Origin of the sequence: Avibacterium sp. 20-126, assembly GCF_044358625.1 — a bacterium.
GTDB lineage: Bacteria > Pseudomonadota > Gammaproteobacteria > Enterobacterales > Pasteurellaceae > Avibacterium.
The window spans coordinates 496,372-554,042 of record NZ_CP091457.1; the positions used below are offsets into that span (position 1 = coordinate 496,372).

At 40.3% G+C, this 57,671-nt stretch carries 54 protein-coding genes (2 of these 54 only partly in view); 38 read left to right on the forward strand and 16 right to left on the reverse strand.

Annotated elements, in window-relative coordinates; genetic code table 11:
• The 10 genes from lipA to rhlB form a co-directional block, all read right to left on the reverse strand.
• On the reverse strand, nt 1-73 hold the 5' portion of the coding sequence (gene lipA / locus L4F91_RS02400; protein WP_250350809.1) for a lipoyl synthase. 890 nt of this gene lie to the left of the window's left edge; 73 of the gene's 963 nt are visible here — the first part of the coding sequence; its start codon is at nt 71-73; its stop codon lies beyond the left edge, outside the window.
• Between the two features lie 17 nt (nt 74-90).
• Entirely contained in the window at nt 91-744 is a 654-nt protein-coding gene (gene lipB, locus L4F91_RS02405) for a lipoyl(octanoyl) transferase LipB (RefSeq protein WP_250350808.1), read from the reverse strand.
• A 26-nt stretch (nt 745-770) separates the two neighbouring features.
• The gene (gene ybeD, locus L4F91_RS02410) at nt 771-1,073 is read right to left on the reverse strand and encodes a DUF493 family protein YbeD (protein ID WP_250364189.1); all 303 of its coding nucleotides are present in this window, start codon (nt 1,071-1,073) and stop codon (nt 771-773) included.
• Nucleotides 1,074-1,167: 94 nt separating this feature from the next.
• Nucleotides 1,168-2,355: a serine hydrolase gene (locus L4F91_RS02415; RefSeq protein WP_250351597.1), complete on the reverse strand. Its 1,188-nt coding sequence runs from the start codon at nt 2,353-2,355 to the stop codon at nt 1,168-1,170.
• A 29-nt stretch (nt 2,356-2,384) separates the two neighbouring features.
• Nucleotides 2,385-3,221, reverse strand: a complete 837-nt coding sequence (locus L4F91_RS02420) for a septal ring lytic transglycosylase RlpA family protein (protein ID WP_250364190.1) — start codon at nt 3,219-3,221, stop codon at nt 2,385-2,387.
• A 58-nt stretch (nt 3,222-3,279) separates the two neighbouring features.
• Nucleotides 3,280-4,395: a rod shape-determining protein RodA gene (rodA, locus tag L4F91_RS02425; protein ID WP_265762216.1), complete on the reverse strand. Its 1,116-nt coding sequence runs from the start codon at nt 4,393-4,395 to the stop codon at nt 3,280-3,282.
• On the reverse strand, nt 4,395-6,332 hold the full coding sequence (gene mrdA / locus L4F91_RS02430; protein WP_250364192.1) for a penicillin-binding protein 2: 1,938 nt from the start codon (nt 6,330-6,332) through the stop codon (nt 4,395-4,397). Before mrdA ends, rodA begins: the two co-directional genes overlap by 1 nt.
• A 3-nt stretch (nt 6,333-6,335) precedes the next feature.
• The gene (gene rlmH, locus L4F91_RS02435; protein WP_017805627.1) at nt 6,336-6,803 is read right to left on the reverse strand and encodes a 23S rRNA (pseudouridine(1915)-N(3))-methyltransferase RlmH; all 468 of its coding nucleotides are present in this window, start codon (nt 6,801-6,803) and stop codon (nt 6,336-6,338) included.
• On the reverse strand, nt 6,804-7,115 hold the full coding sequence (rsfS, locus tag L4F91_RS02440) for a ribosome silencing factor (RefSeq protein ID WP_250350803.1): 312 nt from the start codon (nt 7,113-7,115) through the stop codon (nt 6,804-6,806).
• Between the two features lie 149 nt (nt 7,116-7,264).
• Nucleotides 7,265-8,512: an ATP-dependent RNA helicase RhlB gene (gene rhlB / locus L4F91_RS02445; protein ID WP_395897064.1), complete on the reverse strand. Its 1,248-nt coding sequence runs from the start codon at nt 8,510-8,512 to the stop codon at nt 7,265-7,267.
• 497 nt (nt 8,513-9,009) lie between these two features.
• Here rhlB and nrfA point away from each other — a divergent pair, with 497 nt between their 5' ends.
• The 10 genes from nrfA (at nt 9,010) to dnaE (ending at nt 21,663) form a co-directional block, all read left to right on the forward strand.
• Entirely contained in the window at nt 9,010-10,467 is a 1,458-nt protein-coding gene (gene nrfA, locus L4F91_RS02450) for an ammonia-forming nitrite reductase cytochrome c552 subunit (protein ID WP_250351596.1), read from the forward strand.
• Nucleotides 10,468-10,540: 73 nt separating this feature from the next.
• The gene (nrfB, locus tag L4F91_RS02455; protein WP_250350801.1) at nt 10,541-11,164 is read left to right on the forward strand and encodes a cytochrome c nitrite reductase pentaheme subunit; all 624 of its coding nucleotides are present in this window, start codon (nt 10,541-10,543) and stop codon (nt 11,162-11,164) included.
• Nucleotides 11,161-11,838 (forward strand): cytochrome c nitrite reductase Fe-S protein, encoded by a 678-nt coding sequence (nrfC, locus tag L4F91_RS02460; RefSeq protein WP_250350800.1) that lies wholly within the window; start codon nt 11,161-11,163, stop codon nt 11,836-11,838. Before nrfB ends, nrfC begins: the two co-directional genes overlap by 4 nt.
• Nucleotides 11,835-12,797 (forward strand): cytochrome c nitrite reductase subunit NrfD, encoded by a 963-nt coding sequence (nrfD, locus tag L4F91_RS02465; protein ID WP_395897067.1) that lies wholly within the window; start codon nt 11,835-11,837, stop codon nt 12,795-12,797. The genes nrfC and nrfD overlap by 4 nt, the downstream gene beginning before the upstream one ends.
• Nucleotides 12,798-13,049: 252 nt before the next feature.
• Nucleotides 13,050-14,969: a heme lyase NrfEFG subunit NrfE gene (gene nrfE, locus L4F91_RS02470; protein WP_395897797.1), complete on the forward strand. Its 1,920-nt coding sequence runs from the start codon at nt 13,050-13,052 to the stop codon at nt 14,967-14,969.
• Nucleotides 14,962-15,543 carry a DsbE family thiol:disulfide interchange protein gene (locus L4F91_RS02475; protein ID WP_395897069.1) on the forward strand — a complete coding sequence of 194 codons (582 nt, stop codon included), beginning with the start codon at nt 14,962-14,964 and terminating at the stop codon, nt 15,541-15,543. The genes nrfE and L4F91_RS02475 overlap by 8 nt, the downstream gene beginning before the upstream one ends.
• Entirely contained in the window at nt 15,540-16,010 is a 471-nt protein-coding gene (gene nrfF / locus L4F91_RS02480; protein WP_250350797.1) for a heme lyase NrfEFG subunit NrfF, read from the forward strand. The genes L4F91_RS02475 and nrfF overlap by 4 nt, the downstream gene beginning before the upstream one ends.
• On the forward strand, nt 16,007-16,864 hold the full coding sequence (locus L4F91_RS02485) for a c-type cytochrome biogenesis protein (protein ID WP_250350796.1): 858 nt from the start codon (nt 16,007-16,009) through the stop codon (nt 16,862-16,864). The genes nrfF and L4F91_RS02485 overlap by 4 nt, the downstream gene beginning before the upstream one ends.
• A gap of 3 nt (nt 16,865-16,867) precedes the next feature.
• On the forward strand, nt 16,868-18,067 hold the full coding sequence (locus L4F91_RS02490) for an NAD(P)/FAD-dependent oxidoreductase (protein WP_395897071.1): 1,200 nt from the start codon (nt 16,868-16,870) through the stop codon (nt 18,065-18,067).
• Between the two features lie 119 nt (nt 18,068-18,186).
• Nucleotides 18,187-21,663 (forward strand): DNA polymerase III subunit alpha, encoded by a 3,477-nt coding sequence (gene dnaE, locus L4F91_RS02495; RefSeq protein ID WP_395897073.1) that lies wholly within the window; start codon nt 18,187-18,189, stop codon nt 21,661-21,663.
• A gap of 58 nt (nt 21,664-21,721) precedes the next feature.
• On the opposite strand, the gene L4F91_RS02500 is transcribed toward dnaE, so the two are convergent.
• The 5 genes from L4F91_RS02500 to L4F91_RS02520 form a co-directional block, all read right to left on the reverse strand.
• Nucleotides 21,722-23,086 carry an L-serine ammonia-lyase gene (locus L4F91_RS02500; protein WP_395897075.1) on the reverse strand — a complete coding sequence of 455 codons (1,365 nt, stop codon included), beginning with the start codon at nt 23,084-23,086 and terminating at the stop codon, nt 21,722-21,724.
• Nucleotides 23,087-23,166: 80 nt separating this feature from the next.
• Entirely contained in the window at nt 23,167-24,408 is a 1,242-nt protein-coding gene (locus L4F91_RS02505; RefSeq protein ID WP_395897077.1) for a serine/threonine transporter, read from the reverse strand.
• Between the two features lie 384 nt (nt 24,409-24,792).
• Nucleotides 24,793-25,620, reverse strand: a complete 828-nt coding sequence (locus L4F91_RS02510; protein ID WP_250350791.1) for a class II glutamine amidotransferase — start codon at nt 25,618-25,620, stop codon at nt 24,793-24,795.
• Nucleotides 25,621-25,740: 120 nt separating this feature from the next.
• Nucleotides 25,741-27,150 (reverse strand): multicopper oxidase domain-containing protein, encoded by a 1,410-nt coding sequence (locus L4F91_RS02515; protein WP_395897799.1) that lies wholly within the window; start codon nt 27,148-27,150, stop codon nt 25,741-25,743.
• Between the two features lies 1 nt (nt 27,151).
• Nucleotides 27,152-27,886 carry a 1-acylglycerol-3-phosphate O-acyltransferase gene (locus L4F91_RS02520; protein ID WP_395897079.1) on the reverse strand — a complete coding sequence of 245 codons (735 nt, stop codon included), beginning with the start codon at nt 27,884-27,886 and terminating at the stop codon, nt 27,152-27,154.
• 119 nt (nt 27,887-28,005) lie between these two features.
• On the opposite strand from L4F91_RS02520, the gene lpxH reads away from it, so the two are divergent.
• Entirely contained in the window at nt 28,006-28,749 is a 744-nt protein-coding gene (gene lpxH / locus L4F91_RS02525) for a UDP-2,3-diacylglucosamine diphosphatase (protein WP_395897081.1), read from the forward strand.
• Here lpxH and L4F91_RS02530 read toward each other — a convergent pair.
• A complete protein-coding gene (locus tag L4F91_RS02530) occupies nt 28,730-30,298 on the reverse strand; it encodes a phosphoethanolamine transferase (RefSeq protein ID WP_395897083.1) in 1,569 nt (522 codons plus the stop codon). The genes lpxH and L4F91_RS02530 overlap by 20 nt on opposite strands.
• 145 nt (nt 30,299-30,443) lie before the next feature.
• Between L4F91_RS02530 and pyrH the strand changes: the two genes are divergently transcribed.
• The 27 genes from pyrH to L4F91_RS02665 all read left to right on the forward strand — a co-directional run.
• Nucleotides 30,444-31,160, forward strand: coding sequence for a UMP kinase (pyrH, locus tag L4F91_RS02535; protein ID WP_250350787.1), 717 nt, complete (start codon nt 30,444-30,446; stop codon nt 31,158-31,160).
• Between the two features lie 29 nt (nt 31,161-31,189).
• Nucleotides 31,190-31,747 carry a ribosome recycling factor gene (gene frr / locus L4F91_RS02540; protein ID WP_250350786.1) on the forward strand — a complete coding sequence of 186 codons (558 nt, stop codon included), beginning with the start codon at nt 31,190-31,192 and terminating at the stop codon, nt 31,745-31,747.
• A gap of 134 nt (nt 31,748-31,881) precedes the next feature.
• Nucleotides 31,882-33,081 (forward strand): 1-deoxy-D-xylulose-5-phosphate reductoisomerase, encoded by a 1,200-nt coding sequence (ispC, locus tag L4F91_RS02545; protein WP_395897086.1) that lies wholly within the window; start codon nt 31,882-31,884, stop codon nt 33,079-33,081.
• A gap of 144 nt (nt 33,082-33,225) precedes the next feature.
• Nucleotides 33,226-33,954, forward strand: coding sequence for a polyprenyl diphosphate synthase (uppS, locus tag L4F91_RS02550; protein ID WP_250350784.1), 729 nt, complete (start codon nt 33,226-33,228; stop codon nt 33,952-33,954).
• A 3-nt stretch (nt 33,955-33,957) separates the two neighbouring features.
• Nucleotides 33,958-34,821 carry a phosphatidate cytidylyltransferase gene (locus tag L4F91_RS02555; protein WP_395897088.1) on the forward strand — a complete coding sequence of 288 codons (864 nt, stop codon included), beginning with the start codon at nt 33,958-33,960 and terminating at the stop codon, nt 34,819-34,821.
• Nucleotides 34,822-34,830: 9 nt separating this feature from the next.
• Nucleotides 34,831-36,162 (forward strand): sigma E protease regulator RseP, encoded by a 1,332-nt coding sequence (gene rseP / locus L4F91_RS02560; RefSeq protein WP_395897090.1) that lies wholly within the window; start codon nt 34,831-34,833, stop codon nt 36,160-36,162.
• A 29-nt stretch (nt 36,163-36,191) separates the two neighbouring features.
• On the forward strand, nt 36,192-38,570 hold the full coding sequence (gene bamA, locus L4F91_RS02565) for an outer membrane protein assembly factor BamA (protein ID WP_395897091.1): 2,379 nt from the start codon (nt 36,192-36,194) through the stop codon (nt 38,568-38,570).
• Nucleotides 38,571-38,681: 111 nt separating this feature from the next.
• Entirely contained in the window at nt 38,682-39,266 is a 585-nt protein-coding gene (locus tag L4F91_RS02570) for an OmpH family outer membrane protein (protein ID WP_250364210.1), read from the forward strand.
• Nucleotides 39,266-40,297, forward strand: coding sequence for a UDP-3-O-(3-hydroxymyristoyl)glucosamine N-acyltransferase (lpxD, locus tag L4F91_RS02575; protein WP_265777731.1), 1,032 nt, complete (start codon nt 39,266-39,268; stop codon nt 40,295-40,297). The genes L4F91_RS02570 and lpxD overlap by 1 nt, the downstream gene beginning before the upstream one ends.
• A gap of 110 nt (nt 40,298-40,407) precedes the next feature.
• Nucleotides 40,408-40,860, forward strand: a complete 453-nt coding sequence (gene fabZ, locus L4F91_RS02580) for a 3-hydroxyacyl-ACP dehydratase FabZ (RefSeq protein ID WP_035660215.1) — start codon at nt 40,408-40,410, stop codon at nt 40,858-40,860.
• Nucleotides 40,861-40,886: 26 nt separating this feature from the next.
• On the forward strand, nt 40,887-41,675 hold the full coding sequence (gene lpxA / locus L4F91_RS02585) for an acyl-ACP--UDP-N-acetylglucosamine O-acyltransferase (protein WP_265762199.1): 789 nt from the start codon (nt 40,887-40,889) through the stop codon (nt 41,673-41,675).
• Nucleotides 41,676-41,769: 94 nt separating this feature from the next.
• A complete protein-coding gene (gene lpxB, locus L4F91_RS02590) occupies nt 41,770-42,957 on the forward strand; it encodes a lipid-A-disaccharide synthase (protein WP_395897095.1) in 1,188 nt (395 codons plus the stop codon).
• Nucleotides 42,957-43,547 (forward strand): ribonuclease HII, encoded by a 591-nt coding sequence (gene rnhB, locus L4F91_RS02595; protein ID WP_395897097.1) that lies wholly within the window; start codon nt 42,957-42,959, stop codon nt 43,545-43,547. The genes lpxB and rnhB overlap by 1 nt, the downstream gene beginning before the upstream one ends.
• Nucleotides 43,548-43,921: 374 nt before the next feature.
• Nucleotides 43,922-45,766, forward strand: coding sequence for an SLC13 family permease (locus L4F91_RS02600; protein WP_395897099.1), 1,845 nt, complete (start codon nt 43,922-43,924; stop codon nt 45,764-45,766).
• A gap of 12 nt (nt 45,767-45,778) precedes the next feature.
• Nucleotides 45,779-46,471 carry a CDP-alcohol phosphatidyltransferase family protein gene (locus L4F91_RS02605; RefSeq protein WP_395897801.1) on the forward strand — a complete coding sequence of 231 codons (693 nt, stop codon included), beginning with the start codon at nt 45,779-45,781 and terminating at the stop codon, nt 46,469-46,471.
• Nucleotides 46,461-47,090, forward strand: a complete 630-nt coding sequence (locus L4F91_RS02610) for a lysophospholipid acyltransferase family protein (RefSeq protein WP_395897101.1) — start codon at nt 46,461-46,463, stop codon at nt 47,088-47,090. Before L4F91_RS02605 ends, L4F91_RS02610 begins: the two co-directional genes overlap by 11 nt.
• A 1-nt stretch (nt 47,091) precedes the next feature.
• Nucleotides 47,092-48,021 (forward strand): phosphatidate cytidylyltransferase, encoded by a 930-nt coding sequence (locus L4F91_RS02615; protein ID WP_265762196.1) that lies wholly within the window; start codon nt 47,092-47,094, stop codon nt 48,019-48,021.
• A 21-nt stretch (nt 48,022-48,042) separates the two neighbouring features.
• The gene (gene mog / locus L4F91_RS02620; protein WP_250350773.1) at nt 48,043-48,627 is read left to right on the forward strand and encodes a molybdopterin adenylyltransferase; all 585 of its coding nucleotides are present in this window, start codon (nt 48,043-48,045) and stop codon (nt 48,625-48,627) included.
• Nucleotides 48,628-48,643: 16 nt separating this feature from the next.
• Nucleotides 48,644-48,982, forward strand: coding sequence for a nitrogen regulatory protein P-II (gene glnB, locus L4F91_RS02625; RefSeq protein WP_250350772.1), 339 nt, complete (start codon nt 48,644-48,646; stop codon nt 48,980-48,982).
• Nucleotides 48,982-50,016, forward strand: coding sequence for an AI-2E family transporter (locus L4F91_RS02630; RefSeq protein ID WP_395897104.1), 1,035 nt, complete (start codon nt 48,982-48,984; stop codon nt 50,014-50,016). The genes glnB and L4F91_RS02630 overlap by 1 nt, the downstream gene beginning before the upstream one ends.
• A gap of 29 nt (nt 50,017-50,045) precedes the next feature.
• Complete coding sequence (locus tag L4F91_RS02635; protein ID WP_395897106.1) at nt 50,046-51,842, forward strand: tetratricopeptide repeat protein; 1,797 nt, start codon at nt 50,046-50,048, stop codon at nt 51,840-51,842.
• Between the two features lie 297 nt (nt 51,843-52,139).
• A complete protein-coding gene (locus L4F91_RS02640; RefSeq protein ID WP_395897108.1) occupies nt 52,140-53,309 on the forward strand; it encodes a bifunctional tRNA (adenosine(37)-C2)-methyltransferase TrmG/ribosomal RNA large subunit methyltransferase RlmN in 1,170 nt (389 codons plus the stop codon).
• Nucleotides 53,310-53,350: 41 nt separating this feature from the next.
• On the forward strand, nt 53,351-53,899 hold the full coding sequence (gene pilW / locus L4F91_RS02645; protein WP_395897110.1) for a type IV pilus biogenesis/stability protein PilW: 549 nt from the start codon (nt 53,351-53,353) through the stop codon (nt 53,897-53,899).
• Between the two features lie 228 nt (nt 53,900-54,127).
• Nucleotides 54,128-55,186 carry a RodZ domain-containing protein gene (locus tag L4F91_RS02650; protein WP_395897112.1) on the forward strand — a complete coding sequence of 353 codons (1,059 nt, stop codon included), beginning with the start codon at nt 54,128-54,130 and terminating at the stop codon, nt 55,184-55,186.
• Between the two features lie 14 nt (nt 55,187-55,200).
• On the forward strand, nt 55,201-56,307 hold the full coding sequence (gene ispG / locus L4F91_RS02655) for a flavodoxin-dependent (E)-4-hydroxy-3-methylbut-2-enyl-diphosphate synthase (RefSeq protein WP_250350766.1): 1,107 nt from the start codon (nt 55,201-55,203) through the stop codon (nt 56,305-56,307).
• A gap of 10 nt (nt 56,308-56,317) precedes the next feature.
• Nucleotides 56,318-57,586, forward strand: a complete 1,269-nt coding sequence (gene hisS, locus L4F91_RS02660) for a histidine--tRNA ligase (RefSeq protein ID WP_395897114.1) — start codon at nt 56,318-56,320, stop codon at nt 57,584-57,586.
• A gap of 12 nt (nt 57,587-57,598) precedes the next feature.
• Nucleotides 57,599-57,671 carry the start of a YfgM family protein gene (locus tag L4F91_RS02665; protein ID WP_250364222.1) on the forward strand. The gene runs 539 nt beyond the window's last position, so only the first 73 of its 612 coding nucleotides appear in the window; the start codon lies at nt 57,599-57,601; the stop codon falls past the right edge of the window.

Sequence of the window (57,671 nt, forward strand, 5' to 3'; positions counted from 1 at the left end):
TTACTGGGATAATGGACGTTTTTGCAGCATCACGATATTTTACGCCACGTTCCATTTTAAAAGGAGTTGCCATTAATGATCCTATTTTTGTTAAGAATTTGTTACGGAATTATACCCTAATAATTGGGTGAAGTGTGTAACTAATTTGGGCGAAACCTTGTCTGGCTTAGCCTCGCTGTGAGGGATAAAATCTGCCATTTGACACATTTCAAGCCCCGCATAACCACAAGGATTGATGTATAAGAAAGGCGTGAGATCCATATTAATATTTAGCGCGAGACCATGGAAAGAGCAGCCTTTGCGAATACGTAATCCCAAAGAGCAGATTTTTTTCTCTGCAACATACACCCCGGGCGCATCGGCTTTAGGGTAGCCTTCAATGCCATAATCTGCTAGCGTTTGCACGACGGATTGCTCAAGTGCGGTAACTAATTGGCGTACATTGAGATCTTTACCTTGTGCTTTCAGGCGTTTAATATCGATCAAGACATACATAATTTGCTGACCCAATCCGTGGTAAGTAATTTGCCCACCACGATCTGATTGCACCACAGGGATCGTACTTTGCTGTAATAAATGTTCTGGTTTTCCTGCGGAGCCTTGGGTAAACACTGCTGGGTGCTGGACTAGCCAGATCTCATCTTGGGTATTTTCATCACGCTCATCAGTGAATTTCTGCATTTTATGCCAAATTTCTTGATAATCTTGTACGCCAAGTTGACGGATAATAATGGATTGGGTCATCGCCTTTGCCTTATTGTTTATGGAGATTAAAGCACCATTCTTACGCCGTCAATTTTTGCAAGCTCGCTATAAAGCGTTTCCACTTGCTCAATATTTTCAGCCACAATATCCACAGAAATGGATTTATATGTGCCTTTTCCACTGAGGTTTTCACGTGGATTATAATCCCCTTTCGCGTATTTTTGTACCACCGAAATCACATCATCTGCTAAATCGGAGCGATTTGCACCCACGACTTTAAAGGTGAAATGACAAGGGAACTCAAGAAGATCTTTAAGTTGCTTTTGTGGAATATCTTCAAGTTTTACGATTTTTTCTTGTTCTGCCATTTTTTATCCTCAAATTTGTTAAAAATTTAGACCGCACTTTGTTTAGTGCGGTCATTTGAGCTTTTAGATTGGGAAGATTTTGTGAATTTCAAGTTTAGCTAAATAAACTTTTCACGGTTAGCACTAACCAATCCCAGATTTTGCCAAAGAAACCGCCTTCTTCTACGTTATTCATTACTTGTAAATCCACTTTGGCAATATCTTTACCATCAAGCTGATAGGTGATTTTTCCCACAACTTGCCCTTTTGCTAATGGGGCTTCAAGGTATTTTTTATCTAAATCATAACGGGCTTTCACTTCCGCTTGGCGACCTTTTGGCAAGGTGATAAATTGATCTTGCAAGACGCCAAGTTGCACTTTGCTATTATCGCCATAATAAACGCTTTGCTCGGAAACAGCTTGGTTGGCCTCTAATGTTTTAAAGGTTTCAAAGTTAGCAAATCCCCACTGTAATAATTTTTTGCTTTCAATTTCACGGCCTTTGTAAGTTGGTACGCCCATTACAACAGAAATTAAACGCATATTGCCGTTGCCTAATGCCGAAGCCACAAGGTTATAGCCTGCTTTGTCGGTATGCCCTGTTTTCATACCATCCACGTGTAATGTTTTATCCCACAATAAGCCATTGCGATTTGGCTGGCGGATTTTATTGAAGGTAAATTCTTTTTCCGCATAGATTTTGTATTCTTCAGGTAAATCACGAATGATATGCGCGCCAATTAATGCCATATCACGCGCTGAAGAATATTGATTTTCATCATCTAAACCGTGTACGGTGGTGAAATGGGTGTTTTTCAAGCCAAACTGTTCCACATAGTTATTCATCGCATTAATAAAATTCTGTGTAGATCCTGAAACGTGTTCCGCCATTGCCACACAAGCATCATTACCTGAGACCACAATAATGCCTTTATTTAAGTCAGCCACAGAAACCTGTTGATTTAAATTTAAGAACATTTTTGATGAGCCGGGGAAATTTTTCCCCCACGCACTTTCACCGATAGTCACAATATCGTTATTATGAATTTTTCCTTGTTTTAAGGCATCGCCAACCACATAGCTTGTCATCATTTTTGTGAGGGAAGCAGGATATTGACGTTGATCTGGATTCAATGCCGCTAACACCGCACCAGAATTATAATCCATCAAAATATAGGTTTGCGCATTGAGCTGTGGCGCTGCAATGCCATATTGAATCTCTTCGGCGAAGAGATTTTGGCTCGCGCATAATGTGGCGGTGATAAGTGCTACTTTTGTTTTTTTTAGCATAGATTTAAACATCATTCATTACGTCCTAAATAGAGTTAAATTTATTTTTGGTGATAAATAATCAGTGGTTTTGTTCCATTCAATTTATGTAGTTTAGCTTTTAATTGTTGCGCTTCGCTTTTAGTTTTGAATGGTCCAAATAAAATACTGTGCGATTGTTTATTTGAACTAATTTTGGTTTTGACTTTTAAGCGTTTTGCTTGTTTCACCATTTGTATCGCTTGTTTATAGGTTAAGTTTAGCATTTTTACGTGATAACCTGAAAAATTTGTCTCAGAAAGCACCGCACTTTGTTTCGGCGATAGGTCTAAACGTTTTTTAGCCTCGGGTGTTTTCGCCATTTTAGCAAGGGTATGGGTTCCCGCACCAAGAATTTTTCCTTTCGCGCTAACGTGTAACGCTTCAACACGAACCTGTCCGACACCGCGATGAATAATCCCGAGTTCTTTTGCCGCAACACGGGAAAGATCGATAATTCTTCCTTTTACAAAAGGGCCTCGATCGTTAATTTTTACGATCACTTTTCTGCCATTACGTAAATTGGTTACTAACGCGTAAGAGTTTAGCGGTAAGGTCTTATGTGCTGCGGTATAACGATTAGGATCATAATATTCCCCATTAGAGGTTTTACGCCCTGAAAATTTTTGGTGGTAGTAACTTGCGCCCCCTGTTTTGGAATAATGTTTTGCTGTACTAGGATGTTTGGTGGTATAACTGACGCCATTTACCACATAGGTATAGGTTTTATCCGCCATTTTTTGGTGGATCAGGTTAGGGCCTTTTACCCCATACAATTTTTGCGTTTCAGCATAGCCATTTACATTCGCTAATAGGAGTAAAAACGCCATACTGAGTCTAATTACTGGTATTAATTTCATTTTGGTTATTCACTTTAATCGAAATTTTGATGGAATACAGGTTAAGAACAACAAATTCTTATTTAGTTCCCCTAAAAAAATGTTCTTTATGGCTATGAATGGACATAATTAAACCGAACCCTGCCATTAAGGTGACAAAAGACGTTCCACCATAGCTTATTAATGGTAGCGGCACACCGACGACAGGTAAAATGCCACTGACCATACCGATATTGACAAAAACATAAACAAAAAAGATCAGCGTTAATGCCCCAACAAGAGTACGCCCGAAAGCATTTTGCGCTTCTACGCCAATCACTAAGCCTCTTGCTACAATAAATAAATATAGGCACATCAAAATAGCAAAACCAATCATTCCGTGTTCTTCACTCAATACTGCAAAGATAAAATCCGTATGAGGTTCAGGAAGAAATTCTAACTGCGACTGTGTCCCTTGCATCCAACCTTTTCCCCAAATTCCACCTGATCCAATGGCTATTTTCGACTGCAAAATATGATAACCCGCACCAAGGGGATCTTTTTCAGGATCAAGCAAGGTTAGTACCCTTGTCCGTTGATAATCGTGCATAAGATAAAACCACATTATGGGAATAAAACCAGCCAGCCCAATGGCCGCAATTAAAATCAGCCACCAACTCATTCCAGCAAGAAATACAACAAAAATACCAGAGGCACTGACCAAAATAGAGGTGCCTAAATCGGGCTGAATAGCCACTAATAGAGTAGGCACAATAATAATAAATAAGGCGATAAATGTGTGTTTTAATGTTGGTGGAAGTGGGCGTTGTCCCAAATAGACCGCCACCATTAATGGCACAGCAAGTTTAACAATTTCGGAGGGTTGAAAACGGAACAAGCCGAGATCTAACCAACGTTGTGCGCCCTTACTGGTTGTTCCTACCAAATCTACCAAAATCAGTAACACAATACCAATACCAAATAAATAAGGGGCAATCCCTTGATAAAAGCGTGGAGAAAATTGTGCCATCACAAACATTACCACAAAGCCCAAGACAACTTGAATGATGCGGTTACGGAACATTATTTCATTGCCGCCAGAAGCACTGTATAGCACTAATAGCCCATAGGCTGAAATAATAACCAGACCGATAAATAGCCAGAAATCAATGTGCAAACGTTGCCACAAGTTGAGCCAGATTTTCTTTTCACTCATTATTTTGTTTCCTCTTGCTGGGGTTGGGGGGCGTTCTGTTTATTTTCCATTTGACTGACTTGCGGAAGACGTTGATTAAGATAATAATCCATAATCTTTCTTACCACAGGACCAGCGTTGCTACCGCCCCCCCCAGCATTTTCTAAAATAACAGCCACAACCATTTGAGGTTTTTCATAAGGCGCATAACCGATGAACCACGCGTGATCGTGTAATTCTTTACTAAGGGATTTCGCATTATAGGTTTGATTTTCTTTTAAGCTAAAAACCTGTGCGGTGCCTGATTTCCCAGCAACGTGATAGTTCGTCCCTACAAATGCCTTACGCCCCGTCCCATTGCTTGCATTAATCACGTTATACATACCGCGTTTTGCTTGCGCCCAATAACTCTCATTTGCGTCAATATCAGGATATAACAAGGGATCTTTATAAGGCTCAAAAAAAGAGCCTTCTACCCCTTTCATTAAGTGCGGTGTATTTACCTTACCATTATTAATTAAGATGGCGAGTGCTTTTGCCACTTGCAATGGTGTTGCTGTCCAATAACCTTGCCCAATGCCGACGGAAATGGTATCGCCTTGCAGCCAAGGCTTTTTATAACGTTTTTGTTTCCATTCACGAGAGGGCATAATCGCCGAGGTTTCTTCACGAATATCAATCCCTGTTGGCATCCCAAAGCCAAAGGCTTTCATCCAACCGGAAAGTTTATCAATGCCCATATTGTAAGCGAGCTGATAAAAATAGGTATCAGAAGATTCAGTAATTGCCTTGTTGAGATCGGTGTAGCCGTGACCGGATTTTTTCCAATCGCGGAAGCGTTTGGTGCTATTAGGCAACATCCAATAGCCCGGATCAAATACCGTGGTACTTGGTGTAATGACATTTTCTTGCAAACCCGCGACAGCAATAAAAGGTTTTACGGTGGAAGCCGGCGGATAAGCCCCTTGTGTAACACGACTATAAAGTGGGCGTGTTGGATCTTCAAGCAGGCGTTTATAATCCTTGCCCGAAATGCCATCGACAAATAAATTATTATCATAGCTTGGCGTAGAAACCATCGCTAAAATGCTGCTATCTTTTGGATCTAACACAACAACAGCGCCCTTATATCCAGACAGCAGATCCGTGATATAACGTTGTAATTCCAAATCAATGGTGAGATGAATGCTTTTCCCCGCCACTGCAGGTTGCTCACGCAATTTACGAATCACTTTACCACGGTTATTGATTTCCACTTCTTCAAAGCCTACTTCGCCGTGTAATTGTTCTTCATAATAGCGTTCGATACCAAGTTTGCCGATATTGTGAGAGCCAGCATAATTGGCGTATTTCTCTTCTTTTTTTAGGCGTTCTACATCTTTATCATTAATTTTTGCCACATAACCCAAAATATGCGTGAGGGGTTCGCCATATAAATAATGACGCTTAAAGTAAGGTTTTACAGATAAACTTGGGAATTGATGCTGGTTTACTGCAAAACGTGCGATCTGTTCTTCAGTGAGATCAGGTTTGAGCAGAATGGATGTATAGCGAGAAGAACGACGACGCTCTTTTTTAAAATCAGCAATATCATCTTCATTCAAGCCAACTATTGGCTTGAGCTGTTCAAAAGTGCGGTCTAAATTTTCTACTTTTTCTGGCACGATATATAAGCCAAAAAAAGTCAGGTTTTCGGCTAACAATTTGCCATAACGATCGTAAATTAATCCCCGTGTTGGCGGCAACGGTAATAATTTGATACGGTTGCCATTAGAACGGGTCTGATAGGTATCATAATTGATAACTTGCAGATGATATAAATTGGTGAGCAAAATTGCAGACAGCCCAAGCACGCCTAAAAAAGAGACCAAAGCACGACGGATAAAGAGATTACGTTCCGCTTTTTTATCGCGGATCGGCTCCATTGTGGGCTGAGAAAGCAATTTCTTTAAATCCATTGATTACTCTCGATGATAAGGGTGATTGGTCGTAATTGACCAAGCGCGATACAAACTTTCAGCGACCACCACACGCACTAAGGGGTGAGGTAAAGTTAAAGGGGAAAGCGACCAGCTTTGCTCTGCGGCAGCTTTACATTCTGGCGATAACCCTTCTGGCCCGCCGATCAATAGGCATAAATCTCGTCCATCGTTTTTCCAGCCTTCTAGTTGTTGCGCCAGTTGTTCGGTTGTCCAAGGCTTGCCGGGAATGTCTAAAGTGACAATTTTATTGCGTCCACAAGCGGCGAGCATCGCTTTACCTTCTTGCTCTAAAATGCGTTTAATATCCGCATTTTTACCCCGTTTTCCTGCTGGGATCTCAATTAGCTCAAAAGGCATATCTTTCGGAAAACGGCGTTGATATTCCTCAAACCCTGTGGTTACCCAAGCCGGCATTTTTGTGCCTACCGCAATTAATTGGATTTTCATTTATCCCCAAAGTTTCTCTAATTGATACAGCTCACGGCTGTCTGCTTGCATAATATGAACCATCGCTTGTCCAAAATCGACCACCACCCAATCGGCAGTAGCCTTGCCCTCTTCACCAAAAGATTCAAACCCCGCTTGTTTACTCTCATCAATGAGTTTTTGCGCCAAAGCACTAATATGGCGACTTGAGGTTCCCGTGCAAATAATCATATTATCCGTTACACTTGATTTGCCTTGTACATCTAAATGCAAAATATCCACGGCTTTTAAATCATCTAATTTGTTAATTAAAAAATCTACTAATGTTGTCATACGCAATTTATATTGACTAAATTTGTTTGTTAAAAATCGGCAAATTCTATCACGAGATAAGGCAGAAATAATAGAAAAAATCACCGCACTTTATTTTGTTTATATACTGTTTATCAAAGTGCGGTGGTATTTTGACGATTTTTCTGAGATTAATAACGCTTTTTAAAACTGCGTTTATTATTTTGATAATGGTTTTGCCCAGTCCGTTTACGATAAGGTTTGGGTAAATCGCTGAGTAGTGCTTGTGGATCATATTGGCTCACAGGAATAGAATGGCCAATATATTCTTCGATGGCAGGTAAATTCATCGCATATTCCTCACAAGCAAAACTGATGGAAACCCCGCTTTCACCAGCCCGTCCCGTACGTCCAATACGATGCACGTAATCTTCGCGATCATCGGGTAAATCATAGTTGAACACGTGCGTCACATCAGGAATATGTAATCCACGAGCAGCAACATCAGTCGCCACTAAAATGTCTAATTTCCCTTCGGTAAATTGTTGCAATAAGGCAAGACGTTTTTTCTGGGCAACATCGCCCGTAAGCAAACCAACACGATGTCCATCTGCGGCTAAATAGCCCCAAATTTCTTCACAACGATGTTTTGTATTGGCAAAAATAATGCAACGCTCAGGCCACTCTTCCTCCAACAAGGTCATCAATAGAGCCATTTTGTCTTGATTAGAAGGGTAAAAGAGTTCTTCTTTAATACGGTGTCCCGTTTTTTGTAAAGGTTCAACTTCAACATATTCAGGATCATTCATATCTTCAAATGCCAACTCACGCACTTTATAAGAAAGCGTGGCAGAAAAGAGCATCGTTAAACGTTCAGCTGGCGGTGGGCATTTACGCAGTAAATAGCGAATATCCTTGATAAAACCAAGGTCAAACATTCGATCCGCTTCATCAAGTACCACCACTTCAATGTCATTTAAACGAATGATTCCTTGTTTGACATAATCAATCACACGCCCTGTTGTTCCGATTAAAATATCAATCCCTTGCTCAATGGCTTTTAGCTGTTTGTCATAGCCATCGCCACCATAAGCCAGCCCCATTTTTAACCCTGTGGCTTGTGAAAGTGCCGCACCATCATTGCTAATTTGCACAGCAAGCTCACGGGTAGGGGCTAAAATTAATGCGCGCGGTTGTGTGGCGTTATGCGGGGAATTCACGCTTAATAAATGATGAAAAGTGGCGGTTAGAAACGCCATTGTTTTACCCGTTCCTGTTTGTGCTTGCCCGGCAACATCACGTCCTGCAAGGGTGATAGGTAAAGAAAGCGCTTGGATTGGTGTACAGTATTCAAACCCATTTTTTTCTAAACAATGACGTACCGTTGGGTTTAAAGGAAGATCAGCAAAACGTTGCTGAGTTAAATGATTATTTTGCATAAGTTATCTTAAGTGATAAAAAATTGTTGTAAGCATAGCACGAAGGGGAAAAATTCCCAAGATGCTTGTTTGGCACGGCGGTTTAAATAAAAGAAAAACAAATCTTATCGTGATTAAAAATGTAGCATTTACTGGCTGTTTTTTAGCATTTTTTATCTGATTTTGTAGCAAGATTAAATTACCTCTTTATGCTTATAGAAAGCAAATTATATAGAGTTTGATAACTATTTGGAGTTATTTTTATGTAGCAAAAATAACTCCAAATAGTTATTCTTGGGAAAAACATTGATCAAACGCAAAGAATGGCAAAATAGCGCTGAAAAATGAGAATGAATTTGTTATTTTTAAGCGTGAAAAGCTTTCTCTTAATTCATTATCATATTGTTTTAATGAGAAAAATTATCATTTTGTTATGTCAATTTTCATAACACCGCATTGATCAATGTAATGGAGTAATTATCGTGAACATTTTCAGAAAAACGTTAGCTTCTCTGGCAATGGCTGGATTGACTTTAGTGGTTGCGCAGTCTGCAATCGCAACAGATAACAGTGCTGCAGAAAAGCGTGCCGCAACACGTGAGGAATTAGCAAAACCCAACCCTGATTTGAAGATTGAGACAATCAGTGAAAAATTTGCAGAAAAATATCCGAAACAATACCAAGGTTGGGCTAATACGGCTGAATCTACGGAAATTGTTCCTGCCATTGAGGTTGACCCTAGAATGATTGTTATGTGGGGCGGTTATGCATTCTCTAAAGAATATAACAAACCTCGTGGGCATTTTTATACCGTTACAGATGTGCGTAATATTTTACGTACAGGCGCACCTTTTGATGCAAATAGTGGGCCACAACCAATGGCGTGCTGGACTTGTAAAGGGCCAGATGTGCCACGTTTAATTGCTGAATGGGGAGAAGAAGGTTATTTCAATGGAAAATGGGCTAAAGCAGGAAATGAGATTGTTAACCCAATTGGGTGTGCGGATTGCCACGATACGACTTCAAAAGAGTTTGCGGAAGGGAAACCAGCATTGCGTATTGCTCGCCCACACGTTTTACGTGCTTTAGATACCATAGGTAAAGATTTCGCTCATTTAGATAAAACAGATAAGCGCGGAGCAATTTGTGCAAATTGCCACGTTGAATATTATTTTGATAAAAAAGTGGTGAATAATGTGGTGTTCCCTTGGATGAAAGGGGTGGATGTAGATAGTATGGAAAAATACTACGACAGCATTGAATTCTATGATTGGATCCATTCTATTTCTAAAGCGCCTATGCTAAAAGCACAGCACCCAGATTATGAAACTTGGTTACAAGGTACACACGGTAAAAATGGCGTAACCTGTGTGGATTGCCATATGCCAAAAGTCCAAGGCGCTGATGGTAAAGTTTACACTGACCACAAAATTGGCAATCCGCTTGATTCTTTTGAAAACACCTGTGCAAACTGCCACGATCAAAGTAAAGAAACCTTAACAAAAGTGGTGGCAGGTCATAAAAAAGATATCAAAGATGTAATGATTAAACTTGAAGACCAAATTGTGAAAGCGCACTTTGAAGCAAAAGCCGCTTGGGAAGCAGGTGCGACAGAAGAAGAAATGAAACCTGCATTGCAAGATATTCGTCATGCACAATGGCGTTGGGATTACTCAGCAGCAGGACATGGTGGGCATATTCACGCACCAGATGTTATTTTAAAAACCATCGCAACAGGGTTAGATCAAATTGCTGATGCAAGAACTAAACTTGCCGTCATTTTAACCAAGCACGGAGTGAAACAGCCGATCAATTATCCTGATATTTCAAATGCAGAGAATGCGTGGAAAGCAATGGGTATTGATATTGAAAAAGAGCGTGCGGCAAAAGATAAATTCCTCAAAGAAGTGATTCCTCAATGGAATAAAGAGGCACTGGACAAAGGCTTAATGGAAAAAGCACCTCCAGCAAAATAAGCGAAAAAGCAACCGCACTTTACGCTAAATCAAAGTGCGGTCTATTTTGAACCAAAATTTGAGGTAATAGGAAATGAATGCTGTATTAAAGAAAGTGGTTAAGCTCAGTGCCTTGCTTGCGATAACGATCTTTGCTTTACCCACTCAAGCTAATACTAAAAACGCTGAATTAAGTTATCAACCTACGTTAGAAAATCAGCGTAATCCCAATGAGTATTGTGCAAAATGTCATAAACTAGATGCTAATGATGAACAATCTGGTGGTGATTTACATTTTGGTAAATTTCACGGCACACACTTATCTAAAACCAATCCAAGCACAGGGAAACCGATTACTTGTGTGAGCTGCCACGGTAATATTTCTGAAAATCACCGTCGTGGTGTGAAAGACGTGATGCGTTTTGAAAGCGATATTTTCTCTGACAAACAACCGATGTACTCAGTGCAAGAACAAAATCAAGTGTGTTTCTCTTGCCATCGCCCTGAAAAATTACGCGAAAAACTTTGGGCGCACGATGTTCACGCAATGAAATTGCCTTGTGCCGCCTGCCATACCTTGCACCCAGAAAAAGATGCAATGAAAGGTATTGAGAAAAAACAACGTGTTAAACTTTGCGTGGATTGTCACGGAGAACAACAAAAACGTAAAGCCCTAAAAGATCTTGACCCGACTAGCAAACAAAAGGATAACAAATGACAACTTGCTCACGCCGTAATTTTGTTTCTGGTATGGGAGCTTTGATCCTAATGACAGGAACAACAATTAAGTCAGTCGCACAAGATAAGGCAGAAGAAAAGCCAATTCGTTATGCAATGTTGCACGATGAAACGGCTTGCATTGGTTGTACCGCTTGTATGGATGCGTGTCGTGAAACCAACCAAGTGCCAGAAGGCGTTTCACGTTTAGAAATTATTCGTAGCGAACCTTATGGTGAATTCCCTGACGTGAAATATGAATTTTTCCGTCATTCTTGCCAGCATTGTAGCAATGCACCTTGTGTTGCAGTATGCCCAACAGGGGCGTCTTATATTGATGCGTCCACAGGTATTGTTGATGTTAATAAAGATCTCTGCGTTGGCTGTCAATACTGTATCGCGGTATGTCCGTATCGTGTTCGTTTTATTCACCCTGTGTATAAATCAGCAGATAAATGTAATTTCTGCCGTGATACGAATTTAGCCAAAGGTAAACAGCCCGCTTGTGTGGAGGCCTGTCCAACCAAAGCCTTAACCTTTGGTAATACAAACGATCCGCAAAGCGACATTTCTTTAAAACTGAAAGAAAAACAAACCTATCGTACAAAGGTTGAATTAGGTACAGATCCAAATCTTTACCACGTTCCAGCTAGAGCAGGGGAGATCAGACGATGAACAGTCCATTTCATTTCCCATCTTTAGTATGGGACGGGCCGATTGCGATTTATCTCTTTTTATTAGGGATTTCCGCAGGGGCGACAATGCTTGCCGTATTGCTAAAACGTGCAGGATTGGCTGGGGAACATCCTGAAGAAAGTCATATCTTGAAGGTAAATGCCTTACTTGCACCAATAAGCATTACCATTGGCTTATTATTATTGATTTTCCACTTAACCAAACCTTGGACATTTTGGTACTTAATGTTCAATTATCACCACACATCAATTATGTCTGCTGGGGTGATGTTGTTCCAAGTCTATATGTTGTTCTTGGTATTATGGTTAGCGATTATCTTTAAGTCCTTAGTGCTTAGCTTAGTGAAACGCTTTGTGCCGAAACTCACTAATCTTGCAGAGAAAATCATCGATCTTGCAACAAAATTTACCAATGGGATCGAGATTATTACCTTGTTGCTTAGCGTAGCATTAGGGGCATATACAGGGTTCTTACTTTCTGCATTAGTGAGTTATCCAATGCTAAATAATCCTGTATTACCAGTGCTATTCCTTGCATCAGGGACTTCATCAGGGATTGCTGCATTGATTTTCTTTACCATTTTATGCACCAAAGAAAACCCTCATTCTAAAGGCTTGGCATTCTTACACAAATTTGAGCAGCCCGTGGTACTCATTGAAGCCTTTTTACTTTTCGCTTTCTTCTTTGGATTATATTTAGGTGGTGGGCAAAAAACGGTGGCATTTCACACCGCACTTTCAGGGGGCTTCTGGGCGAACGTCTTCTGGATCGGCGTGGTCGGCATCGGGATTGTATTACCACTCCTATTAAACGCCGTTGCAGGTGAAAAACTTAAGCACCAAAAGGGCTTTATGTTGATTGTCGCGGGGCTTGGCTTAATCGGGGTGCTTTGCTTGCGTTACTTTATTTTATACGCAGGACAAATGACTTTAGCATAAAAAGCCAATTAATGATTATCAGGCGAACCAAGGTGTTCGCCTTTGTTTTAATGTGATGTGGATTTTACGGTAATCCCTTATCCGAAAAATGAAAAGGAAAAATGAGGGAAAAATTAAAGTGCGGTGCATTTTTTACACTTTTTTACCACAGGTAGGATATAGAAAGTATTTAGATGATTTCACCACATCACGCAATGACATTACGGCATATTTTCTCTAAAATACAGGATAAATTAATCAGCTAATATGACGATGATCCCTGAACTTGCTTTTCTTGCTTTACTTTTTGCTCTTGTTTCCGCATTACTGTTGGCGATCGTGCCGCATATTGGGATTAAACAGGGGAATCCGCGCCTTATCACCTCTGCGTGGAATCTGAGTTATCTCTTTGGGATTTTTACTATCCTTTCTTTGCTCGGGCTTGCTTATTGTTTTACGGTTGATGATTTCTCACTACAATATGTTGCAGCGCATTCTAATTCGGCATTGCCGTTATTTTTCAAAATTGCCGCCACTTGGGGCGGACACGAAGGCTCAATGCTGTTTTGGCTTTTTTCTTTAGGCTTATGGACAATGGCGTTTGCCTTTTTTAGTCGCAACATTGATCCCATTATTGCGAGTCGAACTCTGTCTATTCTTGGCTTACTTTGTTTTGGTTTCGCACTATTTATTGTTTTTTTCTCAAATCCCTTTGAGCGCCTGTTGCCTAGCCCATTGGAAGGGCGTGATCTTAATCCAATGTTGCAAGATGTGGGGCTGATTTTTCATCCTCCATTGCTTTATTTTGGCTATGTAGGTTTTGCGGTGAATTTTGCTCTTACCCTTGCCACCTTATTAAGTGGGCATTTTGATGCCGCAATTGCTCGCTGGACACGCCCTTGGGTGTTACTTTCTTGGTTCTTTTTGACTTTAGGGATAATGTTAGGCGCGTGGTGGGCATATTATGAACTTGGCTGGGGCGGTTGGTGGTTCTGGGATCCCGTAGAAAATGCCTCATTAATGCCGTGGTTACTCGGGCTAGGGCTATTGCATAGTTTATCGGTGAGCGAACAGCGTGGCATTTTCCATTACTGGACGATTTTATTTTCACTTTTTGCTTTTGCATTTAGCTTATTAGGCACCTTTATTGTGCGTTCTGGTGTACTCACCTCTGTACACGCCTTTGCGATGGATAGTGAACGGGGAATGGCACTGTTAATGCTCTTTTTCTTACTGACAACCTGTTCACTGACCTTATTTGCACTTAAAGTCAATGTGCGTCCAAGTGAAAATAGTGCGGTGCGTTTTTCTCTTTTTTCTAAAGAAAGCCTAATGCTTATTGCGAATATTTTACTGGCAGTGGCAACGGCAAGCGTATTTTTAGGCACGTTTTACCCTATGCTCTTTAGCACAATGGGGTGGGGATCGATCTCTGTTGGCGCACCTTATTTTAATACGATTTTCTTGCCCCTGATTGTGCTGGCTTTGCTGGCGATGATTATTGTGGTGAGTGCATTTTGGAAAAAAATTCACTGCAGGCTGTTGTCTCGTAATGTTTTACTGCTGATCCCCGCTTGTGGTCTTGCTTATATTATGATCGCATTCACCATTCAAAATGATGAAACGTTACATTTTCAGCCTTTACCTTTTGCATTAATCAGTTTAGCGCTTTGGTTGCTAAGTGTTACCCTTTGGGGCGGGTGGCGAGCTTTGTCTTTAACCCGTTGGGCAATGGTGATTGCGCATTGTGGGCTAGCTCTCAGCGTGATTGGTGCAACAATGTCGAGCTATTTTGCCAGCGAAATTGGTGTACGCCTAGCACCGCAACAAAGCCAAATGCTCAATGGCTATGAATTTACTTATCTTGGTTTCCGTAATGAATTAGGGGCGAATTATACCAGTGAAGTGGCACAATTTGAGATTAAAAAAGCAGGTAAAAAAATCACCGCACTTTATCCCGAACGTCGTTATTATGATGTGCGGACAATGAATATGTCCGAAGTAGGATTATATTGGAGTTTGCTCGGCGATATTTATATCGTGATGGGCGATAAACTGGGCGCAGGTGAATTTTCTTTCCGTTTGCATTATAAGCCCTTTGTTCGCTGGTTATGGATTGGGGCAACATTAATGGCTTTTGGCGCATTATTAGCCGCCTTTGGTTTGAGAACAAGGAGAGCAAAAGATGAATAGAAAAGCACTTGTTTTTCTGCCCTTATTATTGATTATTGCACTATGTGGCTTGCTATTATTAGGACTGCAAAATGATCCGAAAAAAATTGCTTCTGCTTTAATTGGCAAACCCGTGCCTGAATTTTATCAACCTGATTTGTTCGATCCTGCAACCAACGTGAATAATCATTCCTTGCCGAGTGAGGTTTATTTGATTAATGTGTGGGGGAGTTGGTGTACTTATTGTAAGCAAGAACACGCTTTTTTGATGGATTTGCAAAAGCAAGGTGTACCGATTGTGGGATTAAATTATCGTGATAAACGGCAAAATGCGTTATTAATGTTACGAGAAATGGGCAATCCTTTTCATCTTATTATTGATGATAGCAAAGGCTTACTAGCAATGAAATTAGGCGTAGATGGTGCGCCAGAAACGTATTTCGTCGATGCGAATGGTATTATTCGTTATCGCTATTCAGGGCCATTGAATAAGCAAATTTGGCAACAAGAATTTCAGCCTTTATGGCAAAAATTTGCACAAAATGCACCGCACTTATCTTTACAAGCGATGAGTCAAAAGGAAAGTAAAGAATGAAGAAATGGTGGTTTGCAATTATTACACTGGTTACAATCCTTCCGCTGGCTCAGGCAGAAATGGTAGATACCTTTGAATTCTCTCACCCTGAGGAACGCACAAGAGCTGTCGCACTGGCGAAATCCTTACGTTGCCCACAATGTCAAAATCAAAACTTGGTGGAATCCAATTCCCCTATTGCTTATGATTTGCGTATTGAAGTTTATAAAATGGTGGAAGCAGGTAAGAGTAATGAGCAAATTATTGAAACGATGACAAATCGCTTTGGTGATTTTGTTCGTTATAATCCCCCCGTGAAATCCACTACCACTTTGTTGTGGGGATTACCGTTCTTATTGTTACTGTTTGGCGCAGTGGCTATGTGGCGAATGTTGCGCGTCAAACAATCACAGCAAAGTGTCGCATTCAGTGCAGAGCAGCAAGACGCACTAAAGCATTTATTAGCAAAAACGGATAAATCAGAATGACTTTTTTTATCGGTATTACCCTTTTATTATTGATTAGTCTTGGGCTTTGGTTACCTTTAGGACGAAGGATAAATTGGCAGAAAAATTATCGCCAACAGCAAAATATTGCCCTTTATCAGCAACAAACAAAAGGTAAGCTTGATCCAGAATTGTTACAAGAATTTGCCCAACGGCTACTTGATGATGAAAAACAGCGAGAAAAACAACCGCACTTTGTTATTTCTTCCAAGACAAAAGCACGCCCTTATTTTGTTGGATTAAATTTATTATTGATTGGCTTGCCGATAGGCTATTATTTTTCCCTTGATCGCTTTTCTACTGAACTGCAATATCAACAGCAAGTGCATGCTAAACAACCGTTTGTAGATCCCTTAACCGCCCCTTTTACGGAACAACCTACGGGACAAAAAAATGAATCCTATGTGGAAAAAATTCAGCAGCGCTTACGGCAAAACCCTAACAACAGTGAGGATTGGATCGAATTAGGGCAGGCTTATATGCAAAATAATGAATTTGATAATGCACTGCTGGCTTATTCTTATGCCGATCGTTTAACGGGCGGTAAACCGGCTATTTTAGGTTTAGCCGCGAATGTGTTGTATCAACAGGCAGGGCAAAAAATCACCCCACAAGTGCAGGCTATGCTTGATCAAGCCTTACAGCAAGATCCGAAAGAGGCATCAAGTTTATCGTTATTAGCGGGAGATGCCTTTATGAAAACGGATTATGCCAATGCGATTGCACTTTGGCAACGTCTGTTGGATTCGGATAAATCGGGAATCGATCGTCGCACGATCATTCAACGTATGCAAATGGCAGAAATACTACAAAACGCCAAAAATGGAGCAAAGTAAAGAATGACACAATGGGTTTCTGATACGCTAATTATTGGCGCAGGTGCAGCTGGGCTATTTTGTGCTGGACAACTTGGTAAACAAGGTAAACAGGTAACAGTTCTTGATAGCGGTAAAAAAGCGGGGCGAAAAATTTTAATGTCAGGCGGTGGGTTTTGTAATTTCACTAATTTAGAGGTTACGCCACAGCATTATCTTTCGCACAATCCACATTTTGTTAAATCTGCATTGGCTCGTTTTACTCAATGGGATTTTATCGCTTTAGTCGCAGAATATGGTATTGCTTATCACGAAAAAGAACTCGGGCAATTGTTTTGTGATGAAAGTTCACAACAGATTGTGGATTTGTTACTCGCAGAATGTAAGAAATATCAGGTTAATATTCAGCTACGCCAGCACATTGAGCAAGTTTCTAAGTCAGAAAAAGGCGGTTTTACTGTGCAAGCCAATGGGCAAACTTGGTATTGTAATCAGCTGGTCGTGGCAACGGGAGGGCTTTCAATGCCAGCCTTAGGTGCATCGCCATTAGGTTATCAAATTGCTGAACAGTTTGGATTGGCAGTGATCTCTCCGCGTGCTTCCCTCGTACCGTTTCGTTGGCGAGAAACAGAACAATTTTACACCGCACTTGCTGGCGTTTCTTTGCCTGTTCGCGTCAGTGCAGAAAATGGGCAATCTTTTATCAACCAATTGTTGTTTACTCATCGTGGTATTTCAGGGCCGGCGATTTTACAAATTTCTAATTATTGGCAGCCCAATGAATGGGTGGAAGTTGATCTATTACCCAACCAATCTATTTGTGATTATTTACTTGAATTACGCCAAACTTCGCCGAAGTTGCAGTTAAAAACCGCATTATCACGTATTTTGCCAAATAAATTGGTAGAGCTTTGGCAAACCAGAGAGAGCATTCCAATAGAAACATTGGCGAATTTAACCAAAGGGCAGTTGGAACAGTTAGATAATGTTATTCATCACTGGCAAATTTTCCCTAATGGTACAGAAGGTTATCGCACGGCAGAGGTTACAATGGGCGGGGTAGATACGCACGAAATTTCATCAAAAACAATGGAAAGTACGAAAGTCAAAGGATTGTATTTTATCGGCGAAGTGCTAGATGTAACAGGCTGGCTTGGTGGCTATAACTTTCAATGGGCGTGGAGTTCAGCTTACGCTTGTGCCAGCCATATTGCCTGTTTATAAGCCCATTTCCCATTTTGATTGCCTGCAAAAAGAGATTTGATCCGAGTGAAAATCTCGTTAAAATGGCAGGCTAATTTCCCTTTTCATCTAATCAACGGCAACAATAACAAGGATTTTTTATGTCAGAACCGCGTTTCGTGCATTTGCGTGTGCATAGCGATTTTTCAATGATTAACGGTATTGCTAAAGTCAAACCATTAGTCAAAGCCTGCGTGGAAAACGAAATGGTGGCAATGGCATTGACAGATTTCACCAATTTTTGTGGTTTAGTCCGTTTTTATGGAGAAGCATTATCTTCAGGTATAAAACCTATTGTGGGTGCTGATGTATTAGTGAAAAGTGATTTGCTTGGAGATGAACACTTTGAGCTGACGTTACTCGCCAAAAATAATACGGGCTATCATAATATTACCTTATTATTATCCAAAGCTTATGAACGAGGTTACACGGATTTACCTTATATCGATCAACAATGGCTAGTGGAACACCGCGAAGGCTTAATTATTCTCTCTGGTGGACGCAATGGTGATATTGGAAAAAAATTGTTGAAGAATAACCCTGCTGATATAGAAAGTGCGGTCCATTTTTATCAAGAATTTTTTCCCAATCATTTTTATTTAAGCCTTTGCCGTACAGGTCGCCCTGAAGAAGAGCGTTATATCCAAGCCGCCTTAAAATTGGCTGAAAAACATCATATCCCTCTTGTGGCAACCAATGATGTATGTTTCTTGTCTTCGCAAGATTTTGAGGCACACGAGATCCGCGTGGCAATTCACGATAGCTACACCTTAGATGATCCTAAACGTCCGAAATTATATAGCGATCAGCAATATTTCCGTACTGAGCAGGAAATGTGTGAATTATTTGCAGATATTCCCAGCGCTCTGGCAAATACCGTACAAATTGCTAAGCGTTGTAATGTAACCATTCGTTTGGGGGAATATTTTTTACCTAAATTTCCCACCGGGGATCTTAGTACAGAAGATTATTTGGTACAAAAATCCCGTGAAGGCTTGGAGGAGCGTCTCGCCTTTTTATTCCCCGATGAAAAAGAGCGGGCAGAAAAACGTAAAGAATATGACGAACGCTTGCAAGTTGAACTAGACGTGATTAACCAAATGGGTTTCCCGGGTTACTTCTTAATCGTGATGGAGTTTATCCAGTGGTCGAAAGATAACGATATTCCTGTTGGACCTGGGCGTGGTTCTGGGGCAGGATCATTGGTGGCTTATGCGTTGAAAATTACTGATCTTGATCCCCTTGAATTTGATTTGCTGTTTGAGCGTTTTTTAAATCCAGAACGGGTATCAATGCCCGATTTTGACGTGGATTTCTGTATGGACGGGCGAGATCGCGTGATTGAACACGTGGCGGAAACCTATGGACGCGGTGCGGTGTCGCAGATTATCACCTTTGGTACAATGGCGGCCAAAGCGGTTATCCGTGATGTAGGACGGGTGCTGGGGCATCCTTATAGCTTTGTGGATCGCATTTCTAAATTAGTTCCGCCTGATCCGGGAATGACCTTAGCCAAAGCCTTTGAAGCAGAACCTCGTTTGCCTGAAATTTATGAAAGCGATGAAGAAGTTAAAGCATTAATTGATATGGCGCGCAAGCTCGAGGGGGTAACGCGTAACGCAGGGAAACACGCAGGGGGCGTGGTGATTTCGCCGGGGCTGATCACTGATTTTTCGCCCTTATATTGTGATAGCGAAGGCAAACACCCTGTTACCCATTTTGATAAAAATGATGTGGAATATGCCGGGCTGGTGAAGTTTGACTTCTTAGGATTGCGTACGCTAACCATTATTAAATGGGCATTGGATATGATTAATACGCGTCTGGCTAAAGAAGGCAAGCCGTTAGTGGATATTAATCGTATTCCACTTGATGATGCGCAATCTTTCCAAGTGTTACTCAATGCAGAAACTACCGCAGTATTCCAGCTAGAATCGCGCGGAATGAAGGATTTGATTAAGCGCCTGAAACCAGACTGTTTTGAAGATATTATTGCGTTGGTTGCGTTGTTCCGTCCGGGGCCGTTGCAATCAGGAATGGTGGATAATTTTATTCGCCGTAAACACGGTGAAGAAGAAATTTCTTACCCTGATGCAGAATATCAGCACATTTCACTCAAACCGATTTTAGAGCCAACCTACGGTATCATTTTATATCAAGAACAAGTGATGCAAATTGCGCAGGTGCTGGCAGGTTATACTCTTGGGGGAGCTGATTTATTACGTCGGGCAATGGGGAAAAAGAAACCCGAAGAAATGGCAAAACAACGCTCTGTATTTGAAGAAGGGGCAATTAAAAACGGCATTGACGGTAACCTTGCAATGAAAATTTTCGATTTAGTAGAAAAATTTGCAGGTTACGGATTTAATAAATCGCACTCCGCGGCGTATGCCTTGGTTTCTTACCAAACATTATGGCTAAAAGCGCATTATCCCGCAGAATTTATGGCGGCAGTAATGACTTCTGAAATGGATAACACGGAAAAAATCGTTGGGCTATACGATGAATGTTTGCGTATGGGCTTAACGGTTACGCCGCCAGATATTAATACCGGGAAACACCATTTCAGCGTGAATGATAATGGCGAGATCGTGTATGGCATCGGCGCGATTAAAGGGGTGGGGGAAGGCCCGATTGAAGCCTTGATTTTTGCGCGTGAGCAAGGAGGCATTTTTAAAGATTTATTCGATCTTTGCGCCAGAGTAGATTTAAAGAAAATTAACCGCCGTACTTTTGAAAGCCTGATAATGTCAGGTGCATTCGATAAATTAGGCCCACACCGCGCCGCGCTGGCAAAAAATTTAGAAGACGCCCTCAAAGCCTCCGATCAATATGCTAAAAATGAAGCTATCGGGCAGGCGGATATGTTTGGCGTGCTAACTGAAACGCCAGAAGAAGTGGAGCAGGCTTATGCGAAAACACCACGTTGGAGCGAAAAACAAATTTTAGACGGCGAACGGGAAACCCTTGGGCTTTACTTGAGTAGCCACCCGATTAGCCCTTATTTAAAAGAGATCGCCCATTACAGCTCAACAAGGCTAAAAGATCTTGTGCCAAATTATCGTGGACAAATTAGCACAACCTGCGGTTTAGTGGTGAGTTCGCGTGTGGCGATCACGAAAAAAGGCAACCGCTTAGGCATTGCCACCTTAGATGACCGCTCGGGGCGTTTAGATCTCACGTTATTCGGTGAAAGCCTCGATCGTTTTGGTGAAAAATTGCAGAAAGACACTATTGTGATTGCTTCAGGGCAGGTGAGTTTTGATGATTTTTCACAAGGCTTAAAAATGTCTGTGCGAGAATTAATGACCCTTGACGAAGCACGCAGTCGCTACGCCAAAAGTCTGGCGATTTGCTTAACGCAAGAACAGCTTTCGCCACATTTTATTAAGCAATTTAAAGATACTCTTAGCCCATATAGCGGTGGTGCGTTACCCATTAATATTTATTACCAAAGCCCACAAGGACGCGCGTTAGTAAAACTCGGCGTGCAGTGGTCAGTGAATCCAAGTGATGAATTGATTAATACGCTAGTGGAAATGCTCGGCGAAAGTGCGGTGGAAATTGAGTTTAAATAATTGAAATGTAAAAATAAAATAAGGCGGAACAAACCGCCTTATTTTTTTGCTGCAAATTTTAGGTACAAACCACTTTGATTGCCAAACCGCCTTGCGAGGTTTCGCGGTATTTGGCGTTCATATCTTTGCCTGTTTCGTACATTGTTTCGATCACTTTATCTAAGCTCACGCGTGGGTTAGAGGTGCGTTGCAATGCCATTCGGCTCGCGTTAATCGCTTTGACGGAAGCAATGGCGTTGCGTTCAATGCAAGGCACTTGCACTTGGCCGCCCACAGGATCGCAAGTCAGCCCCAAATTATGTTCCATCGCAATTTCAGCGGCCATACAAACTTGCTCGGGGCTACCGCCCAAAATTTCTGTTAAGCCAGCCGCTGCCATTGAGCAAGCCACCCCCACTTCACCTTGACAGCCCACTTCAGCTCCTGAAATGGAGGCATTCATTTTGTAAAGTGAGCCAATCATTCCACAAGCCAGTAAATAGCGTTCGACAATTTCATCGCAAATTGGCGAAATAAACTTTTTATAATAAGACAACACAGCTGGCACAATCCCGCAAGCTCCATTAGTTGGCGCAGTAACCACACGCCCGCCAGCCGCATTTTCTTCGTTTACCGCCAAGGCGTACATATTAACCCAATCGATCACTTTCATCGGATCATTGGAAAGTCCATTATTGGCTTGTAATAAACGATGTAACGTTGCAGCACGGCGAACCACTTTGAGCGGGCCGGGCAATAACCCTTCTGTCACTAAACCGTGTTCGATACATTCTTTCATCGTTTGCCAGACGCGTTTTAGGTGTAGTTGGGTTGCCTCTTTGCCGTGTAGGGCGATTTCATTTTGTAACATCACACTTGACAAGGCTAAGCCATTTTCTTTGCAATGATGCAAAATATCTGCTGCACTTTGATAAGGAAAAGGGACATTGATGTCGCTTTCTTCTTGCTGATTGAAATGGGCTTCATCAACAATAAAACCACCGCCAATAGAATAATAGGTTTGCTGATAAAGTAAGTTATCATTTTCATAGGCTGATAGCGTCATTCCATTTTCGTGCAATGGCAGAAAGGTTTGATGAAAGACCATATCGCTTTCATAATCAAACTTCGCTACTTGCTGCCCTTGCGCTAATGGTAAAAGTGCGGTGCTTTTTACATCAGAAATAAATTTAGGGATTAAATCAATATCCACATCGTGCGGTAAATAGCCTGCTAATCCCATAATAATGGCAATATCAGTATTATGCCCACGCCCTGTCATTGAAAGAGATCCATAGACATCGACTTTAACCTGAGTGGTACGGGCAAGTAACTGTTTTGTCACTAAATCATCGACAAATTGCTTACCAGCTTTCATTGGGCCAACGGTATGGGAACTAGAAGGTCCAATGCCGATTTTAAACATATCAAAAACACTAATCATTGTTTTCTCGAACTTTTCTGGCAGGGCATTTCGCCCTGCTTCGGGTAATTATTATCAAAAGGTGGGCTATTCTATCTTAATTAATAAAATAATCCATACACGACGGCTGAGATTGCGATTATTCCCATAATCGTCACGAAAACATTACTGGCATAGCCCCGATAACGTGCCATCGCCGGCACTTTACGAATTGCATACATTGGCATTAAAAAGAGAATAGCGGCGATAATTGGTCCGCCAATAGATTCAATTAAGCCCAGAATGCTTGGATTGATAATTGCCACCGCCCATAGCGTCAATAAAAAGAAAAGTGCGGTGAAAAAATTCAATTTTTTTCGATTTGTAATGCCTTGTTTGCCTGAGAATTTCAGATACAGCCCCTGAATGCCTTCTCTCGCCCCTAAATAATGACCAAAGAAAGAGCTGGTAATGGCAAGGAATGCCACTAAAGGCCCAAAGTAAGAGATATAAGGGTTATCAAACTTATTGGCTAAAAAGGAAAGAATACTGATATTTTGTGCTTTCGCGTGGACTAAATCTTCAGGAGTCAGGGTTAGCACACAGCTAAAGACGAAAAACATAACAAAAAATAACAGCAAGGTTGAGGTGTTTTTTAATGCTTGGCTTGCGTGGCGTTCGGTCAGCTCTGGTGATTGGTATTCCCGTTGTTGTGATTGCGAAAAGCAAGAAATGGCCGGGGAATGATTAAAAGAAAACACTAATACAGGAATGGTGATCCAAAGCGTGCCAATGAAGCTGGCAGCATCGGGCATTTGGTGCAGCATTGCGGTATTCCATTGAGGAATTAAATAAATGGAAAGAGAAAATAAAATAAATACAAGGGGATACACCAACAACTCGGTCATTTTTAACATTATTTTTTCGCTCATCAGCATCACTGAAATCAGGCTGGCAATCAACACGAAAGAAAGTAGGATTCGGTTTGGCGCGTTTAATCCTAACTGATTGATTATAAAGGATTCCACTGTATTGGTAATGCCATTGCCATAAATCAATAAAATAGGGAAAATCGCGAAAAAGTAAAGTAATGTGATGATTTTCCCCGCCCCCTGCCCAAAATGCTCTTCCACCACTTCGGTAATATCGCTCCCCGGTTTGGAAGATGACAACACAAAACGAGATAACGCACGGTGTGAAAAATAAGTCATCGGCCCAACTAATAGCATAATCGCAATTAACGGCCAAAATCCGCCCATTCCTGCATTAATGGGCAAAAACAGTACGCCAGCTCCCACTGCCGTACCGAATAAATTTAATGTCCAAAGTAAATCGAATTTATTTGTTATGGTTGTTTTTAGCATTGCCGAACTCCGTTATATAAACTTGGATTAGCGTATGATGAATACCTAATCTAACCAGCACAGATGATATAGCGATTGCGGATACGAAACAGGATAAAAGGTGTGATTTGTGATAATGATCGATTTTTTCTTGAATAATTGGTTAGAAAATAGAGAAATGTTTACGTCTTTTTAACATTTTACCTTTTTATCCTTTCGATTTCGCGCTGTTTTATTTCGACAAAAAACAAAATTGAGTATTTTATCTTTATTGATAATGGGTTACCAAAAATTAAAGCGGTTTCGTTTTATGGAAAAATCCGAACAATAATAGAAAAAAGTTGAGCATAGTTAAATCAAAAAGCACTTTTAATGGCAATAAAAGTGCTTCTAACGAGAGTGTGATCAGGCGGCTTTCGCATTGCCTAATGTGCCATCATCAATGGCTTCCCTTGGCGTGCCAAGGACTTCGTAAACTTTATCGCCATCTTTGAAAAACACAAAACCGCCGTGTTCCATTTTTGTCCAAGTCTCATTTTTAGTCAGCGGAAAGGTAGTAATAATGGTAACTTTATCTTTTTCTGTGGTATGTTGGCGAAAGTCGATCACCCCGTCATCATCAATACGTTGTGCTGTACCAAAAGGCGCTTTACGGGTGAGGTAATGCAAATTGGTAGAGCAGTGAGCAATCATCCATTCACCGTTTGAAAGAATGAAATTAAATGTGCCACCTTGTGCCAATTCTTTACTAATTTCTTGAATTACTTGGAAAATCTGTTCTTCGGTGGGCTTTTTGCGAAAGCGATTTTTTAACTGTTCAGCCATATAACAGAAAGCGGCTTCTGAATCTGTTGAGCCAATAGGTTGGCAGAAATTTTCCGACATATCAGGTAATTGGGTCAGATTACCGTTGTGTGCAAATACCCAGTTTTCGCCCCAAATTTCACGAATAAATGGGTGTGTATTTTCAATCGTTACCGCACCTTGCGTGGCTTTACGGATGTGTGCAATGACGTTGAACGATTTGATGTGGTATTGTTTTACACAATCTGCAATGGGGGAACTATGCCCAGCTTGGTTATCGCGGAAAATGCGAACGCCCTTGCCTTCAAAAAAGGCAATACCAAAACCATCTGAATGGCTATCGGTAAGCCCTGCGCGACGGCGAAACCCTTCAAAAGAAAACACAATATCCGTTGGGGTATTGCAATTCATTCCTAATAGCTGACACATAACTAAACCTTAAATGACTTTTTATCTTATAAATCTTATTTGATTTAACAAAAAAACGAACAAAAATTCAACCGCACTTTTAGATCAAAGGCGCATATCACATAACTTAGCGTTATTTCTTTATTGCACCACCATTAAGCCTAAGCAACCTTTATCCGCTGCGAGCAAATCCGTTGCACCAAAGGTGAAAGGATGACTGTTAGAAGAAGGGTGTTGAAAGCGAACTAAAATCTGCATTTGACCTTCAATCCACAGGCTATCTTTCCAAGCAAGATCGCTTTCAGCAACGGGCTTATCATTGATACGTTCAAGGATAAATTTTGCCCCTTGAATTTTAAACCCTGTAGGTTCGTTGGCGGTGAGAATCCAGCGCTCAGTGCTGTTTAATTCAGCATTTACATCAATCCGTCTTGGATCAAAACGTTGTTGATTGATCATTCCATTATTGGCATCAAGCTGGAAATGGCGCTCACGACGAATTTTCGCCTTTAATGCTTGTAGTGCATCAGTATTAAACTGCATTGTATGATTTTGTGCAAACGCACTGCTTAAACCTTGTGGGCGTAGCTCAACAACGGTGTTATCAAGCAATTCTTCATTAGTGCCGAAAAAGCCCGTCAGTTTACTGAAAAAATTCCGTTTTTTTCCTGCGATTAAGGTGGCATTTTCCCCTTCGTTTAGATTGACAAGTATTTCTGCGCGTTCACTCGGTGCAAGAAACAGCACCTTAGTTGTTTTCGCTTGTGGTAAAAAGCCTTGATCGAGGGCGATAAGTTGGAAATCGCGTTCATCATCAAAGCGTAATTCATAGCGACGCGAAAGGGAGGCGTTAAGTAAACGTAACCGCACAACACCACGCGGTACGGCTAAATAGGGGGCTTCTTGCCCATTTACCAATAAACGATTACCGAAAAAGTGCGGTCGATTTTGTTGGAATAATTGCACACCTTCATCATTTAATTGCATATCTTGCAAAATTAAAGGAATATCGTTTACGCCATATTTTTGTGGCAAGCTGGATTTACGACTTTCGTTATCTTCAATAATGCACAGTCCGAGCAGCCCACGATAAGTTTGATAAGCCGAATGCCCGAGGGTACAAGCACTATACCAGCAGGTGCAGGCAGCTTGGGTTATGGGAAGAATTGGCGACCAGCTTTGTCCTTGCGTAAAAGGATGCGCAACACCACCGAGTGATTCAGCGCTTACTTGTAGCCCTTGAATGGCTAAGGCAACCATTTGTGTTAAGTTATTACGATAATTCAGCTTGGCGAAATCCCCTTGGCGCATTTTGAGTGTTGGGCCTAAATAATTACCGTTAAATCCCCAAACTTCGCTGGTTTTTCCCCGTTCTAATTGCGCTTGTGCGCTGTTCATTTCTAAAAAAACAGGTTTACCACGACGTGTTTCCATTAGTGGTGGAACGCGCAAAGGTTGGCGTTCGGCAGCCCATAATGGCGCAGGAATAGCAGAAAATGCCCCCGCTGTGAGGGCTGTTTTGAAAAATTGACGGCGCGAAAAATGATTCATCTTATTTTGTTGGGCTTGGTTGAGCAGCAATTTCAGCATCAAGTTCATTGATTCGTTGTTGCATTAGTGAATGGCAATAGCTCGCCAATTCACGCACATTATCTTTGCTATAAGCGGAGGTATCCACAGGGGGCAGCATTTCGCAGATCACCTTGCCATTATGCCAGCGATTAAGATTGATGTTATTTTGTGTGGTAGAACAAACCACAGGGACAATCGGCACGCCAGCGGCAATCGCAGCGTGAAATGCCCCTGTTTTAAACGGCAGTAAACCACGCCCACGGCTGCGTGTGCCTTCAGGGAACATCCAAATAGAAAGGTTATCGCGGTTAATGCGTTCAGCCAGTTGAGTCATTGTATTGTGCGCTTTGGAACGATTATCGCGATCTAAAAAAATGTTGCCCGATGCCCAGTATAAAATGCCGAAAAAAGGGATCCAAATCAGGCTTTTTTTCCCTACGCTCACGGTGCGTGGCATCACCATATAAGAAATGGTGACCATATCGTAGTTATTTTGGTGATTGCCAATATAAATGCAAGGCCCAATATTTTCTGCCTTTGCAGGGAAACGATGTTCCACTTGCAAACCGAAAAGCGGATATAAACGCCCAAACCAGCGAGCGATATCTCCCACATTGCTTGGATTTCTGAAACGAATAAGAGAATAGATTGTGCCAAGTAAACAAATCAAAATACAGCAGAACACAATCACAATAATGCGAAGAAGTTTTAGCATAACGACATACCCTGAAAAAAATTTGCACAAGTATAGCGAAAATCCGTAAATATTTGTATCAATCCGCTAAAAAAATGCTAGGCTATCAAACAATTTCATTCTTTAAAAAGACATTAAAAATGGCAACGACCTATTTTATTGCTGATTTACATTTAAGCGAAAATCGTCCAGATTTAACCGCCCTTTTTGTGGATTTTATGCAAAATCAAGCCCAAGATGCTGAAAGTTTGTATATTTTAGGCGATCTTTTTGATTTTTGGATTGGTGATGATGAACATTCTCCGTTGATCGATTTAGTGACACTGCAAATTCGCACCTTAACGGAAAAAGGCGTGAAATGCTATTTTATGCACGGCAATCGCGATTTCCTCATCGGCGAAAAATTTGCCCAATCTTGTGGCTTAACCCTGTTACCCACCTATCAGGTGATTGATTTGTATGGCACTCCCACATTGCTTTGCCACGGCGATACACTCTGTATTGATGATATGGCTTACCAACGCTATCGTAAAAAAGTGCATCAAAAATGGCGTCAATGGCTTTTTTTACATCTTCCTTTAAAAGTGCGGTTAAAAATTGCTGAGAAAATTCGTGCCAAAAGCAAACAGGATAAGCAGCATAAATCCTCTCAAATTATGGACGTGAATGCCGATTTTGTGTTGCAAACAATGCAACAATTTAATGTGCCACAGCTTATTCACGGGCATACCCATCGGCAAAATTGGCACAAAATTCCACCGCACTTTGAACGTATTGTTCTCGGTGATTGGGGGGCAACGTCGTCGGTGTTAGCGGTGTCAGCGAAAACAATGACATTTATTAACCATTCGTTAAATCAACAGGTTAGCGATGAGCAGGAATGATCACCGCAGGATCATCTGGCGCAGTGATATTTTCAATTTTTTCTTTTAAGCCATAATCTGGCTGCGGTGTCTCATCAAAAAGATCCATATTGGCGTCAATATTCGCATTGCGAATGCCGATCCAATTGGCTAATCCCTCCGTAAAGTTCAAGCCAGACTTTGCCACGTTTTTCTCGTGGCGTTGCTGATCATCACTGGAAATTTTAAATAATGGAATATCGTAATGGCGTTTGCTTTTACCATTGCTATTATGGATGGCAATATAGTTGTCGCTGATTTGATGAGCTAAACCGTGATCAGCAAAGTAAATCATTGAAAAAGTGCGGTGGTTTTTTTGCTGATTTTCTACCAGAAGCTGATAAATTTTGCTGAGTATTTCATCGGTTTTTTTGATCGAACTAATATAGCAGTTTACTTCTTGATATTTTTTATCAATTTTTGTGTCGTCAAAAATCTTTTTATAATCAGCCACGCGTTCGCAAGCTAAAGGATGTGAGCCATATAGATGGATAACGATAAAACGTTTGTTCTCGCTAGGTTTTTGCAGTAGCTGGTCAAATTTTGCGATTAATTTAAAATCACTCACATCACTGCTAAGAGAATCACCTGATTTTAAAAAGAGTTTTTCATCACTTTTATTGGCAATCGCAGAAATGGGCGTGTCGTATTGCCCCAAATAGCCTTGATTAGAAAGCCAGTAGGTTTTGAGACCTGCTGACTTAATTAAGTCAATGAAATTTAAGCGATAATTACCTTCCCACGTTTTTTTGTTAGGTTTTGTAAACATTAGTTTTAACGAAGCGATAGTATTGGTTCCACCTGCGGTTAAGCCATTAATTAATGTGCCTTTGGCGGTGGAAAGAAAAGGCGTATTAGCAATAGGATAACCATAAGCGTGGTGATAATCTTTTCTTGCACTTTCGCCGATAACTAAAATGTAGTCATCATAATGGGAACGGCTATCCAGTTGGCTTTCTCCCCATTCACTTGGCACATTAAAGCGATTAAGCAAACGCAGTTCTTCGATCACTTTTTCACCGGCTAAATAGCTTTCTTGCAGAGGTTGGAAAGGAATTTGTCCCCAAAATGCATTGATAAAAATGAGTGCCAATAGCCCTTTATTTTTATAAAAAACCAGGTGAAATTTTTGACTTAACTTGCGATAAAGCAAGGCTCCGCTAAGAATAACAAAGGGATAACTATAATGAAGTGGCGGAATTTGGGCGAAAAATTCTTTGCCTTCTTGTAAGTCGGTGGCAAAAACAGAGGCAATATACTGATAAGAAGGCGCACCAAAATTCACCCCAATAGGCGCATAGCAGGCATAAATGAATAAAATAGGGAGCGCAATAAAATAAAAGTATTTTTGAGAGCTAGAAAAAATAATAATGAAAGACATAAAAAGGGCAATTTGTTGCCAGTTTGGCTGTGGAAAATAACCCGAGCCTTGTAATGCCAACAGGCTGATTACATAAAGTAGCGCAAAACATACCGCACTTGCGAGTAAGGATGAAAGATGAAATGTTCCTTTTTTGTTCTTTTCTGTCACAACATTATTCCTTATTTTTGACTTCCTCTCATTTTACTTAATTTTTTTCGAGGGTTCTATGCGATTTTTTTTCTAAGCTATTTTCAGGGTAAAGATGTTGCTCTATAATATGCAGAATTTTGTACCCAACTTTTGTGAGGAAAAAATGAGCAAACCCGTATATAAAAGAATCCTGCTTAAATTAAGCGGTGAAGCTTTACAAGGTGAGGAAGGTTTTGGAATTGATCCTTCAATTTTAGACAGAATGGCGCTCGAAATTAAAGAATTACTAGAAATGGGCGTAGAAGTCGGGGTTGTGTTAGGGGGCGGAAATTTATTCCGTGGTGCGAAACTGGCGAAAGCAGGAATGAACCGTGTGGTTGGCGATCATATGGGAATGCTTGCCACCGTAATGAACGGCTTAGCAATGCGTGATGCCTTACACCGTGCTGATGTCAATGCAAAATTGATGTCCGCCTTCCAACTCAATGGTATTTGTGATACTTATAACTGGTCTGAAGCAATTAAAATGCTACGTGAAGGACGCGTGGTCATTTTCTCGGCAGGAACAGGTAGCCCATTTTTTACTACCGATTCAGCCGCTTGCTTGCGCGGTATTGAAATTGAAGCCGATGTTGTACTCAAAGCGACAAAAGTGGATGGCGTGTATGATTGCGATCCTGCCAAAAATCCAGAAGCAGTGATGTATGAAAAACTCACTTATGCTGATGTGATTGACAAAGAATTGCAAGTGATGGACTTAGCCGCTTTTACGTTAGCACGAGATCACGGAATGCCAATTCGTGTGTTTAATATGAGCAAACCGGGGGCATTACGCAATGTTATTTTAGGTGAGCGTGAAGGGACGCTTATTTGTAACTAATTGATTAAACTTAAATAAAAGGAATATTTGTGATTAACGAAATTAAACAAGATACGCAAACGCGTATGGAAAAAAGCCTTGAAACATTCAAACATCATATTGCGAAAGTCAGAACAGGACGCGCACAGCCTAGCTTACTTGATGGTATTCAAGTGGAATATTATGGCGCATTAACGCCATTACGTCAGTTAGCTAATGTTGTCGCTGAAGATGCACGCACACTTGCAGTAACTGTGTTTGATCGTAGTTTAATCGGGGCAGTAGAAAAAGCGATCTTAACCTCTGATTTAGGTTTAAACCCATCATCAGCAGGCACAACCATTCGCGTTCCACTTCCACCATTAACGGAAGAACGCCGTCGTGATTTAATCAAAATTGTAAAAGCGGAAGCCGAACAAGGCAAAGTTGCTGTACGTAATGTACGCCGTGATGCTAACGATCAAATCAAAGCGTTGTTGAAGGAAAAAGAAATCAGCGAAGATGAAGAACGCAAAGCACAAGATGAAATCCAAAAAATCACCGATCTTTATGTGAAAAAAGTGGATGAAGTGTTAGCGGACAAAGAGAAAGAATTATTAGATTTCTAATCATTTGAAATAATGAAACAATAAAGGGCGAGCCAAAGGTTCGCCCTCTTTTTTCTTGCTGAACGGCGGGCTTTTGAGTATATTCACCACAATTTTAGCAAACTTACTTCTTTTTATAGTGCGGTCAAAAATTTATGCAAAAACAACAAAAACTCGTTATTCTTGGTTCAACCGGTTCAATCGGTACTAGCACCCTTTCTGTAATAGCGCATAATCCAGAAAAATATCAAGTGTTCGCTTTAGTAGGGGGGCGTAATGTGCAGTTAATGCTTGAGCAATGCGTTAAATTTCAGCCGACTTTTGCCGCATTAGATGATGAAAGTGCGGCGAAAAATTTGAAAGAAAAATTGACCGCACTTGGTATGAAAACGCAAGTGTTAAGCGGACAACAAGCTATTTGTGAATTAGCGGCACACCCTGAGGCTGATCAAGTGATGGCTGCCATTGTTGGTGCAGCTGGCTTGCTACCAACCCTTGCAGCGGTGCAAGCGGGTAAACGGGTGTTGCTAGCCAACAAAGAAAGCTTGGTGACTTGTGGGCAACTCTTTATTGATGAAGTGAAGAAAAGCCACGCACAGCTTCTGCCAGTGGACAGTGAACATAATGCGATTTTCCAATCTTTACCGCCTCAAGCACAAGAAAAAATCGGTTTTTGTCCGCTACAAGAATTAGGCATTAGTAAAATTGTCTTAACGGGATCGGGCGGGCCTTTCCGCTATACGGATCTTACTGAATTTGAACACATCACACCAGAACAAGCTGTGGCACACCCCAATTGGTCAATGGGCAAAAAGATTTCGGTCGATTCAGCTACAATGATGAACAAAGGCTTAGAATATATTGAGGCTCGTTGGTTATTTAATGCGACAGCTGATGAAATGGAAGTGATTATTCATCCTCAATCCATTATTCATTCTATGGTGCGTTATATTGATGGCTCGGTCATTGCGCAGATGGGCAATCCTGATATGCGTACGCCAATTGCTGAAACAATGGCTTATCCACAACGTACCTTTGCGGGAGTTGCACCATTGGATTTTTATCAGCTTAATGGGCTGACTTTCTTACAACCAGATTATCAGCGTTACCCTTGCTTAAAACTCGCCATAGATGCTTTCGCAGCAGGGCAGTATGCAACAACAGCGATGAACGCGGCGAACGAAATTTCTGTCGAGGCGTTTTTAAACCGTCAAATTAAATTTACCGACATTGCCTTTGTGAATCAGCAGGTTGTAGAAAACATCACGCCGCAACAGATTCAATCCATTGATGATGTGTTAGAGGTGGATAAAAAAGCACGTGGGTTGGCGTGGAAAATCATTCAATCAAAATAACATTTTGTTTTTATTATAAATAACTCACAGCGGGCGAAAGTTCGCTTTGATTTTTTACATATAATTCTGTGCGTTTTCATAGTAAGTAAGATCATATTATGATATATTCAGCCATTAATTTTATAACTAGAAAATCCTTGATGAATGACAGAGATTGATTCAAATAATATTCCTCAACACGTTGCGATTATTATGGATGGCAATGGTCGTTGGGCAAAACAGCAAGGAAAAATGCGTATTTTCGGGCATAAAAATGGTGTCGCGGCAGTGCGCCAAGCGGTTTCCTATGCACTAAAAATTGGCGTGAATGTTCTCACGCTTTATGCCTTTAGCAGTGAAAATTGGTCTCGTCCCGAAAGTGAAGTCAGTGCATTAATGACATTATTTATGCAAGCACTTGATTTAGAAGTGAAAAAATTGCATAAAAATAATATTCGGTTAAAAATTATCGGCGATAAATCGCGTTTTAATGCAAAATTACAGCAAAAAATCGAAAACGCAGAAAAATTAACCGAAAATAACACCGCACTTACCTTAAATATTGCGGCAAATTACGGGGGATATTGGGATATTGTGCAGGCTACAAAACAGCTTGCCAGCTTAGTGAAAAATCAGCAGATGACCGTTGATGAGATCACCGCAGAACGTTTTCAGCAATATTTGGTTACCCAAAATCAGCCAATGGTTGATTTGCTCATTCGGACAAGCGGGGAGCAACGTGTGAGTAATTTTTTGCTATGGCAAATTGCTTATGCAGAATTTTATTTTTCCGATGTGTTATGGCCAGATTTTAACGAACAAGAATTTAATCAAGCTATTTTAGCTTATCAACAACGAAATCGCCGTTTTGGTGGAGCAGAACAAGAGGACTAAACTGTGCTTAAACAACGTGTCATTTCCGCAATAATTTTAATTGCTATTGTCTGTGCTGCGTTATTTTTATTTTCTCCTTTTTATTTTGCCTTAGCGTTAGGTGCCGTGGTGGGCTTAGGCATTTGGGAATGGACACAATTTGCCCAGGTTAAAAATAAATTTTGGCGTGTTGTGGTGGCTGGATTAGCAAGTGCGGTGCTTTTTTTATGGATTTTAAGCGAAGCCAATTATCTCAATGCTGGGCGTGTGTTTGAACATTATGCCGAACCGATTTTATTAAGTGCCGTGATTTGGTGGCTTATCGCCCTTGGTCTGGTAGTGAGTTATCCCAATTCAGCGAAATTTTGGGTAAAATCCGTTGTGTTGCAAGGAGTTTTCGCCATTGTAACTTTAGTGCCTTTTATTGTTGGTGTGTTGAAACTGCGTTTAGATGGTTACGTTGCTAATCCCTATCACGGCTTAATGTTGCTCTTTTATGTATTCATTCTTGTATGGGCAGCTGATTCAGGGGCGTATTTTGCCGGCCGCCAATTTGGAAAGCATAAACTTGCAGCAAAAGTTTCCCCGGGTAAAACTTGGCAAGGGGTATTTGGCGGTTTACTCACGGCTGGCGTGTTAGCAGCAATTTTTATGCAAGTTGCTCCGCAAGATCTATTCAATGTGCCAACAGTGCCTTTCATCCTGTTATCCGTTGCCACTGTGGCGATTTCTGTATTGGGTGATTTGACGGAAAGTATGTTTAAGCGTGAAAGCGGTATTAAAGATAGCAGTCAGTTAATTCCCGGACACGGTGGGATTTTAGATCGTATTGATAGCTTAACTGCTGCTGTTCCATTCTTTGCCTATTTCTATTTTTATGTCTTGTAGGAAACAGATATGTCTTTTTTGTGGTCGCTAGGTTCATTTTTGGTTGCCATTTGTGTACTGGTTTTTGTACACGAATACGGACACTTTTGGGCTGCGAGAAAGTTCGGTATAAAAGTTGAGCGTTTTTCTATCGGTTTCGGTAAAGTATTGTGGTCATTTCTTGATAAAAAAGGGACAGCCTTTTCTATTTCACTGATTCCTTTAGGTGGCTATGTGAAAATGCTTGATGAGCGTAACGAAGCGGTACCAGAAGAATTAAAATCACAAGCCTTTAATAATAAATCTGTTGCACAACGTGCCTTTGTCATTGCAGCAGGCCCTATTGCGAATTTTATTTTTGCTATATTGGCGTATTGGTTGGTGTATTCCATTGGTATTCCTAGTGTGAAACCTGTTATCGCAGAGGTTCGACCTCAATCTATTGCGGCACAAGCACAGATCCAACCAGATTCACAAATTATCGCCATTGATGGCACAGCAACGCCAGATTGGGAAACCATTAATATGGTACTTGCCACCAAAATGGGCAATCCAAATGTAGAAATCACGCTTTCTCCTTTTGCATCTAACGTGAAGCAACAGCGTACCTTAGACTTAACAAATTGGCGTTTTGATCCCGAAAAAGAAAGTGCTTTTGGCGCATTAGGTATGATTCCTGTGCGAACTAAAGTGGAAATGACCTTGTCTAAAGTGGCAGCAGATTCTCCTGCACAAAAAGCAGGTTTGCTTGTTGGTGATAAACTTTATACCAATACTGGTGAACCAATGAATTGGCAAGATTTTATTCAAGATGTGCAAAAGGGGCTGCCTTTCACGTTGCGCATTGAGCGGGCGGGGGAAACGCTATATAAAACCTTAACGCCGATACTAAACGAAAAAGGGAAATGGTTTGTTGGCGTCTCGCCAACCATTAAACCATTAGATGAAAAATATCGCACGGAATTAAAATATGGCCTTTTTGACGCGTTACAAAAAGGCATAGAAAAAACGAAAGATTTAATGCTACTGACTGTAAAAGTGATCGGTAAATTAATTACGGGCGATCTTTCTTTAAATAATTTAAGCGGGCCTATTTCTATTGCAAAGGGGGCGGGTGTTTCTTCTGAAATTGGCTTCGTTTATTATTTAAGTTTTATGGCATTAATTAGTGTGAATTTAGGTATTATGAATTTGTTCCCATTACCGGTATTAGATGGGGGACATTTAGTTTTTCTTGCCGCTGAGGCGATAAAAGGCAAACCACTTTCACAAAAAGTGCAAGATGCGGCTTATAAAATTGGCGCAATATGCTTATTAGCTTTAACAGCATTTGCTTTGTTTAACGATTTCTTACGTTTATAACTCTTTCTTTTACAAGGATAAAAGTAACAATGAAAAAACTTTTAATCGCAAGTTTATTATTGGGTTCAACCACGGTGATGGCTGCACCTTTTATTGTGCAAGATATTCGTGTTGATGGCGTTCAGGCTGGCACGGAAGGCAAAATTCTTGCGAATTTACCCGTTAGAGTTGGGCAACGGGCGACAGATAAAGATATTGCTAATGTAGTCAGAACCTTGTTCTTACAGGGATATGAGGGGGTTAAAGCGGCTCGAGAAGGCAATACCCTAGTGATTTCTGTACAGCAACGTCCAATTATTGCCGATGTTATTCTTGACGGGAATAGCTCAATTCCAAGTGAAGCCTTGAAAGATAACCTAGACGCTAATGGCTTTGCGGTTGGCGATGTGTTGAACCTTGATAAATTAGAGGCTTTTCGCCAAAGTTTATTAGATCATTACCGTAGCGTAGGGCGTTATAACGCAAAAGTGGAAACCATCGTTACGCCATTGCCAAATAATCGTGCGGAAGTCAAAATCCAAATTAAAGAAAATGATGTCGCACTGTTGAAAGGGGTTACCTTTGAAGGAAATCACGCGTTTAGTTCAAGCAAGTTGCAAGAACAAATGGAATTACAACCTGATGCGTGGTGGAAGCTTTTCGGCAATAAATTCGATTCTGTACAGTTTGGTAAAGATCTAGATACATTACGCGAGTTTTACCTTGATCACGGCTATGCCAAAATGCAAATCACTAAAACAGATGTGCAGTTAAATGATGCACAGACTGAGGCAAAAGTTTCTATTGATGTTAATGAAGGTGAGAAATATACCGTTAAGAGCGCGCGTATTGTGGGTAATGTTGCGGGAATGGGCGATAAGCTTTCCGGATTATTAAAACAAATTCAGGTGGGGGAAACCTTCCGTCGTAGTGATGTGGTTGCGGTAGAAAATGCCATTAAAACGACCTTAGGTGAACAGGGATACGCAAACCCTCAAGTGAATGTTAGCCCAGCGTTTGACGATCAACATCACACTATTGCATTGACTTATGTGGTTGATGCAGGTCGTCGTTATTCTGTGCGTCAAATTCGTTTTGAAGGCAATAACGTCAGTGCAGATAGCACATTACGCCAAGAAATGCGTCAGCAAGAAGGAACTTGGTTATCCTCTCAATTAGTTGAACTAGGTAAAGTGCGGTTAGAACGTACAGGATTTTTTGAGACTGTAGAATCGCGTACTGAGAATGTGCCAAACACGGATGATGAACTTGATGTGATCTATAAAGTGAAAGAACGTAATACGGGTAGCATTAACTTTGGTATTGGTTATGGTACAGAAAGTGGCTTAAGCTATCAGGCAAGTATTAAACAAGATAACTTTTTGGGAATGGGATCTTCAATCAGTTTAGGTGGTTCGCGTAATGATTACAGTACCAGTGTGAATTTAGGCTATACAGAACCTTATTTCACAAAAGACGGCGTAAGTCTTGGTGGGAATGTATTCTTTGAAAAATACGATAACTCAAAAAACGACACGTCAGCCTCTTATAGCCGTACAACTTATGGAGTGAATGGTACGCTTGGTTTCCCAGTCAATGAGAATAACTCATACTATGTTGGGTTAGGCTATGTTTACAACAAATTAAAAGATGTACGCCCTGAATATAACCGTAACCTCTATCGTGAATCAATGAATGTGAGTGATTGGACATTCAAATCTCACGATTTTGAATTCTCTATGGGGTGGAACTATAACAATCTGAACCGCGGCTATTTCCCAACGTCAGGAATGCGCGCCTCGATCGGCGGAAAAGTGACTATTCCAGGTTCAGATAATAAATATTACAAATTGTCCGCAGATGTCCAAGGTTTCTATCCGTTAGATCGTGATCATAGCTGGGTCATTTCAGCAAAAGCTTCCGCAGCTTACGCGAATGGTTTTGGTGGTAAACGTTTACCGTTCTATCAAACTTACAGTGCAGGTGGTATGGGAAGTTTGCGTGGTTTTGCTTATGGTGCAGTAGGCCCACAAGCTATTTACCAACACAAAGATTGTGCAACAGCAGATAAATATTGTAAGAAAGGGGTAAATGGCGACATTGTCGGTGGTAATGCAATGGTCACCGCAAGTGCGGAATTAATTGTGCCAACACCTTTTGTGGCGGACAAAAATCAACGTTCAGTAAGAACTTCGCTTTTTGTTGATGCGGCAAGTGTATGGAATACAAAATGGAAAACAGACGGAAAAGCACGTTTCACCAATTTACCGGATTACGGCGATCCGAGCCGTGTTCGCTCCTCAGCGGGTGTCGCTTTCCAATGGCAATCACCGATTGGACCTTTGGTGTTCTCTTATGCCAAACCAATCAAAAAATATAAAGGTGATGAAATTGAACAATTCCAATTTAGTATCGGTGGTACATTCTAATTGGAACTTCTTTCATTCTTATTAGTCTAAGTGAAAGCTTGGAAAGCTAATGGGAGCTTGCTCCCATTGGTATTGAATTTAAAAATTAATTTATTTTAAGGAAACTCAAAAATGAAAAAAGCTGTAAAATTAACCGCACTTTCTTTAGCGTTAGCATTAGGTTCATCCATTGCAATGGCGGAAGATAATATTGCCTTTGTAAATGTTGATTATTTATTTGCACATCATCCTGCACGTCAAGTTGAATTTAAAAAATTAGATGAGCAATTCAAAGCGCCATCTGAAAAATTACAAGTTGAAGATAAAGCACTGCAAGATAAAAAAGCAGCATTTGAAAAAGAAATTGATGGTAAAGTGAAAGCATTAGATAAAGATGCACCAAAATTACGTCAAGCTGATATTAAAAAGCGTCAGGATGAAATTGCAAAATTAGCGCAAAAACGTGATGAAGAGTTTAAAAAATTAGTACAACAGCACCAAGAAAATATTGCTAAATTCCGTCAGGAAACACAAAAAGCAGAAATGGAAGTTGAACGTAAATTATTAACTGACATTCAAACTGCGACGACAACGGTGGCAAAAGCAAAAAACTACAGCGCCGTGCTTGATGAAAAAGTGGCAGTGTATGCAGCTGATGGCAAAAATATCACCGAAGAAGTATTAAAAGCAATTCCAGCTCCAGCACAGGCTAAATAATGCAAAAGTCTTATTCTCTTAAAGAATTAGCACAACAAATTGGCGCTACCATTCGTGGTAACGCCAATGTGCTTATTGATAGTATTGCTCCTCTTGACAAAGCACAGTCAAACCAACTCACTTTTATTTCAAATATTAAATTCCGTGATTTGCTTGCCCAATCCCACGCAGGGGTTTTAGTCGTGAGTCAAAATGATGTGGAGTTTTGTTCGCCTGAAAGCAATCTGCTGATTGTCAATGATCCTTATGTTGCTTATGCTGTGTTAGCGCAATATATGGATTCTACTCCTAAAGCCGCCACAGGTATTGCTGAAAGTGCGGTGATTTCATCCTCGGCAAAATTAGGTGCAAATGTTTCCATTGGCGCTAATGCGGTGATTGAAGATGAAGTTGAATTAGGTGATAACGTGGTTATCGGTGCAGGTTGCTTTATTGGCAAGGGTGCAAAAATTGGTGCAAACACCCAACTTTGGGCGAATGTAAACATCTATCACCAAGTACAAATTGGCGAACATTGCTTAATTCAATCTGGTGCAGTTATTGGCAGTGATGGCTTTGGCTATGCAAATGATAAAGGCCGCTGGATCAAGATCCCACAAACTGGCACAGTGATTATTGGTAACCACGTTGAAATTGGTGCTTGTACCTGTATTGATCGCGGCGCATTAGATGCCACGGTAATTGAAGATAATGTGATTATTGATAACCTTTGTCAAATTGCCCATAACGTACATATCGGCACTGGCACAGCAGTAGCCGGCGGTGTGATTATGGCGGGCAGCCTGAAAGTGGGACGCTATTGTCTCATTGGTGGCGCAAGTGTAATCAATGGTCATATGGAAATTGCAGACAAAGTGACCGTTACAGGAATGGGAATGGTAATGCGGCCAATTACCGAACCCGGTGTTTATTCTTCCGGCATTCCGTTACAGCCAAATAAAGAATGGCGAAAAACCGCTGCATTAACCTTAGACATTGATAAAATGAATAAGCGTCTAAAAGCGCTAGAAAAAAAGCTGAATAATGCTTAACTCATCTTTCAAACGTGCCACTTTATGTGGTGCGTTTTGTATTAAACGGTGAAATATCGTATAATCTACGCCAATTTTATTTTCTATTATTTTTAAATTAAAAAGGTACGATTGTGACAACAGAACAAACCGCAAAAGTCATTGAAGCAAAAGAAATTATGACCTTACTTCCACACCGCTATCCCTTTTTATTAGTGGATCGTGTGACTGATTTTGAAGAAGGGAAATGGTTAAAAGCGATTAAAAACATCAGCGTTAATGAACCTTGTTTTACAGGGCATTTCCCGGGAGAACCCATTTTACCCGGCGTGTTAATTTTAGAAGCATTGGCACAGTCAATGGGCATTTTGGCGTTTAAAACTCACGAATTACAAGGTGGAGAATTATTCTATTTCGCTGGTATTGATGATGCACGTTTTAAACGTCCAGTTTTACCAGGCGATCAAATGGAACTTTATGTTGAAGTGATCAAAGAACGCCGTGGTATTACGGCATTTACTGGTATCGCAACAGTAAATGGTGAAGTGGCTTGTGAAGCAAAATTAATGTGCGCTCGCAGATAACAAAATCAAGAAATTAAGAGGTCAATATGATCCATCCAAGTGCAAAAATTCACCCTTCAGCCATTATTGAGGAAGGTGCTAAAATTGGCGAAAACGTCGTCATTGGCCCATTTTGTATTATTGGTTCTGACGTTGAAATTGGCAGAGGCACAGTACTACATTCACATATTGTTGTAAATGGCGTCACCCAGATTGGTGAAGAGAATGAAATTTTCCAGTTTGCGAGCATTGGTGAGAAAAATCAAGATCTAAAATACCAAAATGAGCCAACCAAAACCATTATTGGTCACCGTAACCGCATCCGTGAAAGTGTTACTATTCATCGTGGCACAGTACAAGGTGGGGGCGTAACCCGTGTTGGTGATGATAACTTATTTATGATCAACGCCCATATTGCACACGATTGTAAAATCAAAAATCGTTGTATTCTTGCTAATAATGCCACTCTTGCAGGACACGTGGAACTAGATGATTTCGTGATTGTCGGTGGAATGTCAGCCATTCACCAATTTGTCATCATTGGCGCTCACGTTATGCTTGGCGGTGGTTCAATGGTGAGCCAAGATGTTCCCCCTTATGTGATGGCACAAGGCAACCACGCACAGCCCTTTGGTGTGAATATTGAAGGTTTGAAACGCCGTGGCTTTGATAAGCCGACATTACACGCCATTCGTAATGTGTATAAATTGATTTATCGTAGTGGAAAAACCTTAGAAGAAGTGATGCCAGAAATTGAGCATTACGCCAAAACGGAAAGTGCGATTAGCTTTTTCCTTGATTTCTTCAAGCGTTCAACCCGTGGCATTATTCGCTAATTAAACGAACGATACCACCTATAAAAAGGTTAAAATTTTTTACCGCACTTTACTTATTGCCTAAGGTTTGCAATATAAAGTGCGGTTGTTTTTTATGAGAAAAGTATTAATGGAACAAGCAAAAGCATTTCCTACCATTGGCATTGTAGCAGGCGAAGTCTCTGGTGATATTTTGGGGGCAGGGTTAATACGCAGCCTGAAAATCCGTTATCCTAACGCACGTTTTATCGGCATTGCTGGCAAACAAATGTTGGCAGAAGGTTGTGAAACCTTGGTGGATATGGAAGAAATTGCTGTAATGGGCTTAGCCGAAGTAGTGAAACATTTACCACGCTTGCTGAAAATTCGCCGTCAGGTTATCAACAAAATGTTGCAAGAAAAACCCGATGTATTTATCGGCATTGATGCCCCTGACTTCAATCTTGACATTGAACTCAAACTCAAAGAACAAGGTATCAAAACCATTCATTATGTTAGCCCATCAGTATGGGCGTGGCGACAAAACCGCATTCACAAAATTGCACAAGCGACCAACCTTGTTCTCGCCTTCTTGCCTTTTGAAAAAGCCTTTTATGACCGCTTCAATGTACCTTGCCGTTTTATTGGACACACAATGGCAGATGCCATCGCCTTAAAACCTGATCGTCTTGAGGCTTGTCAAATGCTTAATATTGACCCACAGCAACGTTATCTGGCGATCCTTGTTGGCAGTCGTGGCACGGAAGTGGAATTTCTTGCCGAACCTTTCTTACAAACGGCATTATTGCTGAAAGAACAGTATCCAGACGTACAATTTCTTGTTCCTTTAGTGAATGAAAAACGTCGCCAGCAATTTGAACAAATTAAGGCGAAAGTCGCCCCTGATTTAGAAATGACATTACTTGATGGGCAAGCCCGTCAAGCAATGATCGCGGCACAAGCTACCTTATTAGCGTCAGGAACGGCAGCATTGGAGTGTATGCTATGTAAATCACCTATGGTCGTAGGCTACAAAATGAAGCCGATGACGTATATGCTAGCAAAACGTTTAGTGAAAACCCCTTATATTTCTTTACCTAACTTGTTAGCCAATGAAATGCTTGTACCAGAAATGATCCAGCAAGATTGCACGGCGGAAAAGCTGGTGGAAAAGCTAATCCCTTATTTTTCTACAGAAGAAAGTGCGGTACAAAATCGCCACAGTTTAGTGCAACATTTTATTAATCTACATAAAATAATCCAATGCGATGCGGACAAACAAGCCGCTGATGCGGTGATTGAATTATTGCAGGAGAATAAATAATGAGCGAATTTGTCTATCCTGATTACGAACTTATCGCAGGTGTCGATGAAGTGGGGCGTGGACCTTTAGTTGGTGCAGTGGTAACGGCTGCGGTGATTTTAGATCCTAATAATCCCATTGAAGGCTTAACCGACAGCAAGAAACTCTCGCATAAAAAACGTCTTGCCTTAGCGGAAGAAATTAAACAAAAAGCTAAAGCGTGGGCGCTAGGGCGGGCAGAACCAGAAGAAATTGATGAACTTAATATTTTGCACGCCACGATGTTGGCAATGCAACGTGCGGTAAATCAGCTTAATATTACACCGCACTTTGTATTAGTGGACGGCAACCGCATTCCCTCATTACCAATGCCCGCTCAAGCGGTGGTAAAAGGCGATAGTCTCGTGGCAGAAATCAGCGCTGCTTCCATTCTTGCCAAAGTTGCCCGTGATTTAGAAATGGAGGAACTGGATAAACGTTATCCTCAATATGCCTTTGCACAACATAAAGGCTATCCAACAAAATTGCACTTAGAAAAACTCGCAGAACACGGCGTTTTACCCGAACACCGCCGAAGTTTTGCACCAGTAAGAAAACTTATTACAGAATAAAAAGTTCGGTAGTTTTCAAAAAATAAAAAAATACTACCGCACTTTAAATTCCATTTAATACAAAATAGATTATGAACCATCGGACAATCCCCTTGTAAATTGCCCGAATGGAAATAAAATTTTTAGAAAAGTAACGCCTGAACACGGCATAGCAAGTATGGGCTTACTTTTCGTTAAGAAAATTTTATTGGAATGAGGAAAAGCAATTTAGCGGAGGCACGCTTTTCTTTGCTTACTTTCTTTTGTGAAAACAAAAGAAAGTAAGTCGCTCAACGCGCGAAACACGTTATATCAACAAAGAAAAACACAGTCAGCTAAATAACTAAATATGATCAAAAAAACATTTATAAAAAACCTTAACCACGGAGATCTTGATGCCCACAATCACTAATATGCCACTTGCTAGCGTTGTGATCTTTCTCGCAATTGCTGTACTCTTGTTTATCCACAATAAAATCCGTATGGACGTCATTGCCCTATTAGTGATGCTCGCTTTTTGCTTAAGCGGTATTTTAACGGTGCAAGAAGTATTTGCAGGGTTTAGCGATCCAAATATTATTTTGATTGCATTACTTTTTATTGTTGGGGACGCATTAGTCAGAACGGGCGTGGCGTATCAAGTCAGCGAGTGGTTGATGAAAGCGGCCAAAAATAGCGAAACCCGTGTGTTGATCTTAGTAATGTTAGCAGTAACTGGGTTAGGATCTTTTATGAGTTCCGTTGGTATTGTGGCGATTTTTATTCCTGTGGTGTTGGTGATTTGTCAGCAAATGAATATTTCCCCAAAACGTCTTATGATGCCTCTCAGTATGGCGGGGCTAATTAGTGGAATGATGACCTTAATCGCCACTGCCCCTAACTTGGTGATTAATGCCGAATTAATAAACTTAACCCACCAACGCTTTAATTTTTTCTCTTTTACACCGATTGGCATCGTGATTTTATTATTAGGCATTGCCTATATGCTTGTTGCACGTCATTGGTTAGGGACCTCTGAACAGGATGAAGAGGAAGGAGGAAGTCGCCATTCTATTCAAGATTTAATTAATGATTACCAACTGCATAACCGCACAAAACGTTTTGTCGTGAAAACAGGCTCGGATTTTATTGGGCAACCGTTGGAATCTTTACACTTACGTTCTAATTATGCATTAAATGTGCTAGCTATTGAGCGTTGGAAACGTTTTCGCCCAAGATTTCTTGCAGATTCATTAGGTAAAATTGAAATTCGTGAAAAAGATATTTTACTGATTGATTGCGCCGATCCTGAGTTAGATATCAATGAATTCTGCCAACAACATCAGTTAGAAGCCACAGAACTTCGCCCTTACTATTTTGAACAACAAGCAAAATTTATGGGAATGGTGGAAATTACCCCTATTCCAGATGGTGATTATCTAGGCAAAACAGTCGCCGATGTGGGTTTTCGCTCCCGTTTTGGTTTAAATGTGGTTGGCATTAAACGGAATAATGAGATTTTGACGGGAAGTTTGATCGAACAGCCATTAAAGATCGGAGATTTGCTGTTGGTGGTAGGATCGTGGAAATTGATCCACGCGATGCGTAATAAAACGAAAAGTTTTTTTGTCTTGGATTACCCCGCAGAAATTGAGCGTGCAGCGCCCGCACAAAGCCAAGCACCCTATGCCATTTTATCTATTGTAACGATGGTAGCATTAATGGTAACAGGGCTTGTACCGAATGTGGTCGCGGCATTAATTGCTTGTTTAATGTTAGCGAAGTTCCGTTGCGTTGATGCGAAAAGTGCTTATGCTTCTATTCATTGGTCGAGCTTAATTTTAATTGTTGGAATGATGCCATTTTCTACCGCACTGCAAAAAACAGGTGGGATAAATTTAATCGTGGAGTTTATGATTAATACCGTAGGCGGAATGGGGAAACATTGGATTTTAATCAGCTTGTTTACGCTTACCGCCGTGATTGGCCTATTTATTTCCAATACGGCGACAGCCATTCTTATGGCGCCTATTGCGATTACTATGGCACAGCATTTACAGCTTTCACCATTACCTTTTGCAATGACGGTGGCGATTGCTTCTTCTGCTGCGTTTATGACCCCTATTTCTTCCCCCGTCAATACGATGGTATTAGGGGCGGCGAAGTATAAGTTTGGTGATTTCGTAAAAATTGGTGTACCCTTTACGTTGTTGATTATGCTGACAAGTGTGTTTTTAATTCCGTTGTTATTTCCATTTTAAGAAGGAGAAATGATGAGTATTTATGATTTAAAGCCTCGATTTCAAAATTTACTGCGCCCAAGTGTGATTAAATTGGAACAAAAAGGCGTTACAGCAAATCAAGTTACCCTATTGGCTTGTGCTATTTCAATAATTTTAGGTCTATTTTTGACCGCACTTTCAACTGTAAATTGGTTATTCGTTTTGCTTCCGATTTGGCTTTTTATTCGTATGGCATTTAATGCAATTGATGGAATGTTAGCCAGAGAATTTCAGCAAAAATCTCGTTTGGGTGGGTATTTGAATGAAATTACGGATGTGATTTCCGATGCCGCATTATATTTACCCTTTGCTTTTATTTCTCCTTTTGATCCTTTTGTGATTGGAATCATTATTTGGCTTGCTGCACTCACGGAATTTTGTGGAGTATTGGGGCAGATATATGGTAAAACACGCCGTTATGATGGACCTCTAGGCAAAAGTGATCGTGCATTCTTATTTGGTGGATTAGGTTTGATTTATACTTTTATGCCAACATTACCAAGTTGGTTGTATGGTATTGCTTGGCTTGTCGTTATCGGATTAATTTTAACCTGTGTGAAACGTGTAAAAGCGGGGCTTAATGAGGGTGCAAAATCAACACAAGATGATGAAAAGGAAAGTGCGGTGCAATTTCCGACAGAAAATAACGAAGTAGAAACACAGGAGAACAATAATGTTAGCTAAATTGATTGATTTTCTGTTATGCCGTTTAACCTCATTTCTTACCGGAGTACGTCCGGCAAAGAATATTGCTCTGCAATCTGTGGGTAAACCTCGATTGTATTATGCAAACCATAATAGCCACGGCGATTTTATTTTATTTTGGGTTTCTTTGCCTTATGAAGTCAGAAAAAACACCCGTCCAGTTGCGGGAGCTGATTATTGGCAAAAAGGGAGCATTCGTTCTTTTCTGGCGAAAAAAGTATTCAATATGCTCTTGATCGAACGCAATGGCAATGATCCTAAAGCAGTAACAGAGCAAATAAGCCAAGCATTAAAAAAGGATTCGCTGATTATCTTTCCTGAGGGAACGAGAAAAACAGATGATGATATGCTTATTCAGCCTTTTAAAAGCGGGCTATATTATTTGGCTAAAGATAACCCTGATGTAGATTTCATCCCTGTTTGGATAAGTAATACACATAATTTATTACCTAAAGGGTTTGTTGTTCCAGTACCATTATTGTGCGATCTTTATTTAGGTGATCCTATCCATATTCAGCCAGAAGAAGATAAAACACACTTTTTAGCCCGTGCTGAGCAAGCATTAATTAATTTAAACCCAAAATATCAAGGAGCATAAAATGGAAATGTGGCATTTATTCTGGGGACTTATAGGCACCTTGCTTCTTGCTTCTGCAATTGGTTATAGTTTGAAGTGGAAAGTGGGGTTTTCTACCCCTCATACAGTCATTGACAACCTTAATCATCGTATTAATGCGTGGTGGGTAATGATTTTAATTATTTTTGCTGCCGCTTATTTAGGATTTTACGCCGTTTTACTGCTTTTCTTCCTTATCTCATTTACCGCATTACGTGAATTTTTATCCCTTATTGATATTCGGCGTGGTGATCATTTTGCGTTAGTTGCTTGTTTTTATCTGATTTTACCATTGCAATATTATTTCATTGCCATAGACTGGTTTAGTATGTTTACTATTTTTATTCCCGTGTATGGATTTCTATTTTTACCGATTTTATCTGCTTTATTAGGTGATCCATCAAAATTTCTAGACCGCTCAAGTAAAGTGCAATGGGCCGTTATGATTGCTATATTCTGTATTTCTCACATACCCGCCATATTAACCTTGAATATTGAAGGTTTTGAAGGAAAAAGTTTATTGTTAATGATTTTCTTAATTCTTATTGTGCAAGCCAGCGATGTATTACAATATATATGGGGAAAATTATGTGGTAAACATAAAATCGCCCCCACGTTATCACCTTCTAAAACAGTTGAAGGCTTTGTGGGTGGTGTATTTAGTGCCTCAATTTTAGGTGGCTTACTGGCTTGGCTCACCCCATTTACCGTAGTACAAGCGGTATTGATTAGTTTCATTATTTGTTTAATGGGATTTTTAGGCGGATTAGTGATGTCGGCAATGAAACGCAGTATGGGCGTGAAAGACTGGGGAAATATGATTAGTGGACATGGCGGAATGCTGGATCGTATGGATAGCCTTTGTTTTGCAGCCCCTGTCTTTTTCCATATTGTGAGATATTATTGGATTTAATAAAAGAAAAAAGAGGAAAAAATGACCGCACTTTTAAAAATTGGTTTAGTCTCTGTCTCTGACCGAGCATCGCAAGGGGTCTATACGGATCAAGGTATTCCTGAATTAAAGAAATGGCTAGAGCAAGCATTAGTTGAGCCTTTTGAGGTGGAAACCCGTTTAATTCCTGATGAACAGCCAATTATTGAACAGACATTATGTGAATTAGTGGATAAGCATCATTGTCATCTTGTATTAACCACAGGGGGAACAGGCCCTGCTAAACGTGATGTTACCCCTGATGCCACACTGGCAATAGCCGATCGGGAAATGCCGGGGTTCGGTGAACAAATGCGCCAGGTGAGCTTGCATTTTGTCCCGACCGCGATTTTATCGCGACAAGTTGGCGTAATTCGTAAAAATAGTTTAATTTTAAACTTACCGGGACAACCGAAAGCCATCAAAGAAACCCTTGAGGGTGTGAAAGATGAGCAAGGTAATGTATTAGTGAAAGGCATTTTTTCCGCAGTGCCATATTGTTTACAATTAATTGATGGTATTTATATTGAGACAAAACCTGAAATTATTACCAGTTTTAGACCTAAATCCGCACGACGCGAAAAATAATTAAGTGAGGTAACTTATGAAAAAAATTGAAGCAATTATCAAACCATTTAAACTCGATGATGTCCGTGAAGCCTTATCAGATATTGGCATTACAGGAATGACAGTAACAGAAGTACGTGGTTTTGGACGACAAAAAGGGCATACCGAGCTTTATCGAGGTGCGGAATATATGGTGGATTTTCTGCCAAAAGTAAAAATGGAAATGGTCATTTCTGATGACGTGGTGGAGCAGTGTATTCAGGCGATTATGGAAACCGCACAAACAGGCAAAATTGGTGATGGTAAAATTTTTGTCTATGACGTAGAGCGCGTAATCCGAATTCGCACGGGTGAGGAAAACGAGGAAGCCGTATAATGGATAAGCGTTTGCCGATCAGCCAATTATTAATGGCATTGTCTGCCTTGGTAGTCATTCTGGCTGGGGTGAAATTGGCAGGGGAAATTGTTGTTCCATTTTTGCTCTCCTTATTTATCGCCATTATTTGCTCACCTGTGGTGAAGTTTATGACCAAACGTAAACTACCACATTGGCTGGCGCTAAGTTTACTGTTTTTAATGATTTTGACGGTATTTTTCTTTCTTGTTAGCTTAATTAATAGTACAGCGAGAGAATTTACCCAATCGATCCCACAATACCGCGTATTACTTTCACAACGACTCAATGATCTTGCGACAATCACGCAAGGTTTACATTTACCCGTGAGAGATTTACAGCAACAAATTATGGATCATTTTGATCCCGCAATGATAATGAACTTTGCCAGCGGATTTTTACTGAGTTTCTCAGGCGTAGTAACCAACGTATTTGTGCTATTTTTAGTGGTACTGTTTATGTTGTTAGAAGCCCCCACGGCTAAACATAAATTTGCAGTGGCATTTAGCAAACCTAACCAAGTGGCACAATACGAAGGTTATATTGATCGCATTTTGCAAGGCGTAATGGATTATCTTGGTGTGAAAACCTTTACCAGCTTTTTAACGGGCTTAAGCGTATTTATTTTGCTGAAAATTTTTGGCGTGCAATATGCTATTTTGTGGGCAACACTTAGTTTTCTACTTAATTATGTGCCAAATATTGGCTCAATTATTGCAGCCATTCCCATTATTGTACAAGCGTTATTACTCAATGGCTTTTTCACGGGAATTGGCGTTACCATTGGGGTTATCAGCCTAAATATGATCATCGGCAATGTGCTTGAACCAAGAATGATGGGGAAAACTCTCGGGCTTTCTACCCTTGTCGTGTTTCTCTCCCTTTTATTCTGGGGCTGGTTGCTCGGCTCAGTGGGAATGTTCCTTTCTGTTCCCCTCACAATGGTACTAAAAATCGCCCTCGAAGCCAGCCCAGATACAGTGAAATACGCTGCGTTACTTGGGGAAACGAAGTAATTCAACTAAATATTTTATAGGTTATCAATATGAATAATGCTAAGAAAGTTTTTGATGAAGGATTCAATTTTTATAACAATAATAATTTAGAAGCTGCAATAAAGGCTTGGTCAAGTATCACTCGTGGAGATGATAAGAAAGTTTATGCAGTGAGTCGTTTTAATTTAGGTAATTTATATCAAGAAACTAATGAAAAAGATGAAGCAATAAAGGCTTGGTCAAGTATCACTCGTGAAGATGATAAGAAAGTTTATGCAATGAGTCGTTTTAATTTAGGTAATTTATATAAAGAAACTAATAAAAAAGATGAAGCAATAAAGGCTTGGTCAAGTATCACTCGTGAAGATGATAAGGAAGCATATGCAATGAGTCGTTTTAATTTAGGTAATTTATATAAAGAAACTAATGAAAAAGATGGAGCAATAAGGGCTTGGTTAAATATCACTCGTGAAGATAATAAGAAAGCTTATGCCGGGAGTCGTGTTAATTTAGGTAATTTATATAAAGAAACTAATGAAAAAGATGAAGCAATAAAGGCTTGGTCAAGTATCACTCGTGAAGATGATAAAGAATATTATGCAAGGAGTCTTGTTAATTTAGGTGATTTATATAAAGAAACTAATAAAAAAGATGAAGCAATAAAGGCTTGGAAAAACATAAATTGTGATGACTACCAAGAGGCTTATATTAGCGCTCAATTCTATCTTGGGAAACTGTATCAAGAAAATAAGGAAGATAAAGAAGCAAAAGAATGTTATAAAAATGTAATTAAACTTGGGAATAGTGCGTTTATTTATGAAGCTAATATACACTTAAGAATTCTAGAAATAAGTTCTAGTAATAATCAAGAGGAGCTGAAAGACTTATTTGAAAAAATAGATTCGATACTTAAAAAGTTGCTTGTATATCCAAATAGGAGTTTAAAAGATTGTTCAGAAGTTGCTCATTATACTCGTGCTTCGACAGCACTTCTTTTATTGGAAATAGATAAGGAAAAAGTTAGTCATTTTCGATTAAATTCAATTAGAGGGGTAAATGATCCAAAAGAAGGAGTGCTACTATCTGAATATTTAAATTTAGATAATCTCAGTGAGCAGCGAGAGTTTATTTCTTTTATTAGCTGTTTTACTTTTAATCATGATAGCCTTAATCAGTTTAGGCTTTATGGTAAAGAAAATAATAGAGAAGCATCAGGCGTTAGCTTGGTTTTTGATGTGAATAAATTTTTTAGCTCTAAATATTTAGATAGATTTTTATCTTTTTCAACATTGGATGAGAATTTAGAAGCTAGAAATGATAGTCCTGAAGAGAATAAGTTACCTCTTTATCGTTGTATTTATATTGATCCTAAAAGTAATTATCTATCTATTGCTAAAAGAAGTAAGATTACTTTCTTTAGGCAATATAATGATGGGAAAGAGAAATGGAAAGAATATCAAAAGGAGTTAAAAAAGATAGAAGATACTGTAAGAAAAAAATTTAACTCAGTAAAAAAAATTATGCGTAAGATTAATAGTAATGACAATAAGGTCAAAGAATTAATACGCGATATATTAATGCCTCTACAGTATTTAGTTAAGCATTATGCTTTTGAAGAAGAACAAGAGTGTAGAATGGTAAGCATACGTTCTTTAACAAAAGATCCGAGAATAAACGTTGATGAACAGTTTAATTCTATGTATATAGAATATCCTATTAGCGTTAGAGATGCCGTGGAAAAAGTTTATCTTTCTATTGGTGCTAGAGATAAAGAACATTTTTTCATTAGAAAATTAGGCAATCATAGAAAAGTTGTCCTTTCAGAAAACCCATTCAGACAAAAGTAAACAGTGAAAAACTCCCAAAAATCCCACCGCACTTTGTTTTTTGGATTTTCTGTATTCTCTAAAATTTTTGCGATCTTGAACGCAAAAAAGTGCGGTGGTTTTTTCTTTTATTTTTCTGTTGGCTAAAATAGCGTTCAGGTTAGGCTGAAATTGCTAGATTAATCAAACATAACTCTGTACAATCGCAACTCATTTTTTAAGCGGTAGAAATTTTCTTAATTTATAGCTTGCAAACTTATACTGAAAAAGAAAAAAGTTTAGCTATATCAATGCCGTAATGTGTAATAACGAGGCTTTATGTTAGAACAGAATACAATTCAACAAGAAAGCAACCAGCTTTCAGCAGAACCTAAGAAGAAAATTAATTTAATGAATTTAACACGCCAGCAAATGCGTGAATTTTTTCAAGAATTAGGAGAAAAACCGTTTCGTGCGGATCAATTAGTCAAATGGATTTACCATTTTGGTGAAGACAATTTTGACAATATGACGAATATTAACAAGAAGTTACGCGAAAAACTAAAAGCGGTAGCAGAAATTAAAGCACCAGAAGTAGCGGTAGAGCAACGTTCTGCAGACGGCACGATCAAATGGGCGATGCAAGTGGGCGATCAGCAGGTTGAAACCGTGTATATTCCTGAGGCTGATAGAGCCACTCTTTGTGTGTCTTCCCAAGTGGGCTGTGCCTTGGCTTGTACTTTTTGTTCCACGGCTCAACAAGGGTTTAACCGCAATTTAACCGTGTCTGAAATTATCGGACAAGTGTGGCGTGCCTCAAAAATTATTGGGAATTTTGGCGTAACGGGTGTGCGCCCTATCACGAATGTAGTGATGATGGGAATGGGCGAGCCTTTGCTCAATGTGGCAAATGTGGTACCAGCAATGGAAATTATGCTGGATGATTTTGCTTATGGGTTATCAAAACGCCGTGTAACCCTATCTACTTCTGGGGTTGTGCCAGCATTGGATAAATTAAGTGAAATGATTGATGTGGCATTAGCGATTTCTTTGCACGCGCCAAATGATGAATTACGTGATGAAATTGTGCCATTAAACAAAAAATATAATATCAAAACGCTAATTGATTCAGTGAATCGTTACTTATCGGTTTCTAACGCCAATCACGGTAAGGTTACGATTGAATATGTGATGCTGGATCACGTTAATGACAGTGTAGAACACGCTCACCAGTTAGCGGAAGTATTAAAAAATACGCCTTGTAAGATCAATTTGATCCCTTGGAATCCGTTCCCTGAAGCCCCTTATGCGAAAAGTTCTAACACACGTATTGATCGTTTCCAAAAAACCTTGATGGAATATGGCTTTACGGTGATAGTTCGCAAAACCCGTGGTGATGATATTGATGCCGCCTGTGGACAGTTAGCGGGGGACGTGATTGACCGTACTAAACGTACGGCACAGAAAAAGCGTTTTGGTGAACAAATTAACGCGGTGCAAGTACAATAAACAAAAATAATCAATCGTATCAGCAAAAAAGGAGAGAAAAAATGAAAATACGTTATTGTCTGGTTACGCTTTTTTCTCTCTTGCTGTGTGCTTGCGTTTCCTCGCAGACAAGCCAAGAGGATTTCGATAAGCAACAAGCCGCGAAAGCGAGGGTAGAGCTTGCGATTGGCTATTTAGAACAGCGAGAACTCCGTTTAGCCAAACAAAATCTAGATAAGGCTTTGGCTTATGCACCCAACGATTATTTAGTCCATTCTGCATTAGCCTATTTTTATCAATTACAAGGCGATACTGAGCGTGCGGAAAATGCCTATTTAAACGCCTTAAAATTAGAGGCTAAACAAGGCGATGTGTTGAATAATTATGCGGTCTTTCTATGTGAGCAAGGGCGTTTTTCTCAAGCCTATCAACAATTCCAACAAGCCTTAAATTCACCTAATTATTATCAACAAGCGGATACCTACGAGAATCTTGCCCTTTGTGCTTTGGCAGAAAAAAACAGCGCACTTTATCAGCAGTATCGGGACTTATTAGAAAAAGTTGCACCAACACGTGCCAATTCACTGCCCGCAAACGTAATGCAACACTAACGTTTTCTTTTCAAATTGTGAAAATTGAAGGCATTTTTCCTTGATGAGTTGAATAGGCTGATTTTCTTTGTTAATTCGTCATAAATTCATTGATTAATGGTTGCAAAACAGAGATGACAACTTTAAACTTTAGCTTTTGAATTTTAACGCTGAGTGCCTTGATTTTCGCATTTTGCTAAAGTGTCGCGCTGAGTGAAATCCTACAATTAAATTTTAAGAGAATTCCTTATGGCAACCTCAAATGAGAACCAAGAAACCATTCAACAAAGTTTAGGTGAACATTTTCGCCAAGCGCGAGAAGCATTAAATTTATCGTTAGATGATGTCTCTAAACAACTCAATTTACGTCCTTCAATTTTACAACGTTTGGAAAATAATGAGTTTACACATAGTTCTATTTCAGCAACTTACATCAAAGGCTATATCCGCAATTATGCAAAATATTTACGTTTACCTGAAAGTCTTTGGTCGTCCGTGGTAAATTCCCTTGAGGAAACAACAAAAAATGATTTAACTCGTGGTGTGCGTGCGACTCAAGCAGTGAATGAATATTCTTCACATAATCGTTGGATCGGATGGGTATCAGCGGTTGTGGTTATCGCTTTATTAGCTGTAACGGCACTTTGGTGGTGGGAGAACTATCAAAAATCGAATGCAGAGCGTGATGATTTAGTGCAAAACTATGTGGAAACACAGCAAGAAAACAGTACGCAAAATAGTGCAACTTCACAAGAAAACGTGATTGCGCTTACACCTAAAGCGATTGATGCTGAAAAAACAGCGCAAAATTCTACCGCACTTTCTCAACCTGTTACGGTAGAGCAAATTGCGCCAGTGGAAGAAAATAACACAAATGCAAAAGCGAGCGTAGAAAATGGGCAGCCACAGGTGGCAGCAGTTCAATCTGTGAGTGCAGAAAATACTGATCGCCAAGTGCAATCTGAAACTTCAGCGCAGCTATTACAATCAGAAATGAATAAAATTAATGCGGGTGAAAATCGCAGTACAATGGAAAGTGCGGTGGAAAATCCTGCTGTTTCTATACCAACTAGTGATGCTGTACTGCGTATTGAAATTACGGGTGCGAGCTGTTGGGTTCGGGTACGTGATGCCAATCGCAAGGTGCTAGCTGAAAAACTTTACAAACAAGGTGAAGTGTTGAATTTTGATCAAAATACCGCTTATGATCTCACGATTGGCGCACCAAGCAACGTAAAAATTACTTATAAAGGCGAGGCTTATCCGCTTAAAGTGGATGGTCGTGTCGCTAAATTCAAATTGCAATAAGCAAAGAGATTACAATGTCGTCATTTAAACCGAATATTAAACGTCGTCAATCGACAAAAATTTATGTGGGTAATGTGCCAGTAGGGGGCGATGCGCCGATTGCTGTGCAGTCTATGACTAATACGCGCACCACAGATGTAGAGGCTACGGTAGCACAAATCAAAGCGCTTGAACGTGTAGGCGCAGATATCGTGCGTGTTTCTGTGCCAACAATGGATGCAGCTGAAGCCTTCAAATTGATTAAGCAACAAGTGAATGTGCCATTAGTGGCGGATATTCATTTTGATTATCGTATTGCCTTAAAAGTAGCAGAATATGGCGTGGATTGTTTACGTATTAACCCGGGTAATATTGGACGCGAAGATCGCATTCGTGCGGTAGTGGATTGTGCGAAAGATAAAAATATTCCAATTCGTATCGGGGTGAACGCAGGCTCATTAGAACGTGATATTCAAGAGAAATTTGGCGAGCCTACGCCTGAAGCCTTGCTTGAAAGTGCGTTACGTCACGTTGAAATTCTAGATCGTCTGAATTTTGATCAGTTTAAAGTAAGTGTTAAGGCGTCAGATGTCTTCCTTGCCGTGGAAAGCTATCGCTTACTAGCGAAAGCCATCAAGCAACCATTACATTTAGGGATCACTGAAGCGGGTGGCGCGAGGGCTGGCGCAGTAAAATCAGCAGTAGGATTGGGAATGCTCTTGGCGGAAGGCATTGGTGATACGTTGCGCGTTTCTTTAGCCGCTGATCCAGTAGAGGAAATTAAAGTCGGATTTGATATTTTGAAGTCCCTACGTATTCGTTCACGTGGTATTAATTTTATTGCTTGCCCAACCTGTTCCCGTCAAGAATTTGACGTTATTGGCACAGTAAATGCCCTTGAACAACGCCTTGAAGATATTATTACGCCAATGGACGTGTCTATTATTGGCTGTGTGGTTAATGGACCGGGGGAGGCGCTTGTGTCTGATTTGGGCGTAACTGGCGGTAATAAGAAAAGCGGTTATTATGTTGATGGTGAACGCCAAAAAGAACGTTTTGATAACGAAGATTTAATTAACCAATTAGAAGCGAAGATCCGTGCCAAAGTTGCACAACAAGATCCCAAAAATCGAATTATTTAAGGAAAATATTGTGGCAAAAACAATTCAAGCAATTCGTGGAATGAATGATTGCTCCCCAACGGAAAGCCCTTTGTGGCAATGGGTGGAAAGCAAAGTACGCAATGTTCTACAAAGTTATGGGTATTCTGAAGTACGTATGCCGATCGTGGAAAGTACGCCACTTTTCGCACGAGCAATTGGCGAAGTAACCGATGTTGTTTCAAAAGAAATGTACACTTTTTGGGATAATGATGAACAGCTTACCCTTCGTCCTGAAGGAACGGCTGGTTGTGTACGTGCAGCCATTGAACACGGCTGGATTTATAATAACGAACAACGTTTGTGGTATATGGGGCCAATGTTCCGCCACGAACGCCCACAAAAAGGGCGTTATCGTCAGTTTCATCAAGCAGGGGTAGAAATATTTGGTATTGCTAACCCTGAAATTGATGCCGAATTAATTTTGCTCACTGCGCGTTTATGGAAAGAATTAGGTATCGAACAGCACGTCAGCTTACAGCTTAATTCCATTGGCTCGTTAGAAGCGCGCAAAAATTATCGTTCTGCTTTGGTTGAATTTTTGCAACAACATATTGATTTATTAAGTGATGAAGAAAAAGAGAGGTTAGAAAAAAATCCATTGCGGATTTTGGACAGCAAAAATCAAGCGTTGCAAGACGTGCTTAATGGCGCACCAAAATTACTCGATTATTTAGATGAAGAAAGCCGTGTGCATTTTGCTCAGCTTTGTACTTTGCTAGATCAAATGGGCATTGCTTATGAGGTTAATCCAAAATTAGTACGAGGTTTGGATTATTACAACAAAACCGTGTTTGAATGGGTAACGAACGCACTGGGAGCGCAAGGCACGGTATGTGGTGGTGGTCGTTATGATGGTTTAGTTGAACAGCTTGGCGGACACGCAACAACGGGGGTTGGTTTTGCAATGGGCTTAGAACGCTTAGTGCTATTAGTGCAGGAGGTGAATCATCAAATTGCATTACCAAGAGCGGTGGATATTTATATGGTTTACTCAGGGGAAGGCACAACCTTACCCGCGTTTCAATTAGCTGAAAAATTGCGTGAAAATTTACCGCACTTACGTATTATGACCCATTGCAGTGGGGGAAATTTTAAAAAGCAATTTAAGCGTGCTGATAAAGTCGGTGCAAACTTTGCCCTTGTGATTGGTGAAACTGAGGCAGCAACTCAGCAAGTTGTAGTGAAAGATCTGCTTGCGGGAACTCAACAAGTCTTATCATTAGATAATGTCGTAGATTATTTACACAAAGCATTTTAATAAGGAAACATTATGGCTTATACCATTGAAGAAGAACAAGAACTGAATGAAATAAAAAATTGGTGGAAAGAAAATGGCAAATTGG

Bases quoted from the DNA above. Each gene is read 5' to 3' on its own strand.
- L4F91_RS02420 (WP_250364190.1), bottom strand. From the start codon at position 3,221: ATGAAATTAATACCAGTAATTAGACTCAGTATGGCGTTTTTACTCCTA.
- uppS (WP_250350784.1), top strand. From the start codon at position 33,226: ATGACAGAGATTGATTCAAATAATATTCCTCAACACGTTGCGATTATT.
- mog (WP_250350773.1), top strand. From the start codon at position 48,043: ATGACCGCACTTTTAAAAATTGGTTTAGTCTCTGTCTCTGACCGAGCA.
- L4F91_RS02490 (WP_395897071.1), top strand. From the start codon at position 16,868: ATGACACAATGGGTTTCTGATACGCTAATTATTGGCGCAGGTGCAGCT.
- L4F91_RS02610 (WP_395897101.1), top strand. From the start codon at position 46,461: ATGTTAGCTAAATTGATTGATTTTCTGTTATGCCGTTTAACCTCATTT.
- lpxD (WP_265777731.1), top strand. From the start codon at position 39,266: ATGCAAAAGTCTTATTCTCTTAAAGAATTAGCACAACAAATTGGCGCT.
- nrfA (WP_250351596.1), top strand. From the start codon at position 9,010: ATGGCTGGATTGACTTTAGTGGTTGCGCAGTCTGCAATCGCAACAGAT.
- ispC (WP_395897086.1), top strand. From the start codon at position 31,882: ATGCAAAAACAACAAAAACTCGTTATTCTTGGTTCAACCGGTTCAATC.
- pyrH (WP_250350787.1), top strand. From the start codon at position 30,444: ATGAGCAAACCCGTATATAAAAGAATCCTGCTTAAATTAAGCGGTGAA.
- nrfF (WP_250350797.1), top strand. From the start codon at position 15,540: ATGAAGAAATGGTGGTTTGCAATTATTACACTGGTTACAATCCTTCCG.
- L4F91_RS02505 (WP_395897077.1), bottom strand. From the start codon at position 24,408: ATGCTAAAAACAACCATAACAAATAAATTCGATTTACTTTGGACATTA.
- L4F91_RS02615 (WP_265762196.1), top strand. From the start codon at position 47,092: ATGGAAATGTGGCATTTATTCTGGGGACTTATAGGCACCTTGCTTCTT.
- pilW (WP_395897110.1), top strand. From the start codon at position 53,351: ATGAAAATACGTTATTGTCTGGTTACGCTTTTTTCTCTCTTGCTGTGT.
- lpxH (WP_395897081.1), top strand. From the start codon at position 28,006: ATGGCAACGACCTATTTTATTGCTGATTTACATTTAAGCGAAAATCGT.
- mrdA (WP_250364192.1), bottom strand. From the start codon at position 6,332: ATGGATTTAAAGAAATTGCTTTCTCAGCCCACAATGGAGCCGATCCGC.
- L4F91_RS02415 (WP_250351597.1), bottom strand. From the start codon at position 2,355: ATGTTTAAATCTATGCTAAAAAAAACAAAAGTAGCACTTATCACCGCC.
- nrfB (WP_250350801.1), top strand. From the start codon at position 10,541: ATGAATGCTGTATTAAAGAAAGTGGTTAAGCTCAGTGCCTTGCTTGCG.
- L4F91_RS02485 (WP_250350796.1), top strand. From the start codon at position 16,007: ATGACTTTTTTTATCGGTATTACCCTTTTATTATTGATTAGTCTTGGG.
- L4F91_RS02605 (WP_395897801.1), top strand. From the start codon at position 45,779: ATGAGTATTTATGATTTAAAGCCTCGATTTCAAAATTTACTGCGCCCA.
- lpxA (WP_265762199.1), top strand. From the start codon at position 40,887: ATGATCCATCCAAGTGCAAAAATTCACCCTTCAGCCATTATTGAGGAA.
- dnaE (WP_395897073.1), top strand. From the start codon at position 18,187: ATGTCAGAACCGCGTTTCGTGCATTTGCGTGTGCATAGCGATTTTTCA.
- nrfC (WP_250350800.1), top strand. From the start codon at position 11,161: ATGACAACTTGCTCACGCCGTAATTTTGTTTCTGGTATGGGAGCTTTG.
- lpxB (WP_395897095.1), top strand. From the start codon at position 41,770: ATGAGAAAAGTATTAATGGAACAAGCAAAAGCATTTCCTACCATTGGC.
- rodA (WP_265762216.1), bottom strand. From the start codon at position 4,395: ATGAGTGAAAAGAAAATCTGGCTCAACTTGTGGCAACGTTTGCACATT.
- ispG (WP_250350766.1), top strand. From the start codon at position 55,201: ATGTCGTCATTTAAACCGAATATTAAACGTCGTCAATCGACAAAAATT.
- rsfS (WP_250350803.1), bottom strand. From the start codon at position 7,115: ATGACAACATTAGTAGATTTTTTAATTAACAAATTAGATGATTTAAAA.
- L4F91_RS02650 (WP_395897112.1), top strand. From the start codon at position 54,128: ATGGCAACCTCAAATGAGAACCAAGAAACCATTCAACAAAGTTTAGGT.
- nrfD (WP_395897067.1), top strand. From the start codon at position 11,835: ATGAACAGTCCATTTCATTTCCCATCTTTAGTATGGGACGGGCCGATT.
- glnB (WP_250350772.1), top strand. From the start codon at position 48,644: ATGAAAAAAATTGAAGCAATTATCAAACCATTTAAACTCGATGATGTC.
- rhlB (WP_395897064.1), bottom strand. From the start codon at position 8,512: ATGCAAAATAATCATTTAACTCAGCAACGTTTTGCTGATCTTCCTTTA.
- L4F91_RS02500 (WP_395897075.1), bottom strand. From the start codon at position 23,086: ATGATTAGTGTTTTTGATATGTTTAAAATCGGCATTGGACCTTCTAGT.
- L4F91_RS02630 (WP_395897104.1), top strand. From the start codon at position 48,982: ATGGATAAGCGTTTGCCGATCAGCCAATTATTAATGGCATTGTCTGCC.
- lipB (WP_250350808.1), bottom strand. From the start codon at position 744: ATGACCCAATCCATTATTATCCGTCAACTTGGCGTACAAGATTATCAA.
- L4F91_RS02475 (WP_395897069.1), top strand. From the start codon at position 14,962: ATGAATAGAAAAGCACTTGTTTTTCTGCCCTTATTATTGATTATTGCA.
- nrfE (WP_395897797.1), top strand. From the start codon at position 13,050: ATGATCCCTGAACTTGCTTTTCTTGCTTTACTTTTTGCTCTTGTTTCC.
- bamA (WP_395897091.1), top strand. From the start codon at position 36,192: ATGAAAAAACTTTTAATCGCAAGTTTATTATTGGGTTCAACCACGGTG.
- L4F91_RS02640 (WP_395897108.1), top strand. From the start codon at position 52,140: ATGTTAGAACAGAATACAATTCAACAAGAAAGCAACCAGCTTTCAGCA.
- L4F91_RS02515 (WP_395897799.1), bottom strand. From the start codon at position 27,150: ATGAATCATTTTTCGCGCCGTCAATTTTTCAAAACAGCCCTCACAGCG.
- rlmH (WP_017805627.1), bottom strand. From the start codon at position 6,803: ATGAAAATCCAATTAATTGCGGTAGGCACAAAAATGCCGGCTTGGGTA.
- L4F91_RS02520 (WP_395897079.1), bottom strand. From the start codon at position 27,886: ATGCTAAAACTTCTTCGCATTATTGTGATTGTGTTCTGCTGTATTTTG.
- L4F91_RS02635 (WP_395897106.1), top strand. From the start codon at position 50,046: ATGAATAATGCTAAGAAAGTTTTTGATGAAGGATTCAATTTTTATAAC.
- L4F91_RS02600 (WP_395897099.1), top strand. From the start codon at position 43,922: ATGCCCACAATCACTAATATGCCACTTGCTAGCGTTGTGATCTTTCTC.
- ybeD (WP_250364189.1), bottom strand. From the start codon at position 1,073: ATGGCAGAACAAGAAAAAATCGTAAAACTTGAAGATATTCCACAAAAG.
- L4F91_RS02570 (WP_250364210.1), top strand. From the start codon at position 38,682: ATGAAAAAAGCTGTAAAATTAACCGCACTTTCTTTAGCGTTAGCATTA.
- L4F91_RS02510 (WP_250350791.1), bottom strand. From the start codon at position 25,620: ATGTGTCAGCTATTAGGAATGAATTGCAATACCCCAACGGATATTGTG.
- rseP (WP_395897090.1), top strand. From the start codon at position 34,831: ATGTCTTTTTTGTGGTCGCTAGGTTCATTTTTGGTTGCCATTTGTGTA.
- rnhB (WP_395897097.1), top strand. From the start codon at position 42,957: ATGAGCGAATTTGTCTATCCTGATTACGAACTTATCGCAGGTGTCGAT.